The organism is Novosphingobium sp. Sphag1I, assembly GCF_056279125.1.
This window is the reverse complement of sequence record NZ_JBWBQS010000023.1, coordinates 1-57179: the sequence shown is the minus strand read 5'-3', so window position 1 is coordinate 57179 and position 57179 is coordinate 1. Positions and strand designations below refer to the sequence as shown.

The following is a 57179-nucleotide window of genomic DNA, read 5'->3' as shown; positions in this document are numbered from 1 at the left end:
TGGGCAGGCGGTGACCGTTGATCAGCACCAGCGTCGAGTTCGAGGCCGAAGCGCCAAGGCCGTGGATGGTGGGTGCGTTGGTGCCCGATCCGTCGGCCGAACCAAAGGCGCCCTGACCCGCGCTTTGCAGGCCCACGACCGAGGGGACGGTTTTCAGAACCTGCTGAACGGTTTGCGCGCCGGTCGATTCCAGATCGGTGCGGGTGACGGTGACCAGGTTCGAGCCGACCGGCGCAACGCCCTTGATGCTGGAACCGGTGACGATGATTTCGGCGTCAGGCTTGAAATCGGCTGCCGCTTGTTGGGCATAGGCCGATTGGGCGCAGGCCAATGCAACGGCCAGCACAGAGCTTTGCGCGACGAAACGCATCTTGATTTGCATGATTGTTCCCCTCCCAAGGGCATTGCGGCTCATGGCCAATCTGTTTGTGAACTAACTGGTACATACAGAGTCGGCGGGCGTCAATCCGTTGGTTCACCCGCCGTTCAAATTTTAGTTGAGCTTGACCCGCTCAACCGGGCCCAGAATGAAGAGATAGGCCAACGTCCCGATGATCCCCAGCGCGCCGATATAGGCCAGCGCGCCATAGAAGCTGCCCGTGGCGCCAACGGCAAAGCCAACCACCAGCGGGGTGATGATGCCAGCCAAATTGGTGAAAAAGTTGAACAAGCCCGCGGTCAGCCCCATCATCTCTTTGGGTGCGACATCGGACAAAAGTGTCCAGCCAAGCCCGGCCAGACCCTGACCGAAAAAGGCCAGGCTCATCACCGCGATGACGGCATTGTTGCTGTCCATATAATTGGCCGAAACCATGCTGGCGCACAGCAGAAGGCCCGCGATGATCGGCACCTTGCGCCCGATGGTGGGCGAACCCGTCGCGCGGATCAGCCAGTCGGAAAATACGCCCCCCAGCATCACCCCGGCCGCCGCCGCAATATAGGGCAGCGAGACCAGCCAGCCCGATTTGATAAAGGTCATGCCGCGTTCCTCGGCCAGATAGGACGGGAACCATGTCAGGAAGAAAACCAGCGTGGAATTCGAGCAGAACTGACCAATCGAGGCACCCGCGATCTGGCGCGTGGCGACAAGGCGCCGCACATTGGCCCAGCTGAAGGCGATGGGCTGGGTGCCACCGGAAAAGCCGCCGCCTGCGGCAATCAGGTCTATTTCTGCTTGGTTTGCGCTGCTGTCCTGCGGCTCGCGATAGAGGCGATGGAATAGAAAAGCGAAGGCGACGCCCAGCCCGCCGACCACGAAAAACAGCGAGCGCCAGCCATAGGCGTTGAGCATCCAGCCAAGGACCGGGATCAGCAGGCCCAGCCCGATATATTCGCCAACGGTGTAAACGCCGGTCGCCTTGGCGCGCTCATTTTGCGGAAACCAAGTCGACAGGACGCGGCTGTTGGCGGGGAAGCAAGGGGCCTCGGCAAGACCCAGTGCGAGGCGGGCCGAAACCAGCCCCGCAACCCCCGTCGCCAGCCCGTGCAGCGCCGTCATCGCCGACCACAGGCCCAGCGAGAGCGCATAGGTCAGCCGCGTGCCCAAACGGTCCAGAACATAGCCGCCCGGAATTTGCGCCAAAGCATAGGTCCATGAAAAGGCCGAGAAGATCAGGCCCATCACCTCGGGCGTGATATGCAATTCCTTGACCAGTTCGGGCTTGGCCACACCCATGACCGAACGGTCGAGATAGTTGATCAGGGTTGCGGTCGAGATCAGCGCAAGGATGACAAGGCGTTTGCGGGTCGGCTTCATTTCGCCCGCTCCCGCGCCCACATGACATGGCGCACGCCCAGCGGGTATCCGTTGACGCCAAGGCCCGAAATGATGCCCGTCACCACTTGCGTCATGATCGAGTGGCTGCGCCATTCGGCCTCACGGCGGTGGATGTTGCTGATGTGGACCTCGATCACCGGGCAATCGACCATTTTGAGCGCGTCAAGGATCGGATAGGCGGCATAGGTAAAGGCTGCAGGGTTGAACACAATGCCGGCGTAACCTTTGCGCGCGGATTGAATCCAATCGACGGCTTCATGTTCCGCATTGGTTTGTCGGAAATCGATAGCATAGGCGGTTCCGGCCACTTCGGCCTCGCACATGGCCTTAACATCGGCCAGCGTTTCGTGGCCATAGATGTGCGGCTCACGCTCGCCCAGCAAGTTGAGGTTCGGCCCGTTGAGGACCAGAATCGTGCCACCCATGGCATATCTCTCCCTTTGTTTGGTTGCGGCATAATCGAAAGCGCTTGCGTTGCAAAGAAATATGTACGAACTAGTTCATAAATCAAAAAATGACGGAGAGTTCGATGCGATGGGGATATGCCGGAATCGCCGGTGCGCTGCTGTCTGGTGCCGCATTCGCGCAGGCGCCGGGGGATTGGGCCACCTATGGCCATGACAAGGGCGGCCAGCGCCATTCGCCGTTAAGGGAAATTACGCCAACCAATGCGGCGCAATTGGCGCCTGCGTGGGTCTATCATATGCGGCCCGCCACGCCCGCGACCACCACGGACGCCAATGCCGATGCGCAGCGGCGCGCCGAAGGACTTCCTGACATGACCGCTGGCGGCGCGCCCACCGGCCCCCGTGCCCGGCGCAGCCGTTTCGCCGGGTCGGAGGTGACGCCTCTGGTCGTGAACGGGCGCATGTTTGTCTCCACGCCCTATGGCCGGGTGGTGGCGCTGAACCCTGATACGGGCGCGGAAATCTGGGTCACCACCATTCCAGGGCCGGGGCAGCCGTCCTTGCGCGGCGTTGAATATTGGGCGGGGGACGCAAATACGCCGCCACGCATTGTGTTCGGTACGCGGGACGGGCGCCTGATCGCTCTGGACGCGACAACGGGTGCGTTTGCCGAAGGGTTTGGCGACCATGGCGTGGTTGAAATGAAAACGCCCGAAATCCTGAATGGCGGCGAGGCGCGCTTTTACGGCATGACCAGCCCGCCCATCGTCTATGGCAACCTGATCATCACCGGCAGCGCGGTACAGGAATTTCCCGCCAAGGGCGCGGCGGGCGATGTGCGCGCATGGGACGCGCGCGACGGCCATCTGGTCTGGACGTTCCACTCGGTCCCGCGCAAGGGCGAGAAAGGCTATGACACATGGGCACCGGGCAGCGCGGAAGGGCGCAGCGGGGTCAATGCATGGGGCTTCCTGAGCGTCGATGAAAAGCGCGGGATTGTGTACATGCCCTTTGGCGCGCCCACCTTTGACCGCTATGGTGGAGATCGGGCGGGCGACAATCTGTTCGGCACGTCACTGGTCGCGGCGGATGCCAGGACGGGCAAATATCTATGGCATTTTCAGGTGGTTCATCACGACATCTGGGATGGTGACTTAGAAGCCGCGCCCTTGCTGTTCGACGCCACGATCAAGGGCCGGAAGGTGCCCGCCGTCGCGGTGATCTCGAAATCCGCGCTGCTTTTTGTACTGAACCGCGAAACGGGCAAGCCGATCTTCCCCATCGCCGAACGCAAGGTGCCCATCAGCGATGTGCCGGGGGAAAAGGCATCGGCCACCCAGCCGTTTCCGTTGGTGACGCCGCCGCTGGGGCGTACCAGCTTTTCGATCAAGAATGACATCACCGATCTGACGCCGGAACTGCATGACACTTGCGCCAAATGGATCGCCGACAATCATATGGTCGAAGGGCCTATCTATACGCCGATCCATCTGGACAAGGTGACGATCAGTTTCCCCGGCCTGCTGGGCGGTGGAAATTGGGGCGGGGCGACCTATGATCCGGCGCAGCGCTTGCTGGTGGTCAACACCCATGATCTGGGTCAGGTGACGAAGATGGTGCCATCGAAAGGTCCGCTGCCCTTTGAAAGGGGGCAGCCTTCGGGCCGGTTCCGCCCTGATAACACCCGCCTGCTGTGCCAGAAGGGGCCGTGGGGCCGTCTGTGGGGCGTGGACATGGTAACGGGCAAGATCCGCTGGCAGGTGCCCTTGGGCATTTCGGATGAAGCGCCGGAGGGCAAGAAACTGACCGGGCGGCCCAACATGGGCGGGGCGATTACGACGGCGGGCGGGCTGACCTTTGTGGGGGCGACTGATGACAATCGCTTCCGCGCCTTTGCCACGGCCACGGGCAAGATGGTGTGGGAGGTCAAGCTGGACGCGGCCGCCCATGCCACGCCCATGACCTATGCGGGGCGTGACGGGCGGCAATACGTCGCCATTGCGGCCACCGGAGGCACATTCCTCGACAGCCCGCTGACATCGGACACGATCACCGCTTTCGCCCTGCCCAAGAAGGAGGCCGGACAATGAAAATCGCCCTTCGCTTTGCCGCTTGCGCGGCGCTGGCCCTTTCGCTTTCGGGACAGACGCCCGCGCCTGTCCCGGGTGCGCCTCGTACGCCTCCGCCCGGCTATCAGGATGCCTATGCGGGAAAGAAGCGCCTGTTGATCATCGCCGATCTGTCCACCGGCAACCAATCCGCCCATATGGCCGTCAGCCATGCCGTCTCGGTCATCGAACAGATCGGGCGCGAGAGCGGGGCCTATGTGTCGTTCATCCGCACCGACATGGACTGGATCACCAAGGGCGAGACCTGGGGCAAGTTTGACTATGCCAAAGGCGGGCCGAAACAGGCGCGGGGCAAGAACCTCGACTATTTCGACGCGGTATTGTTCTACACCAACGGCGACACGACCCTTTCGCCGCAACAGAAGCAGGATTTGCTGGATTACGTGGCCAAGGATGGCAAAGGCTTCATCGGCATCCACACGGCGACGGCCACTGCGGTGAACTGGCCTGAATATGGCGAGATGTTGGGCGGGGTTTTCGACAACCACCCATGGATGATTTCCGACGCCAAGATCATTGTCGAACGGCCCGGATTTCCCGCCATGAAGGCGTTCAAAACCGGCATGGTGCTGAAAGACGAGCATTACCAGATGCTGCCCAACCCCTATTCGCGCGACAAGGTGGATGTCCTGGCCCGCATCGACACGTCCAGCGTCAACATGGCCGCGCCCATGGTTCACCGCAAGGATGGAGATTTCCCCGTCGCTTGGATCAAGAGCTATGGTCAGGGGCGCGTGTTCTATTCCGGCCTTGGCCATACGGACGCCAGTTGGGACGATCCGCGCATCCGAATCATGGTTTTGGAGGCAGTGAAATGGGCGGTCAATGGCGGTGAGAAGCCGGTGCCGCATGGGATGAAGTGAAGGGGGGGAGTTATGCCTCTGGCGGGCAAAGGGCCCGGAGCATTTCTCTTGAGAAATGCGACCAATAAAGACTCCCCTTTGCAATCCCGATAATGGGGTGGTGTTTGGTTGGCGAGATTAAGTTGAATGAAATAAAGCCTGCGGCGCTATTTATTCGCGCCGAAGGCTTTGAAAATTCAAAGGTCGCGCCCGGCACCCATTGGCCGAGCCCATGGCGCAACGCAGACAGTAATGGGAGCGCGAGGGTCTAGACCCTCGCATTCACCCCTTTACTTCCCCACTCCATAAGTCCGCGCCAGATAGGCCACGATCACGTCATAATCCGCGTCCGATACCTTTGCGCCCTTGCCGATCATCTGATCGACCACTTCTGCCCATTTGTCGGCGTCATAGCGTTTGCTGGCGACGATGGCGGGCGGGTGACACGCGGCGCAGGCGGCCTGTACCTCGGCCTGTCCTGCGCCGGTGGGAAAGGTGGGGGCGGCATCCTGTGCCATGACTGTGCCGCCCAGCGATGCAGCGGCGGCAGGCAAGAGGAACCACAGGCGCTTCATTTTGCGGCGACCTTTTTGTCCAGATGGGCGTGCAGAAAATCAAAGGTGGCATTCATCGCGCGCAAGGTAGCCTCGCGGGTTTGCGCGGGGGTTTTGCCGATAAAGCTGTGGTCGACGCCATCGATATAGATGCTATCCACCGGGACGCCTGCGGCCTTCAGCTTTTCCTCGCCAAGGTGCGATTGTGACACGGGCACGGTCTTGTCCTCTGTGCCGTGGATCAGCAGGAAAGGGGGATCCTTGGCATCGACATAGGTGTTGGGGCTGGCCGCGGCGAATTTCTGCGGGGTACAGACGCCGTCGCAACCCAGCAATTTGGCGGCGGCTCCATCCTGTCCGCCGGGGCGGCTGGCCGAAAGGGCGGCGAAATCGAACACGCCGTACCAAATTGCGGCGGCCTGAACGCATTCGCTGCCCGGTGCGGCCTTGGTGCCTTTGGGATCGAGCGAGGTGTCGCCGCAGCTCATCGCGGTCAGTGCCGACAGATGCCCGCCCGCCGATCCGCCCCAGATGCCGGTGCGGGTGGGATCAATGCCAAAACGTGCCGCATTCCCTTTCAGGAAACGCAGGGCGGCGCGGGCGTCCTGAACCTGTGCAGGGAAGGGAGCCTCGGCGGCAAGGCGGTATTCGAGGCTGGCGACGACAAAGCCTTCACTGGCCAAACGTGCCAGCGCGGCGGGGAAATTGGCCAAGGCGCCCGAATGCCGGGTATGGCCCGCCACCCACCCGCCGCCATGGATGAACAGCACGAGCGGTTTGGGGCCGGCTTTCTTGGGCGGCATGTAAATATCGACGATCAACGGGCGATAGCCGGGAATGGTCGAATAGGTGACATCGGCAAGACTGGTCACGCCGCCGGGCCATTGCGTAACATGCACCGGATAATGGTCTTCGAGAACCGGCTTGGCGTCGACCGGAAATACGCGCGGCGCCGCAGACGCCGTAAAAGGCAACGCCAAGGCCAATGCCGTGGGAAGGAAATATTTGCTCATGAGGCCCTCTCTCACTCTTATGTGAACCGGATAGTACACAAGAGTCGCGAGGGCGCAACCGGCCCTTGAACGCAAATTGTATCAGCGGTGATGATGGGCTTCAGCCCGGCTTTACCCAGCGCAGGACGCAATCGATGATTTGTACCCGGCGCCGTGCCTTTTGCGCCGGTTCGGCAAAATCGACGCCGAAATTTTGCAGGAAAGTGTAACGGTTAGAAACGTTGTAAAAGGACAATGCCGAAATCGTCATGTGCAGATCGACCGGGTCGATGCCTTCACGGAACACACCCTGATCGACGCCCTTTTTCAGGATCGCGCCAAGGGCGGCGATGACGGTACGGTTGCGCGCCTGCATGTCGGGGATCTGGGCAATGTGTTCGCCCTTGTGAACGTTTTCGTTCATGACCAGACGCACGAAATCGGGATGTTCAAAGTGATAATCGAAATTGTGCCCGATGATCGCGCGCAACGCCTGTTCGGGCGACAGGTCCTCAAACCTTGCGGCCTGTTCCTGATTACGGATCGTGTCATAGGCGCGTTGCAGCACGGCCTGATACAGCCCGTCCTTGCTGCCGAAATGGTAATAGATCATCCGCTTGGACGTCTGGGTCTTTTCCGCGATTTCGTCGATGCGCGCCCCGGCCAGCCCTTTTTCCGAGAACTCATGGGCGGCCACTTCCAGAATATCCTCACGCGTGCGCAACGCGGTCAACTGGCGCTTGGACAGGCCATTGTTGTCGGAAAAGCCGTTACTCTGGGAAAAGACTGTGCTGTCCTGCGTCACCTTCAATGCCACTCCCGCGGGCCAAATTGATCCAGATACGCCCCGTATTTCGGCCTAGCCTATGCCATGCGCCTTGTCATCCCCGTCGGGGTGGCATGTGGGGGGCGGATATGCAACAAGGCGCAAAGTTCAATCGGAAAGCGTTACGTATTCATGGAAAATGGCACTTCGATGCTGCACGATGGGTTTCTGCTGCTTGGCTTTGCCATGGTCTTTGTGCTGGTGTTTCGGCGGCTGGGGCTGGGTGCGACGCTGGGTTATCTGTTGGCGGGCGCGGTGGTGGGCCCGCATGTTCTGGGCCTTGTTGGCGAGGCCGAACAGAAGATGGGTTTTGCCGAACTGGGCATCACGCTGCTGCTGTTTCTGGTTGGGCTTGAATTGAACCCGTCGCGCTTGTGGAAAATGCGGCGCGATATTCTGGGCCTTGGCATGATACAGGTGGTGCTGTGCGGCGCGGCCTTGGCGGGCTTTATCTATGTGGTCACGATGCTCTCACCCACGGCGGCGCTGGCTTTGGGCATGCCCTTGGCGCTGTCCTCGACGGCGCAGGTTTTGCCGATGCTTCAGGCGGCGGGCCGTTTGCGCACCCCCTTTGGTGAGCGCACCTTTGCCATCCTGTTGTTTCAGGATCTCTCGATCATCCCGATGATCACCATCATCGCCACGATGAGCCGTAATCCCGCTGATGCCAATGGCCCTCCGGGGTGGCAATTGGGGCTGTATACGGTTCTGGCGATTGTGGGGCTTATTTTGGCGGGGCGCTATCTGATCCGGCCCTTGTTCCGCCTGATCGGCAATCTGGGCGAGCGGGAGATGTTTATCGTCGCTGCGCTTTTTACCGTCATGGCGTCTGCCGCGGTGATGGAGGCTTTGGGCCTGTCGACGGCGCTGGGCGCGTTTATCGCGGGCGTGATGCTGGCGGATTCGCCCTATCGGCATGAATTGGAGGCCGATGTCGAGCCGTTCCGCTCGATCCTGCTGGGGTTGTTCTTCTTGGCGGTCGGCATGATGCTCGATCTGCACACCATTGCCGAACGTCCGTTCTTTGTGATCGGCATGGCGATCGGTCTGGTGGCGATCAAGACACTGGTGATCTTTGGCATTGGCAAGATGTTCGGCATGAAATGGCGCGCGGCCTTGGCCTTGGGCATGTTGCTCAGCCAGGGCGGCGAATTCGGCTTTGTCCTGTTTACTCAGGCCCAGCACGCCCTGCTGATCGCGCCCGAAGCCGCCAGCCTGTTTGGCGCCATCGTCACCGTGTCGATGGCCAGCACGCCTTTCCTGATGCAGGCCACCAAGCGGATGCGCGAGGAACCGGCCATCGTGAAGGGCGAGCGTGCCGGGCCGGAAACCGCCGACCGCGCCGCCGCCATCGTCGTTGGCTATGGCCGCTTTGGCCAGAGCGTTGCCCAGATGCTGAACGCCAGCGACATTTCGGTGACCATGATCGACACCGACATCGAAATGATCGACATCGCCAGCAGCTTTGGCGCCAAGGTCTATTTCGGGGACGGCACGCGCCTCGACCTGCTGCGTCTTGCCGGGGCAGAGGAGGCGACCATGATCCTGTTCTGTATGGACGGGGATCAATTGACCGCCGATGCGATTGAGGCGGTGCATCAGGCCTTTCCACAGGCCAGTCTGTATGTGCGCGCCTATGATCGCCGCGCGGTAATCCGTCTGAAAAAGACCCCCGCCTCGCGCATTGTGCGTGAAGTGATGGAATCGGCGGTCCGTATGGCCCGCTTTGCGTTGGAGGACAGCGGCGTCAGCGTCGAGGCGATCAACCGCGCCGAGGAAATGTATCGTGCCAGTGATCGGGAGCGTTTGAAGATCCAGATCGAAGCGGGCGATGTGCGCGCCGCCCATGAAAAAATCATCACCCGGCCTGCGGGCGAGGATTAGGGCAAGGGGGCAATAGCGGCTGCGCGCCCTTTAAACCCGGCGCAGCAGGACGGACAGGTTGTTGGCGGGCATGGGGTGCACGCTCTCCACCCGCAATCCGTTCCGCTCTGCACATGCACCGACATCCTCAAGCTGGCGCAGGCCCCAACGCGGGTCACGTGCGCGCAGATCCTGATCGAAGGCTTCGTTGCTGGGCGCTGTCGCCTGTCCGGCCACGCGATAGGGGCCATAGAGATAAAGCAGGCCGCCAGCAGGAAGGATGGCGCCGGCCCCGCGCATCAGGCCTTCGGTCGCTTCCCATGGGCTGATATGGATCATGTTGATGCACACGATCGCGTCGGCCTGCTTGATCGGCCAATCCTCGCCCGCCGCATCCAGTTCCAATGGCGGCGCAACATTGCCAAGCCCTTGCGCGGCCACCCATGCGGCGATGGATTGGCGCGCAATGGGTGACGGATCGGATGGCTGCCAGTTCAAATCGGGCAGGGCGCGGGCAAAATGGGTAATATGCTCGCCCGTCCCGCTGGCCAGTTCCAGCACCAGCCCGGTCGAGGGCAGGGCGCCGCGCAGCACGTCCAAAATCGGATCGCGATTGCGCGTTGTGGCGGGCGCATATTGGCGCAGGTCCGGCTTGTCCTTCATCGGCAAAAGATGGAGCGCACAGCCCCGACCGTCAACCAGAGAAGGTGATAGCGCCTTGATGCACTTGCGGATCAAAATACCCTTGCAATTGCGCGGCTCTGGCCCAAGAAGTGCGGTCCCTTCGGAAGAAAGCGCCGCAAAGGCATGAGCAGAATTCGCAATATCAAGGAACTGGCCGATCTGGCCGGAGTGTCGACGGGCACGGTTTCGCGCGCGCTGGCGGGCTCAACCTTGATCAGCCTGAAGACGCGCGAACGCATTCAGGCCTTGGCCAAGGAGCATGGGTTTCGCCCTAATCTTCTGGCCCGCAATCTGCGGATTCAGCGCACGAACACGATTGGCGTGCTGATCCCGCTGGGCCATGAAACGGCGCAGCATCTGACCGATCCTTTCTTTATCACGATGCTGGGCCTGCTGGCCGACAAATTGACCGAACGCGGCTATGATCTGCTGCTCAGCCGTGTGATCCCGACGGACAGTGCTTGGCTGGACCGTATCGCCACATCCGGGCGCGTCGATGGATTGATCGTGATCGGCCAATCCGATCAGGCCGCAACCATCGATGCGGTGGCGCGGGATTATCGCCCGCTGGTCGTCTGGGGTGGCTATGACGAGGGGCAGGTCCATTGCAGCGTGGGCAGCGACAACCGCAAGGGCGGCGATCTGGCGGCCAGCCATCTGATCGCGCAAGGGTGCCGCAAGATCGCCTTTTTCGGCGACCCCAAGACGCGCGAAATCGAACAGCGTTTGAACGGCGTGCGCGACGCCTTGGCCCGTGCAGGCATGGGGCAGCCGCATATCGAACCGGCCCATTTGACCGATGAGGAATTCGGGCCGGAAATCGCAGGCTTTCTGGGGCAAGCCGCCGATGGGCCGATCGGCATTGTGGCCGCGTCAGACGTGATCGCGCTCAAAACCCTGCGCGCCATGGCGGTCCAGGGCTTGTCCGCGCCCGGCGATGTGCGCGTTGTCGGCTATGACGGGCTGACGATTGGCGAACATACGGTGCCGCAGCTCACCACCGTATGTCAGGATCTGGCGCGCGGCGCAGAGCATCTGGTGGATATGCTCGTGCGCCGCATCGCGGGTGAGGATACGCAAAGCGTGGTGATGGAACCCGAACTGATCCTGCGCGGATCAGCCTGACGTTTACAGCCCCAGCGCGACGGCCAGCGCGCCCAGCAGGCCCGAATTATCGCCTAGTGCGGGGGCCACGATCACCTCGGCCGGATGGCCCGCGAAATACCCGGCGCCGCTTTCTGTTGCCATTGCGCGCACCTTGTCCAGCAGGCCGGGCGTGGCGGTTACGCCGCCGCCCATCACAATGCGCGCCGGTTCCATGATCGCCTGAAATGTGACGGCGGCCTGCGCCAGATACCATGCGATGATGTCGCCCCCCGGATGCCCGTCGGGCAATTCGGAGAGCGATGCCCCCCAGCGCGCTATGATCGACGGCCCCGCGGCCAGCCCTTCAAGGCAATCGCCATGGAACGGGCAATGCCCCTTGAAATCCCGATCATCGGGATGGCGCGGCATACGGATATGCCCCATCTCCGGATGCGACAGGCCGTGCAGCAGCCGCCCATCCGACACAAAACCCCCGCCGACCCCGGTGCCGATGGTCAGATAGAGCAGCGAGCCGACGGTCTTGCCCGCGCCCCAACGCGCCTCGGCAAGGGCCGCGCCGTTCACATCGGTTTCCAGCCCCACCGGACAGTCAAAGGCGCGCGCAAATGGTCCGACCAGATCGGCCCCGCTCCAATGTGGTTTGGGCGTGCGCGTCACATGGCCCCATGTGGGCGATGCGCGGTTGAGGTCGAGCGGGCCAAAGCTGGCGATGCCGATGGCGTCGGGCGTCAAACCTTGTTCACGGAACCAGCCGATGGTGGCGCCGATGGTTTCCTCGGGCGTGGTGGTGGGAATGCGATGGCGCGCCGCGATGGTACCATGTTCATCGGCGATGCCCGCCACGAATTTGGTGCCGCCCGCCTCGATCAGGCCATATTGCGCCATGTCAGTTCCCCTCAACCCAAGCCTTCTCGCCGTTCAGAGCGATGCGGAATGTGGGGGCGGGTGTACCGCCAAATCGCGCGCGCCGCCATGCCGGATCGTCGAGTTTCGTTTCGGCAGTGCAGGCGGGATAATCGATAAATCCCCAAACATCGAGCGAGGCGTCCACCCACCAGCTATAGGTCTGGAACGGTGCCTCCTCTGGATTGGCAGCGACCAGGCCGGTGCCATTCAGGGGCCGCCACGGGCCAAGCACGTCATCGGCCACTGCGCCATAAACGCCGTTCGGGCCGGAAGGACCATCGGGGGCAAAGACCTTACGCTGGGTTGACCAGAACAGGTAATAGAGCCCGCCTCGATGGATCAGCAGCGGGCGTTCCTGTTCATTGTTCAAACCATCGGCGCTCAGGATCGGGGGCAGGATGTCCCATTCGGTCAGTGCAGCATCACGCGCGCGGGCGATGCCGATACAGCCGTTGAACGCATGGACGGAATCTTTCAGCGATCCGGTAAAGACGATATAGGTCGCGCCATCCTTGGGGTCGCGGAAATGGGCCGGGTCGCGAAACCCCTTGATGAAACCGGGCACACCTTCACGCTGATTGACCAGCATGTAATGCACATTATCGGCCATGATGTTTTCGTGAGCGGCGCTCCATCCGGTAATGGAGAAGCCTTGCGTGTCCAGCTTGCCCTTGGTCTGGAACAGGCGCTGGGCAAAGGAGCGGGCTTCCTCGCCCGGATAGCCAGCGACGGTGTAGAACAGCGTGACCTCGCCGGTTTCGGGGTGCCCCGGATCTGGATGCCAGAGCGCGCTGCCCGCCCATTCGCGGCTGCCGGGATTGAAACCGTCGGGCAGGGCGTGGCCATGGTCGTGCCATGCGCCATCGGGGGTGCGGGTCATCAAACGGATGCGCACGATGTCATGGCGCGCCTCTGGATCGGGCAGGGCAGGGGCGCACAGGATGAACCACAGGCTGGTGCCGTCAAACAGTGTCGTGGTGCCGTCAGCGTTTTGCAGAGGCCACAGATCCCACAGGTCGATGCCGGGCAGGATGGCGCTTACCTCTGCCGGGTCGATGACGGGAATCGTGTTTTGCGGCGACAGGGTGATGGCGCGGACGTGGTCTGCGCGCCATGTCGAAACCGAGGGGGAAACGCTGGGCTGCGTCACTTTCATTCTCTCCCAATGCCTGCTTGAGGCGAATTATAGGCGAAGTTGCGAGGTTGAGCAATCGTTTGCAATTGTTGCCGCGCCCGCTTGGAAACGGGTGGGTGTGGGCGGTTCAGATCACGGTCAGGTCGTAGACCAGAACCTCCTCTCCCTTCATCGGCGGCAGGGGCAGGCCCATGCGGTGCAGCCACGCGCCATCGACCTCCATCGCAGGCGCGCCATCACGGGCAAGGCGATAGCGGCGTGACGGATCGACCATGTTCAGGCGCAGATGGGGTTGATGTCGCATTGTGGTTGGCGCGATGCGGGTGATGATCAACAGCAGTTGTTCTTCATCCCCATGAGCCTGCCAAACGACGCTGTCGCCAACCTCGCCCTGCCACACGCGGCCATGGTGCAGGCGGGTGCGCAGCGCCTTGTACCGCGCAATCGTCGCGGCCAGATCGTCGGTTTCCGCCTGTGTCAGTTTCCGCAAATCCAGTTCCACGCCGAAATGGCCGGGCAAGGCTACGCCCGCCCGGAAAGGCATCGACTGCATCCGCCCCGTCGAATGGGCGGGGCATGCGCCGACATGGCTGCCCATGACTTCGGGCGGCATGAATTGCAGGAAACCGCGCTGGATCGAAACGCGGCTGATCGCGTCGATGCAATCGCTGGTCCAGAAACGGTGCGTATGGGCAATCACGCCCGCATCGATCCGCCCGCCGCCACCGGCACAGCTTTCGATCTCCACATCAGGAAAGGCAGCGCGCAGGCGGGCCATCAATTCATAGGTGCCCAACACCTGTTGTCGGAACTTGGCATGGTGACCCGCGTGGGTCAGGTCGCGATTGTGATCCCATTTGAGATAGGAAATGGGCAATTCGCGCAAATGCTGCGCCATCGCGTCAAACAGGTAATCGCGCACCCTTGGCAGGCTCATGTCCAGCACCAGCTGGTTGCGCGCGCCCAGCAAGGGGCGGCCCGCGATATGCAGCGCCCAATCGGGATGGGCGCGGTACAGGTCGCTGTCGGGATTGATCATTTCCGGTTCGACCCAAAGGCCGAATTCCATGCCCAGATCAACCACATGGCGGGCCAGGGGCATCAACCCATCGGGATATTTGCGCGCATCCACCACCCAGTCACCCAAGGACGATGTGTCATCATCGCGCCCCTTGAACCAGCCATCGTCAAGGACATAGCGCTCGATCCCAACGCGCGCTGCGGCATCGGCCAGCTCCTTGAGCGCTTCGAGATCGTGGGTGAAATAGAACCCTTCCCATGTGTTGAGATGGACCGGGCGGGGCTTCATGGCGCCATCGGGCCATGTCATGCGCGCGCGAATGGCGCGGTGAAAGGCCCATGACACGCCATTGACGCCCTGTGCCGACACCGTCGCCAGAATTTCCGGCGTCACCATGCTTTGCCCCGGCGACAGGCGCATTTCGCCCGGCGCCAGCGCTTCGCCCATCAGCCATTGGCGGCGGCCATCGTCGAGCCATTCGATCGATTGCATGTGATTGCCGCTCCACGCCAGTTGCGCGCCATAGGCGGTGCCATCGGCGCAGGTGACGATAGCGCCGGGAAAGCAATCATGGCTGGTCAAACCGCGGCGGTTTTCTCGCCGCCACTGGCTGCGCGTCAGCACGTCGTCGATGGCGACAAATTCGCTGTTATGCCGCCCGCCATAGGACCGGACGCGATCCGCATCGGGCGGCAAGGGCAGGTTGCCGGAGGCCAGATAGGCGACATCCAGCACATCCTCTCCGGTATTGGTCAGCGTGCTGGAAAGGGTCAAAGTATCCGTGGCCGGGTCAAGCCGGGCCGTGATCGCAACGGCGATGCGGGCCACATCGTCGGCCATGTGAAACGTAACGCCATGGTCGCCCTGTTCCACCCGCGTTGCGGTGATCTGCTGCGCCCAATCCGCGCCCGCGCGGCTGGCCATCAGGGCGCTTTGCGCGAACCAGCCCATGCCCATTGTGGGAAAGATCGACAAAGGCTGATCGAAATGCAGCGAAAAGCTGGGTTCGGGTCGCGTGTCGCGCAAAGGTGCGGGGGGCACCACCCCATCGGGCAGGCGCGGCCCCCAATAGCGCCACAGCGGGGCCTCATCGGGACGCACCTCCCATATCGCGGTGCAGGCGGGTGAATGGAGCGTGACGAATTCAGGCTGCACGAGCAGGTTCCTCGGCATTGTCGCGGACGCGCAGCATCGTCAGGCCCGCGCAGAACAACAGGATGGCGGCAAAAGTGATGGCGTGGCCCGGATCGCGGTTCAGCACATGGCGATAGATCCAGCCGAAGGTCAGCCCGTTGAGCAGCATGGGCACAACGATCATCATATTGAAAATACCCATATAAACCCCGGTCCTTTCGGGCGGGATAGAGCGGGCCAGAATGACATAGGGATTGCCCATGATGCTGGCCCAGCCAAGGCCAAGGCCCAGCGCCGGGATCATCAGGGAAAGGTGGCTACCCAGCTCCGGCATGGCAAGGGTGGTGAAAATGGCCGGAGCCTGCGCCGAACCCGCACCCACGCCGGGCAACATCAAGAGCGAAAGGGCGCAAAGCATCAGCGCCGCCATATGCATTCGCGACGCGCCAAACCGCCGCGCCAGAGGCACCATGGCGAACGCAGCCACAAAGCCAATCAGATTATAGAACGCGCCCAATTGTTGCGTCGTCAGCACCGCGTCGCGAAAGGCCGTGCTGCTCTTGTCCGCCGTGCCAAAGGCCGAACGTCCGATGGAAAGCGCGGCATAGGACCAGTAGATCGAAAAGCCATACCATTGGAACAGGCTCATCCATGCCATTTGCCGCATGGCGCGGGGCATTTCGATGATGGCCTGAACGATCTCGCGCAGGGCGGCGCTGGCCGATTTATCACTGGCGGCGATGCGGGTGCGTTCATCGGGCGTGGTGGGCAATTCGGGAACACGCAGCACCGACCACAGGATCGTACAGATCGACAAAACCGCCCCGATCAGGAACGAGATATGCGTAATCGTGGGGATATTGTGTTCATCCACCGCATTGCGATCCACCCCGAACCAATAGACCAGGATCGATGGGCTGAGAAAGGCGAGGCATTGCGCAAGGCCGGTAAAGGCGCTCTGGCTGAGAAAGCCGATTTCGTGCTGATCCGCGTTCAACCGGTCCGAGACATAGGCCCGATATGGTTCCATCGTCGTATTATTGCCCGCATCCAGCAACCATAGCAGGCTGGCCGCCATCAGCAGGCTGGACGAATGGGGCATCAGGAACAGGCCGATGCTGCACAAAATCGCGCCGATCAGGAAATAGGGCGTGCGGCGGCCAAAGCGTGTATCAGTACGGTCGGACAATGCGCCGACCAGCGGTTGAATCAACAGGCCCGTCATCGGCCCGGCCAATTGCAGGATCGGCAGGCTGGCCTCATCCGCGCCCAACCACGAATAGATCGGCACCATATTGCCCTGTTGCAGGCCAAAGCTGAATTGCAGCCCCAGAAAACCCAGGTTCATTTCAACGATGCGCAACAGCGACAGATGGGGCTTTCGTGTCGACACACTGACCGAATGGGCGGCCAGATCGGCGGGGGCGGCGTGGGCCATGGACATCCTTTCGTGGCGGCCCTCTTTTTGGGGCTGACTCGTTCTTGCGGGTTTGAATTAACCTGTCCCGATGGAAAGTGCAACAATCGTTTGCATTGATTCGTGGTTGATCAGTCCCGGTTTAATCATTTTGTGCCGGAAGGCGATTTTGAGCACCGCCTGTTTTGATCCATTCCGGTGTGAATAGCGCCTAATCCGCATGCCCCATTTGCCATAGTTTAACGCGCGCGCGTGAGAGATAGGGTAGGATGCTATAAAAGAGAGGGCGCGGTTCGACTGTCGCCTATTTGCAACAGGGAGGAAAAAGTAAAAACCGAGAATGCACTCGATTGCAAAACCTATTGCAACCGATTGTTTTGGGGTTTAGAGGCGATTCTATCAGCTGCCCGGAATAATCCGGGGGCGTTCCATACCTCTTGGGGGAGGATCTGATCATGAAATCAGTTTTCAAGTCGTGCGCGTCTTTTGCAGCGTTGAGCCTGGCCAGCCTTTCGGCCTCTGCCTATGCCGCCGAACAGGCGCCTGCCGCCGCCCAGCCTGCATCCGATGACGGGCTGAACGCCATCGTCGTGACCGCATCGACGGGCGACAAGAGCAAGCTCAACAGTTCGATCTCGATCTCGTCGGTTTCGGCTTCGACCATCGCCGATTTCCGTCCCAATTCCCAGGGCGACCTGCTGCGCCTCCTGCCTGGTCTTCAGCCCAATATTTCGGGTCCGGGCGGCAATGGCAACTTTGCCGTGCGCGGCTTGCCCGTGGCCACCGGCGGCGCCACCTTTGTCCAGCTTCAGGAAGATGGCCTGCCGCAGGTTCTGTACGGCGACATCCAGTTCGGCAACAACGACTATTTCACCAAGTTCGACGCGCTGACCGAGAGCGTGGACGCGGTGCGCGGCGGTACGGCGGCCACCATGGCCAGCCAGGCGCCCGGCGCGGTCATCAACTACATCAGCAAGACCAGCAAGTCCGAGGGCGGCTTTGTCGAGCTGGAAAAGGGTGTGAATTTTGACTTTACCAAGGTCAATTTCCGCGATTCCGGCATTTTGTCCGACACGCTGTATTATAACATCGGCGGTTTTGTGAACATCGGCCATGGCCCGCGCCATGCGGCCTATAATGTGTCGAAATCCTATCAGATCCGCGGCAACATCACCAAGGAACTGGGCGATGGCAAAGGCTATCTTCGCCTGCTCTTCAAGGTGGCCGATACGCAGGAACCCAATGATACGGGCGGCATCGCTTGCGGCAATATCACCGGCGGCACCGGCTGGGGCGGCAAGGTCAGCAATCTTTCGCCTTGCGGCAATTTCGACACGCGCAAGCAATCGATCTATTCGATCAACAATGCCTCGTTCCAATATGTCGATGTTGACGGCACGCGCAAGCTCACGCCTCTGAACGGCATCACGACCAATCAGAAGACGCTGCAACTGCAATTCCACTATGAATTTTCGCCGCGCATCAAATTGGACAACAATGCCCGCTACAGCTCGATCAGCGGCGGCTTCTCCTCTGGCTTCTTCAACGCCACGCCGACCTCTGGCGTGATCGGCAGCGCGCCCAATGAATTGACGACCGCCACGGTCGCCTCGATCCGCTATGCCAACGGGCCGAATGCGGGACAGCTGTTCACCGGGGCGCTGCTCAACAACAACACCAATGTCTATACCCGCATCCGCGATCTGGGCAGCTTCGTCAACGATCTGAAACTGTCGGGCAAATTTGACCTGACCAGCAAGATCCGCGCGAATGTCTATGCCGGCTGGTTCTATATGAGCCAGAATATCGCGATGGATTGGCACACCAACCGCACCTTCAGCGAGGCGCAGGGCAGCAATCCGGCGATGCTGGACCTGTATGATGCCTCGGGCAACCTGCTGACGGCCAATGGCATTGCCGGTTATGGCAATAACTGGGGTTCGTGCTGTGCGCGTAATTACGATTACACGTTCACCGACAATGCGCCTTATGTCAGCCTCAATCTGGACGGCGGCGACTGGCAGGTCGATGGCTCGCTCCGTCAGGATTTCAACCATGGGCAGGGCACCGGTTCGATCAGCACCGGCAGGGCCTATACCACCAACGTTTACCAGTATAACGCGGCCAAGGCGGCCTATGTGACGACGGCGATCCCCTATTACCTGCCCGATGCGGCGGCCGAGGTGATCAATTACAGCAAGGACATGACCTCCTGGTCGTTCGGTGGTCTGTATAAGCCGATGCAGAACATGTCTCTCTTTGTTCGCGCCTCGCGTGGTTCGCGCTTCAACGCGGATCGCATGACGTTCAATGGCTATTTCAACCGTGACGGCTCGCTTAACAGCACGACCGGCGCGGCGGCTGTCAGCGATTATGTGAACCAGTATGAAGTGGGTGTGAAGAACGGCGGCAATCTGTTCGGTGGCCGTTACACGGCGGAACTGACGGTCTATCGCTCGAACTTCAACATCACGACCTATGAACTGTCGGCCACCAAATGTGGCGGCGCGGCGGCGGGCTGCATCATCGCCAACAAGTATCGCACGATGGGCGCGGAATTCTATGGCACCTATCGCCGTGGTCCGTTCAACCTGATCGCCAACCTGACCTATAACAAGGCCGAAAAGATGCCCGCGGGCACGTCTGCCTATGTCCGTTCGGACTCCATTCCTGACCTGTCCTATACGTTTGCGGCCAATTACTCGATCACGGACAATGCCTCGGTGGGCGCGAATGTGACGGGTGTGACCAGCACGGTGGACAACAATGGTCTGGAATATCCGGGCGCGGCCGTGGTGGGCGCGAATGTGAAGTACAGCCCGATCAAGAACCTGCAACTGGGCGTCAATGTCCAGAACCTGTTCAACACGCTGACGGCAATGGGGCCGGGCAACAGTGTTGCAACGACCAATGGCACCAGCTCGGTCATCAACATCACCAGCATGGTGGGCCGCACGGTCATGGCGTCGGCGCGCTTCAGCTTCTGATCGCTGTTACAGGTGTGAAAAAGCGGGCGGGCGCGGAAGGACACTTCCGGCCCGCCTTCTTTTTGGATTAGAACAGGGCCAAGGGAGAGGGCGAGTGAACGATTCAGATCGGAAAATCCGCAAGGTTCTGATCGTTGGCGGCGGTTCGGCGGGCTGGATGACGGCGGCCATGTTGGCCAATGCGCTCAAACAGGATTGCGCGATCACGCTGGTGGAAAGCGAGGAGATCGGAACCGTCGGCGTGGGCGAGGCGACCATCCCGCCCATCCGCATCTTCAACGAAACGCTGGGCATTGACGAGCGCGAGTTCATGGCAGCCACCAAGGGCAGCTTTAAACTGGGCATTGAGTTTGTCGGATGGGGGCATGAGGGCAACCGCTATTTCCACCCCTTTGGCCCGCATGGGCGCAATTTCGACATGGTGCCGCTGCATCAATACTGGCTGAAATCGCGGATGGAGGGGGATGCCACTCCGCTCGATGACTATTCGATGGCATGGCATATCGCGCGGGCGGGGCGCTTTTCCCACCCTTCGCCCGATCCGCGCAGCGTGCTGTCCACCTTTGAATATGCCTATCATTTTGACGCTGGGCTTTATGCCCGCTTCCTGCGCGCCTATGCCGAAAAGCGCGGCGTTGAACGCGTCGAGGGCAAGATTGGCGATGTCGCACTGGATGGCGAAAGCGGCCATGTCCGATCCGTCACCATGCAGGACGGGCGGACCATCGAGGCCGACCTCTTCATCGACTGCTCGGGCTTTCGCGGGCTTTTGATCGAAGGGGCGCTGAAAACCGGCTATGATGACTGGTCGCATTGGTTGCCGTGTGACCGCGCGGTGGCGATGCCCTGTGCCCATCCGGCGGGCGATCCCAACCCCACGCCCTACACCCGCTCCACCGCGCGTGAGGCGGGGTGGCAATGGCGCATTCCGTTGCAGCACCGCGTCGGCAATGGCTATGTCTATTGCAGCCAGTTCATGGAGGATGACCGGGCCGCCGATCTCCTGTCCCAACGCCTTGATGGAGAGGCTTTGGGTGATCCGCGCCATTTGCGTTTCACCGCCGGGCGGCGCCGGATGCATTGGAACAAGAATGTTATCGCGGTGGGTCTGTCGTCGGGTTTCCTCGAACCTTTGGAATCGACCTCGATCCATCTGATCCAGGCCAATATTTCCAAAATCCTCGCGCTGTTCCCGACGCGTGATTTCGATCCCTTGACCCGCGATGAATTCAACCGCATCGCTCATGGCGAGATGGAGCGGATCCGCGATTTCATCATCCTGCATTACAAATTGACCCAGCGGCAGGACAGCGAACTGTGGCGCTATGTTTCGGCCATGGATATTCCCGACACGCTGGCGCTGAAAATCGAGCATTTCCGGCGCAATGGCCGTTTGATCGCGCGCGAACTTGACCTGTTTGCGCCGCCATCATGGCTGGCCGTGCATGTGGGGCAGGGCAATATTCCGCAAGGGTTAGACCCGTTGATCGACTATCGCGGCGTGGATGCGCGCGAATGGTTGGGCAAATTGTGCGGCGCCATGGCGGCCGAGGCGGGGCGGATGCCGATGCATGGCGCGGTTTTGGCCCAACATTGTTCGGCGGCATGAACGCATCGGCCATCGCATGGCGTGACAAGGCGCGCAGCCTCCGCGCTCAACAACGCATGATCGAGGCCGATGACGCCATCGCCAAGGCCCATGCGCTGGCCCCCGACGATCGATTGATTGCATTCCTGCATGCCCAATCACGCTATGAATTGGGGCATCCTGCGGCGGAACTTTTTGCAGAGGTCTGCCGCCTGTGGCCCGACAATCCCGACGCCATCCGCAATCGCGCCATGGCAGAGGCGGGCGAGGGGCGATTGGGTGAGGCGGTTGATTTATTGACGCGCGCTCTGGCGCAAAATCCGCAATGGCTGGATGGGCACCGGGTGCTGGCGGCTTTGCGTTGGACGTCGGGTGATGCGGTTGGTTTCGATGCTTCGTTCGCGACCGCCGCCCGTGCCCATCCGCACGCGCAGGGCCTCTGGCTCGGCTGGTTTTCCGCCGTGGCGCAGCATCGCGACTGGCCCCGCGCCCGCGCCATTCTGGACGAGGCGGAAAGGCATCTGGGGCAAACCAAGCCGTTGGTGCAGGCGCGACTGTTCATCGCCAATGAAAGCGGGGATGCGCAGGAAACGGCCCGCCTTTTGACCGCGACGTCGGGATGGGACGATGCCTTTGTCCAGATTGCGCGTATCCGTGCGGCGCTTCGCATGGGCGATCCAAAGGCTGCTTTGGCCATTGCCCTGCCGCTGGCTGAGGCCCAGCCCGGATCGCCGCTGGCGGGGCAGGCATGGCCCTATGTTTCAACCTGCTGGCGATTGCTGGACGACCCGCGCGGCCAATGGCTCGATGGGGATTTTGTGCGCAGCATGGATGTCGGTTTGAGCGGCGGGGAGTTGGACGAATTGGCGCAATGCCTGCGCCATCTACACACGGCGCAATTACCCTATGCCGAACAATCGGTGCGCGGGGGGACGCAGACGGATCGCTCGGTTTTGCTGCGCCACGAACCCATCCTCCAACGGGCAAGGATGGCTTTGATGGCGGCGGTGGCGGATTATGTGACTGCCTTGCCCGCGCATGACGCCGCGCATCCCCTGTTGTCGCGCCCGCGCAATGATCTGCGGATCAGCGGTAGCTGGTCGGTGCGCCTGAATGGGGGCGGCTTTAACGTCACCCATTCCCACCCGATGGGCTGGATCAGCAGCGCTTTCTACGTCAGCCTGCCCAAGGATGAAGCGCCGCCGTCGGGTCATTTCCATTATGGCGCGCCGCCCGCCGAACTTGGCGTGGATTTGCAGCCCTATGCCACCATTGCGCCGCAGCGGGGCCATGTGGTCCTTTTCCCGTCCACGCTGTGGCACGGCACCATGCCGACACAGGGCGGGGAGAGGCTCAACATCGCCTTTGATATTGTGCCCGCTCAGGGTTGAAAGGTGAAGCGATAGGTCTGGCTGCGCCGCTGGCCGGGGGCAAGAATGTCGGCCTCGCCCCATTCGCCGCGACCAAAGCTGTTGGGCGCATGGCTGACGGGTTCGACGCAGAAGAAGTCGTGGTCGCCGGGGCAATAGAGGTGAAAACCTGCGCCAGGGCCTGAGATCGCCACGCCCACCGGGCCGCCGGCGATGGTCACAACGGCGTCGGGCGCGACAAAGAAATTGTCCAGCCCTTCAAAGGCCTCCACCGGCACCGGCGCGCCGGAAAACAGGATCGATTCCTGCGGGCTTTGCGCAAGGCCGGTGGCGTCGTTGAACCACATGACATCGGAAGTCGCGGTGATCATGCTTTGCGGAAACCGTGGAAAATAGGGGTGCAGGCCAAATCCGGCGGGCATGGCCTCGCTTGCATGACGGTTTTCGATGGTCAGTTCGACGCTCAGCCCATCCTCGTCCAGCGTAAAGGTTTGCCATGCGGTGTAGGGCCATGGCCAATCGCCCGCATCCTCGTCCAGACGCAGCGTGGCGTGATCCTCGCCCGATGCCTCGACCAACCATGCGCGGCGCCAGCCATTGCCATGGATGGCATGGGGCGCGCCCAGATGGTCCACAGCGATGCGGTGTTCAACATGGTTGAACGCGAAGCGCCCATGCGCAATCCGGTTGGCAAAGGGCACCAGCGGAAAACAGGCCATGTCCAGTGGGTCATCCCCCACCGCGCGGCGCATGACCGGCACCCCGTCATAATCGAGCGACAGGATCGATCCGCCATGGTCCGGCGCGATCTGACAGGTGGCCTTGCCCTTGGCCAGATTGAGAAAGCTGGAGGTCGTCATGCGGCGACCTTAGCCTGCGTGGATGAAAAGAGAAGGGGGCGGCATGGCATGACAATGGCAAATTGGGTTCAGTTGGCGTTGAATGATATTCAAGATGAATGCTAACCGTGATGTCATTAATGTCCCGCCTTGAGATGATGGCTCCAGCACCCCCGCCAAGACCATCACTTTGCTGAAAATTCAGGAAAAATCATGATCGAACTCACCATCAACGGTCAAAAGCGCCGAATCGATGCCGAAAACGACACGCCCTTGCTGTGGGTCCTGCGCGACGATCTGGGCATGACGGGCACGAAATATGGTTGCGGCGTGGCGCAATGCGGGGCCTGTTCGGTGTTGGTGGATGGATCGGTCATGCGTTCCTGCGTCACCCCGGTTGAGGCGGTCGCCGGGCGCAAGGTGACGACCATCGAAGCGATGGAAAAGGACGCCGTCGGCGCCAAAGTGGTCGAGGCATGGGTCAAGCATCAGGTGCCCCAATGCGGCTATTGCCAGTCCGGTCAGGTGATGGCGGCTACCTCTCTGTTGAAACAGAACCCCAAGCCCAGCGATGCCGATGTTGAAGCGGCGATGGTCAACCTTTGCCGCTGTGGCACCTATAACGCCATCAAGGCGGCGGTGCGCGACGTGGCCGGACTGGGCGAAAAGGGAGCCAAGGCATGAACCTGCCCTTTGCAAATCCGATGAACGAACCGGTCAACGTTTCGCGGCGCAGCTTTATCGTCGGGGCCGGGGCCGGCGCGCTGGTCCTTGGCTTTGGCGTGCCGACGGGCGCGGCCCGGGCGCAAGGCGCGGCCAAGATCGTGCCGGGCACCCGCGTTCCGGCGTTTCTGGCCATTCGCCCGGACAATTCGATCCTGTTCCAAAGCCCCTTTGTAGAAGGCGGTCAGGGTATCTGGACCGCCATGGCCCAGATCGTGGGCGAAGAACTGGACGCCGATCCGGCCAGCTTTACGGTTGAAAATGCGCCTCCCGGCCCGGACTATCAGGTCGTCTTTGGCCAGATGCGGATCACCGGCGGGTCGTTTTCGGTGCGCAGTTCCTATGCCACCATGCGTAAACTGGGCGCGACGGCCCGCGCGATGCTGGTTCAGGCCGCAGCGCAGAAGATGGGCGTGCCGGTCGGTGAATTGACCACCGAACCGGGCCGCGTTCTGCACAAGGCCAGCGGCAAGAGCATGACCTATGGCGAATTGGCCCCGGCCGCGCTGGACATGCCCGCGCCGGTCAATGTGACGCTCAAGGACCCCAAGAATTTCCGCTGGATCGGCAAGCGTCAGCCGCGTCTGGACGTGCGCGCCAAATCGACCGGCAAGGCGCAATTCTCGATCGACATGAAGGTGGACGGCATGCTGCATGCCGCCGTCCAGCACGCCCCGCGTCTGGGCCAGACGGTGGTCAAGATCCGTAACGAGGCCGAGGTCAAGGCGATGAAGGGCGTGCATTCGGTGCATGTCCTGCCCGGCGCGGTGGCGGTGGTTGCCGAACGCTTCTGGCACGCACGCCGCGCGGTTGAGGCCGCGCAGGTCGATTGGGCCGAGGCGACGGGCGAAACCTATCGCCCCATGCCCGCCGATTTCTCGACCGAGGCGTTTGCCCAGCACCTTGCCACCTATCAGGGCAAGGAAGAGGTGGCCGAAACCGAAGGCGATATGGCCGCGACTTTTGCCAAGGCCGCCACGACCATCAGCGCCACCTATCAAAGCCAGTTCGTGAACCATGCCCAGTTGGAGCCGCCCTCGGCGCTGGCACGTTATAATGCGGACGGCACGCTGGACATGTGGTTCCCCAATCAGGCCCCCGAAATGTTCCTGGCCGAAGTGGCCAAGGCGACGGGGCTCTCAGCGGACAAGATCCATATTCATTCGCCGCTGCTGGGCGGGTTTTTCGGACGTCACTTCATCTATCCCCATGGCACGCCATGGCCGCAGGCGGTCGAATTGGCCAAACGGGTGGGGCGTCCGGTCAAGCTGATCTGGACGCGTGAGGAGGAATTCCTGCGCGATCCTCTGCGCCCGATGGCGGCGGTGCGTTTCCGCGGCGCTCTGGATGCGTCGGGCATGCCCATTGCCATCGAAGCCGTCAGCGTCACCGAAGGGCCGACCGAGGGCATCGCCGACAAGCGCGGCCCCAAGATCGACGATGCGGCGCTGGAAGGTCTGACCGGCAAGAAATACGCCATTCCGGCCAAGCGCATTGCGCAGGTTTTCGTCAAGAGCCCCACGACGTTGGCCTATTGGCGTTCGGTCGGCAATTCGATGAATGATTTCCTGTATGAAACCTTCCTTGACGAAATGGCGGACAAGGGCGGTCAGGACCCCTATGCGCTGCGCCTGAAACTGCTGGAAGGCAATGCACGGCTGACGACTTTGCTCAAAAGCGTGGTCGATCTGGCGGGCGGCTGGAAGGCTGGTCCGTTCACGGCGGCGGACGGCACAAAGCGCGCGCGCGGGATCGCCATGGCATCGCCCTTTGGTTCGGAAACGGCGGCCATGGCCGAAGTTTCGATCGTCGATGGCCAGATCAAGGTCCACGACCTGTGGCAGGCCATCGATCCGGGCAGCATCGTCAACCCCGCCATCATCGAGGCACAGGTCAATTCCGCCGTCGCACTCGGCCTGTCCGAAGTGCTGGTGGAGGAAGCAGTCTATAAGGACGGTTTGCGCGTGGCGCGCAATTTCGACGGCTATCCGATCCTGTCGCCCGATCGCATGCCGCGTGTCCATGTGCGGATTGTCGAAAGCGGCGCGCCGATGGGCGGGATTGGTGAACCGGGTCTGCCCGCAGTGCCGCCCGCGGTGGCCAATGCGGTGTCGCGCCTGATCGGCAAACGGCTGCGTAAAATGCCTTTGGCCAATTTTGCGTGATTTGAACTTGGTTTTGTCAACGGGGCGGGGGCGCAGGCTTTCCGCCCCGTTACTTTATCAGGATGATGCGCAAGTCATTCACATTGGTCATCGTCGGGCCGGTGATCAACAGATCGTCCAGCGGCTTGAAGAAGCTATAGCTGTCATGCCCTGCCAGATGATGCGTGGGTGAAAGTCCCAGAACGGCGGCGCGTTGCAGTGTGTCGGGGGTGATAATCGCGCCTGCTGCATCCTCGCTGCCGTCTATGCCGTCGCTGTCGGCGGCCAATGCCCAAATGCCATCGGCCCCTTTCAGCGCCAGCGCCAACGAGAGCGCGAATTCGGTGTTGCGCCCGCCTTTGCCGCATTCACCGCCCTTGAGCGTGACCGTGGCTTCTCCCCCGGAAAGCAGGGCGACGGGGGCGGAAACGGGATGCCCATGCTGGCGGGCCGACAGGGCGATACCGGCCATAATCCGGCCCATTTCGCTTGCCTCGCCCTCAATCGCGTCGCCAAGGATGAGGGGCGTATACCCCATTTCCGCAGCCTGTTTCGCCGCAGCCTTCAACGCCTGCATAGGTGAAGCGGTGATGTGAAAATCACCCTTTGCGGTGCAAGGCTCTGTTTGCCGTAAAGCATCCATCACGGCGGCGGGGATGGGCAGGTCATATCGCCCGATAATCGCCAAAGCATCCTGCGGTGTACTGTCATCGGCCAGCGTGGGGCCGGAGGCGATGGCGGCGGGATCATCGCCGGGAATGTCGCTGATAAGCAAGGTCAGGACCGGCGCCGGCGCGGCCGCCTGCGCCAACCGCCCCCCTTTGACGCGGGAGAGGTGGCGGCGCACAATGTTCATCTCGGTAATCGGCGCGCCGCTGGACAAAAGCGCCTTGTTGAGGGCCTGTAAATCCGCCAGTTCCATCCCTTCGATGGGCCATTCCATACAGGCCGACCCGCCGCCAGAGACAAGCGCGATGACGAGATCGTCTGGCGATAGTCCCTCAACCGCCTGCATGATCCGGCGCGCGGCGATGATGCTGTTGGCGTCGGGGACGGGGTGGCCTGCCTCGACAATGGCGATGCGTCCGGCGGGTGTGGCGTGGCCATAACGTGTGGCGACGATGCCAGAGACCGGGGCATCTTCACCCCATGCCTCAATCAAGGCGGTGCCCAATGCGGCGGCCATGGCGGGGCTGGCCTTGCCCGCGCCGATGATGACGCATCGCCCCTTTGGACGCGGGGGAATATGGTCGGCCATCAGATGGACGGGCAGCGCCGCCTCAATCGCGGCCTGATGAATGGCGAGCAAATCGGCGCGGGCGTTGGCATCGTTCATGATGCAAAACCTAAAGCATCCCCCCGGCACGACAAGCGGATTTGGCATCCGTGCCGCAGGTCGGAGATGGGTTCAGGACGCGCCCATCGGGTCCATCGTACCGGCCGCAGCAATGCACCAGATAACGCCCAGCGCCAGCACACTTTCCACCGTCACGCTGCGGCGAAGGGCCGCAAGGGAGGAACGCAAAGACGCCGCATCACCCGCCCGTTCCAGCGCAGGCACCAGATGAAAGCGATTATGCGCCGCCAGCAGCAACATGCCGCCAAACAGCCCCAGCTTGGTCAACAGCAAGCGGCCATAGGGTGCCCGTGCCATTTCCGGCCATTGCGCGGGCGGGGAAAGAAAGAGCAGATTACCGACGCCGCTGAGAACCAGCACGCCAACCAGCACCGTGCCCACCATCGCGAACCCGCTCAATTGGCCACCAAGCCGTGCAAGTGCAACGCGATCCTGCGTTGTGGCGCGCCACAGCATGGCGGTGAACCAGAATAACGCGCCCAGCCAAGTCAGACCAGCCCAGAGATGGGCCATGTCTCCGCCCAGACGGATCAACGCCTCCGTACCCATCGAGGCCGCCGCATGGCCGCCCCATGCCAGACAGGCCGAGGCCAGAGCGCCCAATCCCGCAACCAAGGCTAGCGGTGCGTGAGGGCGCAAAATCAGGAGCAGCAGGGCGAGGGTCAGGAACAGGCCGCGCGCCATCAACGCCCAGCCCAAAGCCGAATCCGTCAGCATCATCGAAATCAGCGAGGGATCAAGCTCCCCCACTGGCGTATCGGCCATCCGCGCAAGGATAAAGGCGAACTCGCCCAGACCCAGCACCAGTCCGAGCATACAGCCCAGAGCCAGCACCCAGCGTCCATGCCCGGTTGCGAAACGCTGGCCCAGCAGGCGGGCCGACATGCCGGCGCCAAAGACCAGCCCCAGATCGATGAACTGAAGCCAGCGCAGCCAGACCAGCGTTTCCCCCATCACTTGACCGAGAAGCTGAGCTTGCCCGAAACGCGATGCGTATCCTTGGAAACGACGTGCCAGTTGGCGTCATAATTGCCCGCGGGCAGAGCGCGCGGCAGCTTGGCCACCAGCGTGACGCCATCGGGGGCAAGGCTGGATTTGACGCCGGTCATCTTCATCGGTTCGTGGTGGTCCATGCCGGGCATGCCGGTCATCACCACATCCACGCCCGACATCGCGGCCAAAAGCGGTTCGCTGAACGTGATCGACACCTGCGTTACCTTGCTGGCGGCGGCGCCTTCGGCCGGGGTGGCGGAAACGATCTTGGGATGGGCCAGAGCGGGCGCGGCAAAGCCGGCAACAGCAACACACGCGGCCATAGTGGAGGCAAGAATTTGGCGCATCGGATCGAACTCCCAGGGGAATGATAAAGTCGGGCGTATCGCCCGGCCCTTTCATAGGACGCCGGATTATAGAATCACAGAGGCCGGGCGCGGTAGTGCATTTCCGTTCTTTGCCGCGCAATAATCTGCGGTTTCAAAGTACCCTGTCGGCGCAGGATTGCGCAGGCTTTGCGTAATCCTATTCAGGGCCAGCCGGGCCGACAGGGATGGCGCGTTAAACGCTGGGCTTTACTCCGCCCGCCGTCGTGTTGGGCGGGGTAAAGCCCAGGCGATCTTCGTCCGTATAGATTTCAAAGCGGGATAGCGTGACCGGGCCAAAGGTCGTGGTCAGCGCCGCATCGGCCGCATCGCGCCCGCGCGCCATCAACACGCGGCCACGGCGGGGGAAATTATGCCTTGCGTCAAAGACGTACCAGCGGCCCCCCAGCCAAACTTCGAACCATGCCGAAAAATCCATGTCGCCGACAATCGCGGGCAAATCCATATCGCCCAGATAGCCCGTGCAATAGCGCGCCGGAATGTTCATGCACCGGCACAGCGCAATGGCCAGATGGGCGTAATCACGGCATACGCCCGTGCCTTCATGCAGGACATCCCATGCCGTTTTGGTCGGACGCGCGGCCATATAGTCAAAGCGGATGGCGCCATGGACATAATCGACAATCGCCTGAACCAGCGGCCATCCCTGCGGCACATGGCCGAACAGGCTCCACGCCTGTTCCAGCAGGCGGTCCGTTTCGCAATACCGGCTGGCCAAAAGATAGTGCAGCACATCGTCGGGCAATTCGGCCAGCGGCGCTTGCCGGGCGTGAATGTCGACAAGGTCGGGTTCGAAAGAGTCCTCGATGATAAAACCGCAGGAAATGGTGATTCCGCCCGCCGGCATGGTCAGCCGCGTGCAGATGTTCCCGAAACCATCGACATAGTCATAGAGCGGCACGTCGGGCGTGGTGAAGATGCGCTGGGCTGTGCGCAAATCCTTGTTGCGCGATGGATGCACGCTCAACTTTGCCAGCATCGGAACGGGATGTTCGCAGGTGAACCCAATATCGTATCCGGCGCGGATCAGCATGCAGCATGGCTTTCTTGAGAGAGGGAGGGCGATGAAGGGAGGAGGCGCGGATAGGCGCCTGTGGGATCGCTTGGCCTCTGAACAGGGTAGAGATGACCTGATCTCAATCCGGCGCGATGGGGCTGATCAAAGTGTTAGCCCATATTTGCGTCTGTGGCCACCGATGCTTTGCGCCGCGCGAAAAACCGGGAAATCAAACCGATGCCGATGATTGCATGGCATATAACGGCGCGTTTGCGGCAATTGACCTGTTAAAATCGGCGGAGAGCCGTGCAAGCTCGGCCCATTTTGTATCGTTGGGAAATTTTGCGCCTCGGTAATTTTCCGAAAACAGCCCGCGCCGTTGATCAATGTTGGTTTGAGAGCCGAAGATTGAACGCGAGCGCCAATCCTGACACCGCCGCGACAGTGAGGAAGGCGGCGCGATAGCCCATCACCCCGTCCCCCGCCACATCGACGCGCCCGATGACTTCCAGCACCACCCCCGCGATGCAGATGCCCAGCGAAAAGCACAATTGCTGGATCGTGGCATAAAGGCTGGTGGCCCCGCTCATCCGTTCGGCAGGAATATTGAGGAAGGCCACCGTGTTATATCCGGTGAACCCCAGCGAGGTAAACAGCCCCGTTACCGCCAGAACGGCCATCATTGCGCTCATTGGCCATCCTTGCTGCCAAAAGGCCAGCGCGCCATAGCCGATGCTGGCGATAACGCCCGCCACGCTCAGGCTGTTGCGATAGCCGAAGTGGCCGATAATGCGCGGGGCAAGGGGTTTCATCACCACGGCGCCCACCGCGCCCGCCATGGCGATAATCCCGGCGGACGCGGCCGAAAGGTGAAATCCGTTTTGCAGCATCAGGGCCAGCAGGAAGGGCTGTGCCCCCTGTGCAATGCGGATCAGATTGCCCGCCGCCACTGACAGCCCAAACGAAGGAATGCGCAGCAGAGAAAGGTCCAGAAGAGCGCTTGGAACCGCTCGTGCATGGCGGACATAGGCCCAGCCCCACAGAATTGCCGCCGCCAGCAATGCCCATGCCAATGGGCCTCCCCATGCGCGGCTGACCAGTTCCAACCCAAACACCCCGCAGCCCAGCGCGGCGCCGGACAGAACGAAGCCCTTGCCATCAAAGGGCAAGGCGGCTTCGCGGGGCATCGGCGGCATCAGCCACAGCGCCAGCACCAGCCCCAGCAAGCCAACCGGCAGGTTGATGTAGAAAATCCAGCGCCAGTCCAGCCATGTGATGATAAAGCCCCCCAGCGGCGGCCCCAGAATTGGCCCCACCAGCGCCGGCATCACCAGCCACGAGAGCGCCGCCATCAATTGATCGCGCGGGGTACAGCGGATCAGTATCAACCGCCCCACCGGCATCATCAGCGCCCCGCCCAGACCCTGCACCATGCGCGCCAGAACCAGCGCACCCAATCCTTGCACCTGGGCACAGCCAACCGAACCCAGCAGAAACACCACAATCGCCGCGCAATAGATCCGCCGTGCGCCCCAGCGATCCGCCATATAACCGCTGGCCGGGATGAAAATCGCAAGCGAGACCAGATAAGAGGTCAATCCCACGCTGAGCCACGAGGCCGGCACGGCCAAATCGCGCGCCATCGCGGGCATGGCAATGGCCAATACCGTTGCGTCGAGTTGCTGCATCAACAGAGCGGAGGCGATCACCAGCGCAATCAAACGAAAGCTGCGTGGTTTGTCCGCTTGCACGGCCATGCCGGATGTCCTTTCAATCACGCTGGCAATATCATCGGCTTCGCCTGCAACGCGCAACCTTGCGCGTCAACTTGAAAGGGCCGGTTCATGCCAAACTTTGCCGGACATGCTGTTTTACCTGTTACGTCTTGAGCAAAGGTGCATCATTGGGACCCATCGTGTGAATGGCGGGGGCCGGTGAGGGCCGGCCCCCGCCAACGGCCCATCAGAAGCTGACCCGAACACCCATGGTCATATAACGACCAATGGGATCATAGGCGCTGCTGGCGGCCGTGGTAAAGGTTGTGACGGGCAGAGGCGAAAGCGGCGGCGCCCGGTCAAACAGATTGGCGACCGAGAGATAGATCTGTTGGTTGCCCCCGCCAATGTGGAGATTATAGGTGCCTGTCACATTGGTATAGAACACGGCGGGCGTGTGGTTGATGTTCACATCCACCCCTTCGACCCAATCCGCGCGCAGCTTGGCCGCGCTGATAAAGCGTTCCTGCACAAAGAGCGAGAAGTCGCCCTTGGTCCAGGTGGCCTGCGCCACGCCGCTCCAACGGGGCGTGGTGGTTTCGCCCAGACCTTCCAGAACCGGCGAACCGGGCGACTGCGAGTTGTTCTGCAGCCCATGGTTGCCCACAAGGCGCAGGTTCAGCTTGCCGCCCGCCAGCGTGGTTTTATAGCCCAGTTCAAAGTCGATCCCGGCCACCGTCTGCGCGGCCAGATTGAGGTTGGGGCGCTGGATGCTGAGCGAGCCGGAGGACAGAACGGTGATATTGGCGCATTGCACCTGATTGCCCGCCGCGCATTCATCCACCACGCGCTGTTCGGTCAAGGTGGTGATCGCGTCATTCAGCTTGATCTTGTAATAATCGACCGAGGCCGAAAAACCGGGCAGCCAACCGGGCTGGAACACCGCGCCAAAGGTGGTGGTCAGCGCCTTTTCGGGGCGCAGGTTGGGGTTGCCGGTGGCAAAATTGACCTGCGGGGTCTGAACGCCCTTGTACACGACGTTGCCGTTGAGCTGTGTGGCCGGATTGTAGAGTTCCAGCAGATTGGGCGCACGGATGTCGCGCGACACCGTGCCGCGGAACCGCAGTGCGTCATTGACCTGCCAGCTGCCGCCCAGTTTCCATGTCGTCACGCCGCCCGACGTGCTGTAATCGGCATAGCGCACCGCGCCGTTCAGATCGAGCGAGCGGGCAAAGGGCACATCCTTGAGCACCGGTACGGCGACTTCGAGATAGCCTTCGCGGATGTCATACTGACCCGAAAACGGCAGGGGGTTGAAGAAGCGATAAGGCCCCTGACGACCGTTGAGCGCCGACGGGCCGCCCCGGATGCCGGTGAAATCGATGCGGGTGGGCGAAAGTGCGTCGGTGGTCTGGCGGGCGGTTTCCTTGCGGTATTCGACCCCTGCGGCCACCGCGATCGGTCCTGCCAACTGGATCTTGTCGCCCAGATCGCCGCGGATATTGGCCGACACCACCTGTTGGCGCAGGCGCAGGTTGAGCACATTGTCGCCGGTCACGTAATCGGTGATGGCCTGATTGGCGGCCTGCGGACCGAACAGGTTGCGCGGCGTACAGCCCGGATCAAGCCCGGCCAGTGTCGAGCGGCAGACAATCCGGCCCGACACCGGATCGCGCACCGCATCGGCCGAGGCATAGAGATTGCGCGCGATGGTCAGGTTGTTTGAGCGCAGTTCCTGATCGGTCTGGCCAAAGGTATAGCTGGCATCATACTTCCACGATCCGCCCAGCGCGCCGCGCACGCCCAGCGATCCGTGATAGACGCTGATCTTCGATTCATTTTCCGACAGCGGCAATTCGCCTTCAAACCGACCCATCTGGAACGACTGGACACCCGCCGTCACCATCCGCGCCAGAACGTCCGCCGGCAGATAGGCATTGTCGCGATAGATCGTATAGGCCGCGCTCGATCCGGTGTTCTGGCTGACAAAGGCGCCTTGGGTGGTGTGGCTGTTGGCGTAAAGCCCTTCGGCAAAGATGGTGGTGGCGGGCGAGAGGTCGAATTCCGCGCGGGCAAACGCGTTGTAACGGGTTTGCGTCGGCATCAGGCCGATATTGGCCCGCGCGCCGTCGCCGCCGCTTTGAAAGGCCGTGCCGGTGTTCGTGCCGTAATTGAAGGGCGCCGCAACGCCGCCGGGCAGGAATTGCGTGCCGCGCAGCGGCCCGGCCGAGATCAGCCCGCCATAAGTGCCCGCCGAGCTGCGGATCGAGGGGATCACAAGGTTGCGCGGAAAAGCCCCGGCCGTAGGATTGGCAATCATGCCTGCATTGTTGTCAAACCAAGCCCGGCCTGTGCGCTGATCGGCGCGCAGGCCCTTTTGATGGAAATAGTCGGCCCCCGCGATGAAGTGGAACCGGTCATCGGCCCCCGACACGCCATAGGCCACCGATCCGCCCACCGAGGGCAGATCGCCATGGCCTGAGATGCCGCCCAGAGCTTCGGCCTTGAACCCCTTGAATTTGGTGTCGAGCACAAAGTTGACCACGCCCGCCACAGCGTCCGAACCATAGGCCGCCGATGCGCCGCCCGTCACCACATCGACCCGGCTGATCAGCCCCTGGGGCAGGATGTTGATATCGACCGAACCGCCGCTGTTGGTGGCGGGCATACGGCGACCGTCCAGCAGGACCAGCGTGCGCTGAGCCCCAAGACCGCGCAGGTTGAGCAGGTTCTGGCCGCTGTTGCCGCCGCGGCTGTTGGTGGTCGAAGGGCTGGATGTTTTGGTGCTGCCGTTAAAGACCGGCAATTGGTTAAGGCCATCGGCCAGATTGGTCGGGGCCGAGGCGCGCAATTGTTCGGTGGTGGTGATGGTGACGGGGGTGGGCGCCTTGAACCCGGTGGCAACGCGGCTGCCGGTGACGACGATGGCGGCATCGGCAGGGTTGGCGGGGGCAGTTTCGGCGGGGGCCTCGACCGGCGCCGGGGTTGCCTGCTGCGCCAGCGCGGGGGCCGACATCAACAGGACCATGGCAACCGGCATCATGGCGGCCCCTTGGATGAATTTGCTTTTCGCGGTTGTGTTGATCACTTCCATCTCCCTAGATTTCTATAATTCTTGAAAGCTATGAATTCATGCCTGACGATTGAGCCGTCCGCCGATCAGCAGGGCCAGCAAGGAAAGCAAAGCGGCCGCCGCGCACCATGCGCCGGGAATGGCCTTGTCGCCGGTCGCCTCGATCAACGCGGTGCAGATCGCCGGGGTAAAGCCGCCGAAGATCGCGGTGGCCATGCTGTAGGCGAGGCTGAAGCCGACGGTGCGGACATGGGCGGGGATCACCTCGGTCAGATAGACGATGAAGGCGCCGTTATAAGTGGCATAGACAGCCGCCATCAGCAGTTCGGCGGTCAGCAGGCCGCCAAAGCTGGGGCCGGCTACCAGCCAGCGCATCAGCGGATAGGTCATCACCGCCGCCAGCGTCGTGGCCCCGATCAGCAGCGGGCGTCGACCGATACGGTCCGACAACGCCCCCATCACCGGCAGCAGCACGAAATTGGTGACGCCGACACAGGCCGTGATGAACAGGCTCTCACCGGGGCCGAGTTTCAGCACCTTGCTGCCATAGGTGGGGGTATAGGCGGTGACCATATAGAAGAACACCGTCGTCATCACCGCCATCAGCGCGCCCTGCAGGACAAGACCCCAGTTGCTGCCGATCATGCGCATGATCTGGCCGATCTGCGGATGTTCCTTGCGGTTCAGAAAGACCTCGGTTTCCTCGACATGGCGGCGGATCAGGAACAGGAAGGGGATCATCGCGCAGCCGATCACGAAAGGCACGCGCCAGCCCCAGTCCTGCATGGTTTCGGGCGACAGGCTGGTGGACACCAGCAGCCCGATCAGCGCGGCAAAGACCACCGCGGCCTGTTGGCTGGCCGATTGCCACGAGGTGAAGAAGCCCTTGCGGTCGGGCGGAGCGATCTCGTTGAGATAGACCGAAACCCCGCCGACCTCGACACCGGCCGAGAGACCCTGAACCAGGCGGCCCGCCAGAATAATCAGGGGGGCGGCCAGACCGATCTGGGCATAGGTGGGCGTAATGGCAATCGCCAATGTGCCCAGCGCCATCAGACCCAGCGTCAGCAGCAAACCCTTGCGGCGGCCGTGCCGATCCACATAGGCCCCCAGCACCAGCGCGCCCACCGGGCGCATCAAAAAGCCCGCGCCAAAAGTCATCAGCGTCAGCAGCAGCGAGGCAAATTCGCTGCCCGTGGGGAAAAAGGCCTTGGAAATATAGGTCGCATAATAGCCGAAGACCATGAAATCGAACATTTCAAGGAAATTGCCGCTGGCAACGATGAAGATCGATTTGAAGGCCGATTTGCGGCTTGCGGCCCCGGCAAGGCCGTTTGCCGCGAGGGTGGATGACATGTTCATGGCGTTACCTTCTGCGATGCCGGCTCCATGCCGCTGGCGCGGATGGCGGCTTCGGCCTTGGAAGAGGACAGGAAATCGAGCAGGGCACGGGAGGCCTGTTGGCGGGACGAATTGGCCACAACCCCCCCCGAAAAGGCGGTCACTTTCTGAAGCTCGTCAGGGACAAGGCCGATGATGCGGATGCCTTTGACGGGTTTGAGTTCGGACAATTGCTGGAACCCGATCTGGGCCTCGCCGCGCGCCACGATCTCGCCCACAGGCGTGGCGGGGATCATGCGACCCTTGGGCCGGACAATGTCGGCCACGCCCAGACGGTCGAGCATGGTGGTCTGGATATAGACGCCGCTGGCGCTGTCGGACCACGCAACAGATTGCGCCGCGATCAGCGTCTGGCGCAGGGCCGCAGGGGTGGAGATGTCGGGCTCAGGGGCGCCTTCACGCACCGCCACGGCGATTTTGGACAGCGCCAGATCAACCGGCGTGCCGGGTGACACCTTGCCCTGCGTCACCAGATTGTCCAGCGCCGAACGGGCAAGGATTACCACATCGGCCTGTTCACCACGGGCGAGGCGCGCAGGAATGGCATTGACCGTTGTGCCCATGGAGGGGCCATGACCAATGATGATCCTTGTGCCGGTCTGGGCCGTGTATTGAGCGGCCAGAACGTCAAAGGCCGCGTTGAAACCGCCCGATGTCAAAACATGCAGCTCATTTGTGGCGACAGGCGGGGCGGACGGCGTCCGCGCGCCCGGATGGTGGCAAGCGGCCAGCAGCGGGGCCAGCATAAGCCCCAGCACGACGCCCCGGCGAGCCCGCGAGGCAGGTCCGCCCGCGCCGGTTCGCACATCCTTGTTCAATAGCCGGCGCATGACAGGCTCACTCCCATTTTATCGCCTCTTTGGACGTTTTTGTCTGCGGCCGGGCTTGAGATGGCGCCCGGCTGTGTTTGACTATAGAAGCAACCCGACATATATTTATCAAATGCAATTATCGGTTGACGTAATGCGTATGACGCATAAATTGCCGGGGGAGCGATAGAGTGCTGCGTCATCTTTATGTGCAGGTCGTGCTGGGGGCGCTGGCCGGTATTGTCGTAGGGCATTTCTGGCCGCGGCTGGGGGTAGAGCTGGGGCCGCTGGGCATTGCCTTTGTCAAGACGATGCGGATGATGGTTCCGCCCATCCTGTTTTGCACCATTGTCGATGGGATCGTGCTGCATGGCGGGGCGGTGCGCACCGGAACCACCGTGGTGCGGGCGCTGATCGTGTTTGCGGCGATCACCATCGGCGCGCTGTTGATGGGGCTGCTGGTGGCGGGCCTGCTGCGGCCGGGCGCGGGATTACAGGTTCCACCGCCGGTGGCGGGCGGCGTTGATCTTCATCGCCAATTGGCCGGGGCGCCCATCAACGGGCCGGGCGAATTTCTGCTGCGCATGGTGCCGGAAACCTTCTTTTCCGCCTTTACCGCAGGCGACATTCTGCCGGTGCTGTTCATCGCGGGGCTGGTGGGGTTTGGGCTGCTGCATATTGGCGCGGCGGGCGAACCGATTGTGCGGGGATTGCGCGTTCTGGCCCAGTTGCAGTTTGCCATCGTCGGCTTTCTCCTGCGCGTGGCGCCGATCGGCGCATTTGGGGCCATCGCCTATACGGTGGGGGCCTATGGCATCGGTTTTATCAGCTCGCTGGGCATGCTGGTGGCCACGTTGGCGCTGGCCTGCATCGGGCTGATGGCGGGTTTGCTGATCGTGGTCCATGTGCGCACGGGCCTGCGCCCCTTTGCCCTGTTGCGGCACTTCCGCGATGAAATGCTGATCATCGCGGGCACGTCATCCAGCGAGGTGGTGCTGCCCCGCCTGATGTCGAAACTGGAAGGCATGGGTGGCGATCCGGCGGTGGTCGGGCTGGTGATGCCGGTGGGCTATACGCTCAATCTGGCGGGGACAGCGGTCTATCTGATCGTGGCCACGCTGTTCCTGTCCGAGGCGCTGAACATCCCCCTTCCGCCAGAGCGGATCGCGCTTTATCTGATGGTCATGCTGGTGACGTCCAAGGCCGCCGCCGGGGTGATCGGCAGCGGTTTTTCCGCGCTTTTGCTCACGCTATCGCTGCTGCCCGATGTGCCGGTGGCGGCGGCCGCCATGCTGATCGCGGTGGATCGCATCCTTTCGACCTTGCGCGCCCTGACCAGTGGCGTGGCGAATATCAGCGCGACCCTGTTGGTGGCGCGATGGAACGGCGGGCGCTTTACGCTTTAGCCTGCGTCCATGCCTGCGAAAGCAGGCTGACCAGCCGGGCGCAGGCGGGCGACAATTGACCGCCGGGCCGCTGTAGCAGGCCGATGCTGCGGAAAATCACCGGGTCTTTCAACGGTCGCCACACCAGATTGCCCGCCTCCGGCCCCGCACAGGCCAGCTTTGGCAGCACCGATGGCCCAAGCCCTGCATCCACCAGCGCCAGTGCCGATGTCAGGCGGGTCACTTCATAAAACCAGCTCAGATTGATGCCCTGCGCGGCCAGCCCGGCCTCCAACGTGGTGCGGTTGCCGCTGGCGCGGTGGACCGTCACCAACCGACGCTCCACCAGATCGGCCCAGCTGACATCGGCCTTGGCGCCAAGCGGATCATCCTTGCGGCACACCAGCCCATAGGGATCGTCATAGAGCGGCGAATAGACCAGATCAGAATCCGACCCGACCGGCAGCGACAGGCCGAATTCGGCCTCGCCGGTACGCACCGCCTCGGCGCATTCCCCGGCGGAAAGGTCGAGGATGCGCACCCGCGTGTTGCGATAATCGAGCGAAAAACGCTGCAGCACCTCGGGCAGGAACTGCACCGTGGCGCTGGGGATGCTGGCCAGCGTGATGCGGCCCGCCGCCCTTTCGCCCTGCGCCATCAGGCCGACCAGCGATCCGTCGATTTCCTGCAGCATCCGGCGGATCAGCGGCACCACCTGTGCGCCCGCCGCCGTCAGGCGCACCGTCCGCGTGGTCCGCTCGACCAGAACCGTGCCCACGGCCTGTTCCAATTTCTGGATCCGGCGGCTGAGCGCGGGCTGGGACAGGTTCAATTGCTGTGCCGCGCGCATAAAGCTGCGCCCATCGGCCACGGCAACCAGTGCGCGCAGGTCCAGCAATTCACAATTCATCGGGATGGGAAAGGTCATAGCGGCCTGCCAGTTACTGTGGCGGAGTAAAAGCGGCGCGGGCCTGCGCCACGCGTTCTCTTGTCACACAGCCGATGGCATGATCATTGACCAGCCCCATCGCCTGCATGAAAGCATAGGCGGTGGTCGGCCCGACAAAGGCCCAGCCGCGCTTTTTGAGATCCTTGGACAGGGCAACCGATGTGGGGGTGGTTGAAACGACCTGTAAAGCGGCGCCCGGTTCGACCCTCTCCTCATAACGCCAGAAATAGGCGGCAAGTGAGCCTTCCTGTTGGACCATTTCCACTGCGCGCCCGGCATTCCGGATCGTGGCCTCGATCTTTCCGCGATGGCGCACGATGCCTTCGTCATGGAGCAGTCGTTCGATATCGGCCTGATCATAGGCGGCAATGCGGTGGAAATCGAAACCGTCAAAGGCGGCCCGAAAATTCTCCCGCTTGGTCAGGATGGTGCGCCAGCTTAGCCCCGACTGAAACCCTTCCAATGTCAGCTTTTCAAACAGGCGGCGATCATCGGCCACCGGAAAACCCCATTCGGTATCATGATAGGCCAGATAATCCGCCGTTGCGGCACACCATCGACAGCGGTGATGCCCGTCGGGGCCGGGGACGGTTGCGTTCATCGTTCGGGCCTTTCGAATGGATGGGACGGTTTGGCAACGATCCGGGCGGATGGCGTTTTCTGCTCTGTCATGCCTGCGCCCCGGCTGCATTTTGTCACACAGCTTTTGCCACGGGACGGGGCTGGGTTCAATTACTGGGGTTCAATTAAAAGGGGATCTCGATTCCTTCGAAATCGAAGAGTTTGCCGCTGTCATGCGGTTTGAGATCCTCGATCACATCCAGCAATTGCAGGGCCGCACGTTCGGCATCGAACAGTTTTCCCGCCACAACATTGCCCTGAAACGGGCGGGACAGGTCCGTGTCCACCGTGCCGGGATGGAGCGTGACGACAATCGAGCGGTCGTTGCGGCGGCGCTCCTCGATGGCCAGATTGCGCACCAGCATGTTTAGCGCCGCCTTTGACGCGCGATAGCCATGCCAACCGCCCAACCGATTGTCCGTGATCGACCCCACCCTTGCGGATAGCGCGGCAAAAACCGCCCGCCCGGTTCGGGGCATGAGCGGTAGGAAGTGCTTAGCCACCATCACCGGGCCGATCGCATTGACGGCATGGACCCGCGCCAGCCACGCCGGATCAAGATCACGCAGCGCCTTTTCCGGCCCGCGACCGTCTTCATGCAGCAATCCGGTGGCCACGATAATCAGCGTCGGCGGCGGCCCCTTGGCCACATGCGCCGCGGCGGCGGCAATGCTGGCCTCGTCCAGCAGGTCGATGTGTTGCGCGCCGCCGCGTGATCGGGCAAAGCCGTGGACGGTTTCAAAGCCACCTTCCTCGATCAGCGCGGTTTCAAAGGCATGGCCGATACCGCCCGATGCCCCGATGATGACGGCGCTGTTCTTGCTCATGCGCGGGTGAACCGCCAGCGGTCGGCATCGCTTTGGGCGGCGTCAAAACGATAGCCGTCGCTGTCAAAGCCGCGCATCGCGTCAATGTCGGTGATGTGATGTTCGCACATCCATCGCGCCATCATGCCCCGCGCCCGCTTGGCGTGAAAGCTGATGAAGCGCGGGCCGTCGGGGCCGCCTTCGCGAAATTCGACCTCGACCACGCGCAGCCCCGGCAATTGTCCGGCAACGGCGGCAAAATATTCCTGACTGGCCAGATTGAGCACTGCGCCCGAGCCTTCCTCCGCCACCTGCGCGCGCAGATGGTTGGCGATCCGGTCACCCCACCAGTCGGTCAGCTTTTTGTGCCCTCGTGGCAGGGGGGGCGCCCAGCGCGTGCCCATTTCCAGCCGATAGGGCCGGATGGCGTCAAGCGGGCGCAGCAGGCCGTACAGCCCCGAAAGCATCCGTACATGGTCCTGCGCAAAGGTGACGGCGGCCTCATCAAGCGTATGGACCTCAAAGCCGGTATAGACATCGCCGGCAAAGGCAAAGAGCGCCTGCCGTTCGGGCAAATCGGCAAAATTGTTGAAACGCTCGACATTCAATTGCGCCAGCTTGGGCGAAATATGCATCAGCTTGCCCAATTGCTCGGCGCTCAGATCAGCAGCAGATTGCGCCAGATCGAGAGCCTCCTGCGCGAAATGCGGGCTTGAAATGGCGAGCGTTGGCAGGGTGCGCTCAAAATCGAGCGTCTTGGCCGGGGAGAGCAGTGCAATCATCCCCATCGCGTTAGCGAGAGCGAAGGGCAGCGTCAAACTGTCCGCGCGGCCATGTGGGGTCTTGCAAGAACGCGGGTGGCTGTTGGGCCGCGATGAAGGGCGATACCAGGATGAGAGGACGGAAGCCTTTTTTGACAAATGCTTATGCCTTGATGCTGGCCGGGCGGATAGGGCGCGCAAATTTCCATATGAATGCGGACCGTCAGCATCTTGCAACCGATTGCGTAAAACTTCAATATCATCGCCAAGACAAGCGTGGCGGCCGAATCAGGAACTGCCGGACACGCCGATAAAAAGGGAGCAGAATTGATGAAGTTGGAGAGGAAACCAGCCTGCTCGACGGTGATCATCGCGCTGACGGCGGCTACCAAGTCTTCGCTCGATCATGTCCCGGCGCATGACATCACTCTGGCCGACGTGAAGAGGGCGCAAGCATGACAACCTCAAGAATGGGCAAATTTGCACTCACTGCGGCGCTGGGCACCGCGATGGCCTTGAGCGCCTTTGCCGCGCAGGCCGCCAAACCGGCCCCGACGTCGCAGACGGAAAAGGCGGCCGCAAAGGCCCAGCCGTGGTGGACCCATGCCGTCATCTATGAAATCTATCCCCGCAGTTTTCAGGACAGCAATGGCGACGGCGTGGGCGACCTGAACGGCGTGACGCAGCGGCTTGATTATCTTAAAACGCTGGGGGTGGACGCTATCTGGCTGACGCCGTTCTATCCTTCGCCCAATGCCGATTTTGGCTATGACGTGTCCGATTATACCGCGGTGGCGCGCGAATATGGCACGATGGCCGACTGGGATCGGTTGACCCGCGAGGCGCGCAAGCGGGGTATCCGGGTGATGGTCGATCTGGTGCTCAACCATTCCTCGGATCAGCATCCGTGGTTCAAGGAATCGCGCTCATCGCGCAACAATCCCAAGCGCGATTGGTATGTCTGGCACGATCTGGCACCTGATGGCGGGCCGCCCAGCAATTGGGAATCGATCTTTGGCGGTTCGACGTGGGAGTATGACAAGCCCACCGGCCAATATTACTATCATATCTTTTTGAAAGTACAGCCCGATCTCAATTGGGCCAATCCGGGGCTGCAAAAGGCGATGCATGATGTGGCGCGCTTCTGGTTGCGCCATGGTGCCGCCGGGTTTCGCCTTGATGCCACGCCCTATCTGTTTGAAGACACCAATTGGCCCAATGACCCGGATGTGAAATCGGGCGCGCCGGTGGGGCTGAAACCCTATAACAGCAACCTGCCCGCCACGCGCGCGGCACTGCGGGGCTTGCGCAAGGTGGTGGACAGTTTCCCCGGCGACCGGGTGCTGCTGGGTGAAAACGCGATTTCCTCGATTGCCGACCTGCGCCGGGTCTATGGAGAAAAGGGCGACGAGATCAACCTGCCGATGGATTTCCTTTACAAGGATGTGGCGGGACTTGATGCGGCGGCCTTCAAGGCGCGTATTGATGAGGCCGAACTGAAGCTCGACGGATTCCCCCCCGTTTTCCATTTCAGCAACCACGATTCCCCGCGCCAATATTCGCGCTTTGGCGATGGAACGCATAATGACCAGATCGCCCGGATCACCGCGGCCATGACGCTGACCCTGCGCGGCACGGCGTTGATGTATTACGGCGAAGAGATCGGCATGCCCAATCTGGCGCCCGAAGAATTGCGCGACATTCCCCTTGGCCCCAAGCGCAAGGTGGCCGACAATCGCGACCCCGAACGTTCGCCCATGCAATGGAGCGCGGGGAAGGGCGCGGGCTTTACCAGCGGCGATCCGTGGTTGCCGGTGGGGCGCTCGGCCGGGACGGTCAATGTCTCCAGCCAGCAGGCAGATAAGGGATCGCTCTTTCACTGGTATGCCCGGCTGCTGAACTTGCGCAAGGTGAATGCGGCGATGCGTGACGGGGCGTATATTCCTTTGGAATCCGGAAATTCCAAGGTTTTGGCCTATGCCCGACGGGATGCGAAAGGGCATGGCGTGCTGGTCCTGCTTAACATGAGCGGTCAGCCTCAGACAATGTCCATCAGCGGTTGGACGGGCCACGCGCCGACACTGGGCGACACGCTGATGACCAGCGTGCCGGGCGCGACGTTGGATTGGCATCACCCGGAGCTTGAGCCATTCGGCGTACGTCTGGTTGCGTTCAAGGGGGGCTGATGCCCTATGGGGCGGCAGGTGTTTTAGAGGCCAATGATGTCTTCAAGGACCAAGGCTTCTGCCTGCCGCCGCTTTGTCCGTTCACGCATTCATGATGGCGGCTCATTCCTCTGGAAATGCTTGGCTGTGTAGGCGACGGCCCATCCTACCTGATCCCAATGACGTTCCCCAACCAGATACCCAGTGCCCGATCAGAAGCGGACGCGCAAACCGATCGATCCGGTCGTGCTGTTGCCCGCCACGGCGCGTGCGGTGCGCGTGACCTGTGTGTCCAGCCATAGCCGGGGTGCCAGTTGCCAGATGCCCGACATGGCGATTTCCTCAAACCCGTCGGGCGTGCGCACGGGTTCCGGGCCCGTCGCGCTGGGCGGCGGGGAAAGGCGCCACGTCGTCATGCCATTGTCGGTGACATAATGCGAATAGGCGACGCCCAGATAATGCTGTCCCCGGCGCCCCAACGCGCGGTCCACGCGCAGGGAGGCGATTCCCGTCAGCGCCCTTTCGCCCAGTTCGAAATCCGATAAGGCCTGACTGGTGAAATCGAAACGCTGGTGCAGCGAACGAGTATAGACATATTGGCCCGCAATGGTCGGCGTGATGTACCAACGCGACGATGGCTGAAACACCCGCCCCACGCGCAGCCCTGCGGCGAAATAGCCCGACCCAGAGGTAATGCCGCTCTGACGTGTGCCGCCCAAACCCTGAATTGCGCCATAGACCTGTCGGCCATAGCTGGCATAAGCGTCCGCCACCCAGCCGTGCCAGTTGCCGCCCGCGCCGATTGATCCGATGTGATAGGTCGACGGGATGGCCGCATCGGCCTGTTGCAACGTGCCGCCAAACAAAGTGTAGGCCGCGCGCAGATACGTCGCCCCCTTGTACCGCGTGACGGCCAGCGAGCCGTAGGGGCTGCTGGTTGTCGTATCGCGATCGACGATGCCGCCCGTTGCGCTGGCCACCCAGATCGCCTTGGGCGGAGGAGCGGCGGGGATTTCCAGCCTTTCGGGCTGGGCTGTCGGTTCGGGGGCTTCAACCGTCTGCGCCTGTGCGGCGTTACAGGAAAGCGCCATTACGGCGGCTAATATCAATCTTCGCATCATGCGGCCTTGGGCAAGATTTCATCATAAAGCGTGGGCAGCACCAGCTTGGCGACAAAGCCTTCCTCGCGCTGTTCCAGCAGCACATCGCCACCATGCGCGCGGGCAATCGAACGGCATACGGCAAGCCCAAGGCCGCTGCCGGGCTTGTCGGATTCGATGGCCTGTTCGCAACGGAAAAAGGGTTCAAAGGCCCGCTCGCGGTCCTCCAAGGCGATGCCCGGCCCATTGTCGATGATTTCGGCCACGGCCCCCTGCTCATTCACCAAGACACGCACACGGGCCTGGTGGCCATATTTCAGCGCATTTTCAAGCAGATTGCCCAGCAACCGCCGGATGCCCAGCGGATCGACCTCTACCCGGATCGGGGTGACGACATCCAGACGAACGCGGTCGCCCATGACGCGGGCATCCTCCACCGCATCACGGACCAATTCGGCCAGATCGATCCTTTGTCGCGCGCCGGGCGTCGATGCGTCACGAATAAAGGAGATGACCTGACTGATCATCATCTCCATTTCATCCACCTCGGCCAGCAAGGCATCGCGTTGATCGTCGGGCACATCCTCCAGCCTGAAACGCAGGCGCGTCAAAGGTGTGCGCAGATCATGGCTGATTGCGCCGACCATCGCGGTGCGGTCATCGACAAAGGCGCGCAATCGGTCGCGCATCTGGTTAAAGGCGCGGGCGGCGCGGCCCACTTCGGCCGGGCCGGACAGCGGCACAACATCGGCCGCCGGATCACGGCCCAGAACCTCGGCGGCGCGGACAAAGCCTTCCAGCGGTTTGACGATGCGCCGCGCAAACATCAACGCCAAAGGCACCGTGACCAGCAGCGAGAGCAGGAACCAGATCATCACCCGCTTTTGCCAGCGGTTGGGGAAAGGTTCGGCGCGCGGGGCCACGGCAATCCAGCTTCCATCGCTCTGACGCAGGGCGGCGACGAAATCGCCCTCGATAAAGGGCGGGGTCGTGAAGGATAGTGCGCCGCGCGCCTCGCGGAAGGGGATGGGTTGCGGAATGCCGATGGGGGCGGGCGATGTGGCCGCGACGCGGGGCGTTGTCACCATTTCGCCGGTGGAAAGATCATCGCGCGCGCCCATCACCGGCCGCGCCGGGGGCGCAATGCTGGCCATTGGCGCCAACTCTGATGCCGATCCATTATTGCGCAGCGTGGGCGTCGGGGCGGCCATGACCGAATATTGCTCGGTATGGATTGGGGCGGCCATCGGCGGGGGCATGCCAGCGCCGCCCATCGCCGCAGGGCCCATGCCCGCCATGCCGGGACCGGTTGCGCCGGGGCCAACGGGGCCTTGGCCCGCAATCGACGGGCCGGTCACGCGGGTGGGGCCGCCGGTCTGGACCTGCTGGCTGGTGGTCGAATTGGTTGTGTTGGTGATGGTTGAAATTGCTGGGCGCGACACGCCGCCTGCGGGCGCGCCGCCTGCGCCTGCTGGGGCGCCATTCTGTATCCCGCCGGGCATTTGCCCTCCCGGAGCATGGCCGCCCGGAATGCCGCCACCCGTAACGCCGCCGCCCGGCGCACCGCCACCGGGATGGCCACCCCCGGGGATGCCACCGCCCGGAACGCCACCGCCAGGAACACCGCCACCGGGAAAACCGCCGCCCGGAAAGCCCCCGCCGGGAAATCCTCCACCGGGAAACCCATTGCCCGGACCGCCCATCGGACCGCCGCGCATTCCCTGCGCATGAGCCGTGCCGATGAGGGCCGAGGTCAGGCTGGCATTTTCCAGCGGGTCGGCCATGGCCATCGGCCCGCGCGAACCATCGGCCGGAACCGTCACGCCGCCCACCGGCAATTGGGTGTAAAAGGCCAGAACCACATGATCGACCCTTTGCCCCAGCCGCCGCGCCAAAGCCTCGCGCGAGGTTTCCGAGACCAGCCAGCCCGAACCGCTGATGTCGGGCGGACCTTTCATGCTGCGAAATTCCAGGTTCTCGCTGTCGGCCTTGCCCAGCAACATCCGGGCGACTTCTTCGATATCCCAGCGCTTGGGCGATGCGGGCGGGATCAGCACGGTCAGCGCCAGCGTGGCAAATTGCGCCACGATCAGGACGCCCACCAGCAGTCCCAACATTTGCACCCCCAGAGGAAGCGCCAGCTTACGACGGAAATAGGAAGCGGACATAGCCGCCGAAGTGCCATATCTGGCAGGAAATAGCGATTCCTGTTCGCGTCTATCGTCCGGGCAATTGGGCGCTTTCACGAATATCGAGGATGCTGCGCGATCCGTTTCGGCGTCCGAGCTGGACGACCACATCGATGACCGACCTTGCATAGGCCAGAATATCCTCGCGTGAAAGGCCAAGGCCCGCCTGACTGACCATCAGGGACAGTTGGTCAAGCGCGCCAGAGCAGCTGTTGGCATGTATGGTGGAGAACGATCCGGGGTGGCCGGTGTTAATGGCCCGAAGAAAGGTAATGGCCTCGCGCCCGCGCAATTCGCCGAGGACAATGCGGTCCGGGCGCAGACGCAGGCTGGCGTGCAGCAGGTCGTCGGTGGTGATGCGCGCCTCGCCCATATCACCGCGCACCGCGACAAGGCCCAGTGCGTTGGGCGCGGACAGGCGCACCTCTGGCGTATCCTCGACCAGAATGATGCGTTCGGACGGATCAACCTCGCGCAGCAGGGCGTTGAGGAAGGTGGTCTTGCCGCTGGACGTGCCGCCCGCGATCAGGATCGTGCGCCGCATCCGCACCTGTTCGACCAGCCATCCCAAAGGATCGGCGTCGCGGTCGGTGGCGGGCGCATCCCGCGCCATGCCAAGAGCGCCCGTCGGCGCCCATGCGGACAGCGGCACATCGACTATCCGGTGTCGGCGGATCGACATGGCCCAATGGCCGCGCGTGGCGGGCGGGGCGACGATCTGGACCCGCGCGCCATCGGGCAGATTGGCCGCCATCAGCGGTTGCTGGCGATTGATGCCTTGCGATGTGATGCGCGCAATCTGTTCGGCCAGCCTTTTGAGCAGGCGGTCGTCCACCTCCGCCACGGTGATCCGTTCCATGCGCGGCGCGCCGGCCACTTCGATCCAGACCTCGCCGGGCCGGTTGACCAGAATTTCCGACACATCCGCCCGCGCCAGAAAGGGCGCAAAGGGCGCCAGATAAGCGCCGAGATAGACATCCGTGGGCGAGGCCGGCGCGACGCTCATGGCGCCACGCTGGAAAAATCGAGGTCGCGGGCGGTGAAAATGCGGATGGGCTGGCCTTGCGCCACGCGGATCGTGGGGGGGATCTGGCCATCGCGCTGGACGGCGGCGGAGGCGGCGCTGGAGGTCGAACCGCTGATGACGACCGAGGTGCCGCTGCTGATCACCGCGCCAAGGCCGCCGATGACCGAGAGCAGCGTTGCCGCGCCAAAACGTTTGAAGAAATGGCTGTCGACCTCGCCCGACAGGCCCGAACGGCCCGAATATTCGACCGCAGGCGAAGCCAGCGCCACCGACACCCCATCGGGCCGGATCAACCGCGTCCACATGACATAGGCGCGGGTCTGCCCGGCGGAGAGGCCGCTTTTATACTGACCGATCAGGCGGGATGAGCGCGGGACCAGGACGCGCTTGCCGTCGAAGGAGCGCACATCCTGGCTGACCACGGCGCGGACATAGCCGGGCAGGTCGCTGTCGATGGCGGTTTCCAGAATGGCGGAAATCAGCGTGCCCTGTGTTACGGTGTTGGTCGTGTCGGCCATCCTGTGGGCGCTGGCGGTTTCAACGCCCGTTCCGCCCATGCGTGAGCCAAAGGCTTCGTTTTCGTTCAATCCGGCGGTGTTGGCCGGGGCGCCGGGGGCAATGGCAATGGCCTTTGTCGCGCCATCGGCATGGCCGTTCATGGCCGCGGATGTGTCATAGACCATCACGGGCGACGTGCCCATTTGCGGGGTAGGCTGGGCCATCACCGGCATGGAGGCCGTCGCCGGGGCGGGCGCAGCATGGTCGGCGGGCGGGGGCGGAACCACCGTCTCCGCTTGCGGCGGCAGATTGGGCATGGGGGCCAGCGGGGCCGGAGCGGTCGGCGCCACCACCGGGGCGGGCGATTTGTCGCCATGGCCGGACATGCTGATAAAGGTCAGCGCGCCCAGCGCCAGCGCAATGCCCCCGCCCAGCATCAGCCCGGCGCGATCCCGCCGCCGCGCATCCCCTGCGACAATGGGAAAGGCGTTGCGGCTCGCGTCTTCGAGCGTGTCGGGCGACAGGGTGAGGCGGGGGTCTTTATCCATGGCGGCTTACTTCGCCCGCGCCTGATCGGCCGCATCGGCGGGCGAGGGGCGTGTGGTTTCCAGCGCCACCATGTCCCGGCCTGCGCGCAGGATCAGCCGTTTGTGGAAACCATCGACCACCAGATAATCGCCATCGCTGCTGTAATTGACCGGGGCCTCGGTCTTGCCATCGGGGGCCGGGGCCAGAATGGCGGGCAGAGACCGCCCCGGCGCCCAACTGAGATAGACCGAATGGCCATCGTCAAAGATCCGTTCGGGCATCAGGGTCTTTGCGCCCTTGACCGTCCATGCGAAATTGAGATGGCTGAGCCGGTCGGGAAGCGGCGTGGTCTGCACCGTGGTGATCAGGCTTGCCTCTTGCGCCTTGGGAATGGGCGGGGTGGCGACAGGATCGGGCGCATAGGCAAAGCGCAGCAGGTAAAGCGGCCTTGCCCCCGTGCTGCTGCGCAATTCGAACAAGTAGGTGTGGCGGTCGGTCACCACGGTCATGTTGGTGACGGGCGCCTTGGCCGAGGTGGGTTTGACGAAAAGCAGATTGGCGCGGCGGTTAGGCGTGATTTGCCAGGCGCCGCTTTCGCCCACGGCGATATTCTCGATCCTTTCTTCATCGCCGAATTGGATGGTGGATTGATAATTGGGCCGCGCGGCAAAGGTGATGACCTGATTTTCGGCGTAATCGCGGATCGACACGCGCGGGTCGGTGCCGATCATCGCGGGAACCGGCGCGGCGGCCATCAGGAACAGCGCGCCGATCATGCCAACGTGTCCTTGAGCGAGGAAGCAGAGGCGGGCGCGCTCATCCCCCGGCCAATGTCGCGGGCGCGCGGCGATGTGGCGGGGATGACGCCTGATGATGGAAACATCATGGGCGATACGCCGGGCATGGTCAGAATGCGGGCGGAGGTTTCGGGCATGATGTCCTGATGTGGCGCGTTGACGGCGGCGATCACGCTGCGTAGGCGTTCGTCGCGTTCGATGGGGCGGGATTGGATCATCGGGACGATGGTTGGCGGGGCCGGGGCCGCATAGGGGACGGTGGCGGGCGCGGCATAGCTGGTCTGGGCCGGGGCGGTCGCGGGCGCCACACCAATGGGCAGGCGCCAGCCCGAAGTAAGCGCCGAGGTCATTTTCAGCACCATGGCCATCAGCGCGCAATGGATGCAGGCGGCAACAAAGACCGTGGCGGCCTGTGTCATATCGACCGCGCCGCCGCTCAATTCCGACACCACCGGGGTCAGCATCGCCACCGATCCGACCCCCAGCATGACGGTGAACAAAGGCACCAGCGCGAACATCACCGCCGCCTTGACCCAGCCTTCGAACAGGCCGCGTGTGGCGGAAAACAGCGAAAAGATGAGGAAAATCGGCCCGACGGCCAGAATCGCCGCCAGTGCGATCCGGCTGGTCACCAGCACGCCCACCGTGCCCAGCAGCAGCAGCAGCGCGGCATAGGACAGCAATTCCGCGGGCGTGGTGGTGGCGCGTTTGGCTTCTTCGGTCGCGGGCTGGGCTGGTTGCGCCGCATCGGCGACGGCCTGAAACAGCGTGTCGAGCCTTTGCGCAAAGACCTGCGATGCCGAACCCTTGATGCCCAGCACCGAGGAGGCGATCCAGTCCGGCCCGGTGGACAGCAGCGTCCAGACCACCTGACTATAGGCGATCCAGCTGGTGGCAAAGGTCAGCGCAAGGCCCAGCGCCATCATGCGCGGCGTCAGCGTCGACAACCCCAGCGTAACCCGCCCGGTCAGCAGGCCGATGGCAAAAAGCGCGACATAAAGCGTCAGCGCAATGGTGAGCGAGGTGGTGAGCACGCCCTCGCTGCCAAAGATACGGGCAAAGGCGGAGGCGGTCGCGTGCCCCGCCATGCAATCAACGCTGCGCAGAGCATCGGCAATCGAGGATACGCCGCCAGATGCAAGAGGCGCGCCAAGGGGGGCACAGGTCATTCCGCTGCCTCTGTGGCATCGGCAAAACCATCCCACGCCGCGCCCGTCAGCAGCGGCAGCCAGCGCGCCGGATCATCCCCCACACTGGCGCGCAGCATGTCGAGGCGGCGCACGCTGGCTTCCCGGCCCGAAAGGACGGTCAGCATTTCGGGCATGGCGGAAAGATCGAGCCGGACCACCATCGAATCGTTCGCATGGCGTACAAGGAAACACCGGCTGTTGGCGGGCAAGGCCCGGATCAGCGCCAGTTCGTGATGGGTCAGGCCAAAGCCGTCGCAATAATCCTCGGCCCGCGCGCGGGAATTGGGGGTGAAGATCATCGTCGCGGTCTGTTCGACAATCGCGCTGGCGATCCGGCTGTCCAATGCGTCGCGGGCGCTTTGCGTGGCAAAGCCCACCATTGCATTGCGTTTGCGCAGCGTTTTGAGCCAGTCGCGGATGCGGGCGGCAAAGATTTCATCATCCAGCGCCTTCCACCCTTCGTCGATCAGGATCATCGTGGGCGAACCGTCCAGCCCTTCATCGATCCGGTGGAACAGATAGAGCAGAGCAGGCGTGCGCAGCGCGGGATCTTCAAGGATCGCGGTCATGTCGCAACCGATCATGCGCGATGTCAGGTCAAAGCGGTCTTCGTCATTGTCGAACAGCCACGCATTCGGCCCGTCCAAAATCCATGGCGCAAGCCGCGAGGGCAGGTCGCCCGGCTCCGGACGCCGGCCACCGGCGAGCAAGTCGCGCAGGTGGCGCAGGCGCCGGAACCGGGCCTCGTAATCGTAGAGGGCGTCAACAGCCTCTGCGATCACGGTCTCTTCACCCGCATCTGTGGCGGCCAGAAGGCGGGTGAGAAACTGGCGAAGAAAGGCCCGCGAGCATGCGCTGTCGGGCAGGGCGAGCGGGTTGAAGCCGGTGGGCTGTCCCGGAATCAGGCGGGTGTAATGCGCGCCGCATGCCCGCAAAAAGATTTCCGCGCCCCGGTCCTTGTCGAACAGGATCGTGCGGGGGGTAAATTTCTGGGCCTGCGCGGTCAGGTAATTGAGCACGACCGTCTTGCCCGAACCCGACGGGCCGATGATGGTGAAATTGCCCAGATCGCCCTGATGGAAATTGAAGAAATAGGGCGTCGCGCTGGTCGTTTCAAAGGCGGTGACGGCGTCGCCCCAATGGTTGCCCCGTGCGCGGCCAAGGGGAAATCCGTGCAGCGAGAGGAACCCGGCCGCATTGGCCGTCGAAATCAGCGCACGGCGCACCACATAGGTTTCATTGCCCGGAAACTGCGCCCAGAAGGCCGGTTCCAAATTGGTATCCTCACGCACGGCAATGATGCCGATATCGGCCATGGCGCTGGCCACCGAAGCGCTGGCACGTTCAAGGGCAAAGAGGCTGTCTTCACGCACAAGAACGGTCAGGTGATGGTCGCCGAACCCGGCCTGTCCGGCGCCAAGCGCGTCGCGTGCGGCCATCATCTGGGCACGCTCGGCCATGGCTTCGGCATCGGCGGATTTCAGACGCCGCACCGCCAGATCGATCCTTTCACGCGCGCCTTGGCGGTCGGCGGGGGCGAAACTTTCGCTCAACACCATTTCGTGGGGCAGGCGCAGCAGATTGTCGAGCATGCCTGCCCGGGTCGTGTCGGGATATTCTTTCAGACTGAGGATCGCGGAAAAATCGCGCCCGCCCGCCCGCCGCGTTTCGACCGTGTCGAGGCCAAAGGATACGCGGGCATAAGGAATGTGGTGCCCCAGATCGATGCCATCGGCAGGCGACATGACCGGTCGCCATTCGCCATTATAGATCGCGCTGAGCAATTCTAGTGGCTGCGATTGCCCTTCGACCTTGCCCATCACCCGCGCGCCATAGGGTTCGAGCGCGGCCAAAAGCGCGGCAGTGGCCCCTTCCAACTCGCGGATGGTTCGAGGGTCGGGGCCACGCTCGCTTGCCATGCGGCGAGAGAAACGTTCGAGCAGGCCCGCCTTGCCCCGTGCGGGGCGACGGACCAGCGTCAGGAATTGTTCGTTGATGAACAGCGGCGTGTCGGCGAGCCGTTTTTGCCGCGCCGCATCGAGTGCGGCGGAAAAGGGTTCGGGAAACTCGGCCTGAAGCGAAAGCGCCACCCGGCGGCGCACGACATGGTGATAGACCACGAAACGTGCGTCCAGCACGCTGCGCAACATGGTTTCGCGCACGGCCAGCATATGGTTGAGCTGATCGGCTTCCTCGGTTTCAAAGGGCAGGCCCGCGATGCGGATCACACTCATCACCGCGCCATCGCGCAGCGCCAGAACCGTGTCGGACACATGCGCGTCATAGGGCAGGCGGTCGCCCGCGCGCGCTTCATTGCGGCTCCACGCCGCGGGACCTTTCCAGCGTCCGGTCATATCAGGGCGCATAGCTGTTACAGCCCCAGCGCGACCAGTTGCGCACACGGGGACAGCGGCTGACGCGGGTCAGCCAGAGGTCGAAGATGCGCGGTTCGCGCAAGGAGGCCAGATAGCCCGCGCCATGCACCACCAAGGCCACCGGCAGCGCCAGAAAGCTGCGCGTGATGAGGAAAGCTTCGGTCGTCACGGCCATGTTGATGATGAAAAAGCTGAAGGTTACGCCCGCAAACATCTGGGGCCGGGTCAGGGCGCGAAACACGGGCGTCTGGTGCAGCGCGCTCATGACGGCTTACTGCGCCATGCCGGCGGTGGCCTGAATGCCGCCGACGATCGCGCTGGCGCCAAACAGGATGAAGCAGCCGATGATGACCGTCGCGCCAAAGCGCCAGTTCATCCGCCCGGTCAGCATCATGAAACCCACCATCGCCACCGCGATCACGGCAACAGCGGTCGCGACCTGACCCAGCAGCGTGGCCTGAAGCCAGCTCAGCGCCGAGACGATGGGGCCGGAACCAGCCGGGCCGCCAGCAGCTTGCGCATGGGCGCGCATCGGCAGAATGACCAGCGGCAACAGGGAAAAATAGCGTGCATCGCGCATGATCGCGGCTCCGAATAATCAGCGGTTGAGCGAAGTACCCGCCAGGCGCCGGTCTGCGGCGCCCGCGACATTGAGCCGAGCCGTGATGGCGGCCACATAATTGCGGGTTTCGGAAATATTGGGGATGGCGCGGGCCTGCGCCACGCGGCCCGGCCCGGCGTTATAGGCCGCCAGAGCCAGTTCCAGATTGCCGTCGAACCGATCAATCTGGCCGCGCAAATAGCGCGCCGCGCCGATCAGATTGGCTTCTGGATCACGCGGGTCCACGCCCAGATTGCGCGCGGTGCCGGGCATCAATTGCCCAAGACCCATCGCGCCTTTGGGAGAAATTGCGTCGGGGCGCCAACGGCTTTCCTGCCATATGACGGCTTCGAGCAAAGACGGGCTGATGCCGGCCAATGCCGCCGCCCTGACTAGGGACCTTGTGAAAGCAGGGGGGGCGATGATGCTTTCACGCGGAGTCAGGGCGGCGGACGGAAGGGCGGTGATGTCGATGGGGGCATCTGTGGGGGCGGATGACACCCATTCGACCAAGCCGCTCGCCGTTCTTGTATGGCTTATGCCTTGCGCATCGATTTCGATCACCTGTGCCGATGCGGACCCGGTGGCAAGCGTTGCAAGGAACGCGGCCATCAGACCATAACGGTTGAACAGGGAAAGGGGCGATGCATTGGGCATGACTGGAAATTGAGCGACGATGATTGCGCGGTAATTTCGGCCAGATTTCACCATCGGCGCGGCGCGGGGCCCATCGCGCAAAATTTCTGAAATCATGTGGCCAGAAATTTGTGGAAATGCCGCCCAATGCAAGCCACACAGACCGCCATGGATATGGCGACAAAAATCCTGATCGTAGATGATGACAAAGGCATCAGAACGGTTGTGTCCGAATTCCTGGGCAAACATGGGTATCTGACGGCCACCGCCGCCAACCCCATAGAAATGCGCAAGATTTTGGAAAACGGTGCTTTCGATCTGATCGTGCTGGACGTGATGATGCCCAAGGAAGACGGGTTGAGCGCATTGCGCAGCCTGGGGCCGAACGCGCCGCCGGTGATCATGCTGAGCGCAGTAGGAACCGACATAGACCGCGTGGTGGGCCTTGAAATGGGCGCCGACGATTATCTGGCCAAGCCTTGTAATCCGCGTGAATTGCTGGCGCGCATCCGGGCCGTGTTGCGGCGCAAGGCCGCCGCGCAGGCAGTGCTGGATCAGGCCATGGCCATGCAATCGGGCGAGGTGGCGGCGGAACCTGACGTTACGCCCATCCAATCGGAACCTGCTTTGAAAACAGGGGGGTCTTCGTCCAACTGCCTGTTCTTCGAGGGCTGGCGGATGGATCTGGACATGCGCTTGCTGTTCGATCCCGATGGCCGGATGATCACCTTGACCGAGGGCGAGTTCCGCCTGCTTCTGGCCTTTGCCCAGCATCCGCGCCGGGTGGTGACGCGCGATCAATTGCTGGAATGGTCGCGCGGGGGCGATGCTGATCATTTCGACCGTGCCATCGACGTGCAACTCTCGCGCCTGCGCCGGAAAATGACCGATGCGGGCAGCAGCGGCGTGTCCGAACTGATCCGTACGGTGCGCAATGAAGGCTATGTCTTTGTGCCGCATGTGACACGCGGCTGATCGAATTGTTGCAATTCTGGTGAAATTCTCCTGAAAATTCGCTGGTCGATCTGATGGTCGGGGCGCGGCCGGTTTTGGCGGCGGCGCCAGAGCCATTGGAGAGCGCCATGCATGAAGATCAGGAAGAACATGATCTGGGTCTTGCCCATGATTTGCACATTATCGGGGAACGGTTGATCGAAAGGCGGCGCGCGCTGGGCTTCCTTTTGTCGGCGGGAACGGTTGGCCTTGTGGGCGCCTGTGGCGGCGAATCGGGTTCGGGCACCAGTTCGACCTCTGGAACTTCCACTTCGTCGAGCAGCAGTTCATCTTCGTCCTCCTCGTCATCTTCTTCGTCGTCGTCTTCGAGCAGCAGCAGTTCGTCATCCTCGACCAGCTGTATTGCCGATCCGACCGAAACCAACGGCCCCTATCCGGCCGATGGCACCAACACATCGAGCGGTTCGACCTCGAACGTCCTGACCGCCAGCGGCGTGGTGCGCAGCGACATTCGCTCCAGCTTTATTTCATCGACCACCACGGCTTCGGGCGTGTTGCTGACCATCACGCTCAAGCTGGTCAATGTGAACAATGCCTGCGCGGCGATTTCGGGCGCGGCGATCTATATCTGGCATTGCGATGCGGCGGGGCTCTATTCGCTCTATTCCAGCGGGGTGACGACCGAGAGCTATCTGCGCGGGGTGCAGGTGACCGATGCGAATGGCGAGGTGACCTTCACCACCATTTACCCGGCGTGCTATTCGGGGCGCTGGCCCCATATCCATTTCGAAGTCTTCACCGGCGGCCTGACCTCGGCCAGCACCGGGCGGACTTCATCGCTGATTTCGCAATTGGCGATGCCGGCGGCCACCAATTCGACCGTGTTCAACAGCGATTCGCGCTATAGCGCCAGTATCTCGAACTATTCGAATATCTCAATCGCGTCGGACAATGTGTTTGGCGACAACACATCGGCCCAGATCGCCCAGATGACGCCCTCGCTGAGCGGCAGCATCAGCGCAGGTTACACCGGCACCGCGACGATCGGCATTGCGGTCTAAACTCCTTGCCTGCCTTGGCGGGATGGCGGCGGGGGGCGCAATCCATGGCGGCAATGCCCGCGTGGATCAGCGCGCCATGGCCGGGGTCAAATCGATCTCGGCAGAGGCCATGCCGCGTGATTATGATTATTTCGGCCCGCGACTGGCGCCGGCTCTGTTCGGGGTGTTGGGCGCGGGGCTGTTCTTCTGGCTGATGGCAGGATTGGCCGATAGCGTGGGGATGGGGCTGATCCTGTCCACGCTCTATCTATGCAACACGGCCCAATTGGACTTGTAACGGATTTGTGCCGGTCACCTATCTCACTATGCCACCTTGGCCTCGAATGCGAGGGGGCTGATGCCGCCCAGATATGAATGGCG

At 62.4% G+C, this 57179-nt stretch carries 49 protein-coding genes (1 of these 49 running past the window's edge); 15 read left to right on the top strand and 34 right to left on the bottom strand.

All coding sequences use genetic code 11. The features are described 5' to 3' along the window. From ACZ9HU_RS20335 to ACZ9HU_RS20325, 3 genes are all read right to left on the bottom strand, one after another. Nucleotides 1–382, bottom strand: partial view of a TonB-dependent receptor domain-containing protein gene (locus tag ACZ9HU_RS20335; RefSeq protein WP_476107698.1) — the 5' portion only. Its footprint begins 2417 nt before the window's first position; only the first 382 of its 2799 coding nucleotides appear in the window; its start codon is at nucleotides 380–382; its stop codon lies off the left edge, out of view. A 111-nt stretch (nucleotides 383–493) separates the two neighbouring features. Beyond that, nucleotides 494–1756 carry an MFS transporter gene (locus ACZ9HU_RS20330; RefSeq protein ID WP_476107697.1) on the bottom strand — a complete coding sequence of 421 codons (1263 nt, stop codon included), beginning with the start codon at nucleotides 1754–1756 and terminating at the stop codon, nucleotides 494–496. After that, entirely contained in the window at nucleotides 1753–2202 is a 450-nt protein-coding gene (locus tag ACZ9HU_RS20325; RefSeq protein WP_476107696.1) for a type II 3-dehydroquinate dehydratase, read from the bottom strand. Before ACZ9HU_RS20325 ends, ACZ9HU_RS20330 begins: the two co-directional genes overlap by 4 nt. 104 nt (nucleotides 2203–2306) lie before the next feature. On the opposite strand from ACZ9HU_RS20325, the gene ACZ9HU_RS20320 reads away from it, so the two are divergent. Next, nucleotides 2307–4274 (top strand): pyrroloquinoline quinone-dependent dehydrogenase, encoded by a 1968-nt coding sequence (locus ACZ9HU_RS20320; RefSeq protein ID WP_476107695.1) that lies wholly within the window; start codon nucleotides 2307–2309, stop codon nucleotides 4272–4274. Continuing rightward, nucleotides 4271–5176: a ThuA domain-containing protein gene (locus tag ACZ9HU_RS20315; RefSeq protein WP_476107694.1), complete on the top strand. Its 906-nt coding sequence runs from the start codon at nucleotides 4271–4273 to the stop codon at nucleotides 5174–5176. Before ACZ9HU_RS20320 ends, ACZ9HU_RS20315 begins: the two co-directional genes overlap by 4 nt. A 269-nt stretch (nucleotides 5177–5445) precedes the next feature. Here ACZ9HU_RS20315 and ACZ9HU_RS20310 read toward each other — a convergent pair whose 3' ends face one another. The 3 genes from ACZ9HU_RS20310 to ACZ9HU_RS20300 form a co-directional block, all read right to left on the bottom strand. Beyond that, nucleotides 5446–5730, bottom strand: a complete 285-nt coding sequence (locus ACZ9HU_RS20310; protein WP_476107692.1) for a hypothetical protein — start codon at nucleotides 5728–5730, stop codon at nucleotides 5446–5448. After that, nucleotides 5727–6722, bottom strand: a complete 996-nt coding sequence (locus tag ACZ9HU_RS20305; RefSeq protein WP_476107691.1) for an alpha/beta hydrolase fold domain-containing protein — start codon at nucleotides 6720–6722, stop codon at nucleotides 5727–5729. Before ACZ9HU_RS20305 ends, ACZ9HU_RS20310 begins: the two co-directional genes overlap by 4 nt. A 100-nt stretch (nucleotides 6723–6822) precedes the next feature. After that, the gene (locus ACZ9HU_RS20300) at nucleotides 6823–7506 is read right to left on the bottom strand and encodes a TetR/AcrR family transcriptional regulator (protein ID WP_476107690.1); all 684 of its coding nucleotides are present in this window, start codon (nucleotides 7504–7506) and stop codon (nucleotides 6823–6825) included. A gap of 153 nt (nucleotides 7507–7659) precedes the next feature. Between ACZ9HU_RS20300 and ACZ9HU_RS20295 the strand changes: the two genes are divergently transcribed. After that, the gene (locus ACZ9HU_RS20295; RefSeq protein WP_476107689.1) at nucleotides 7660–9411 is read left to right on the top strand and encodes a cation:proton antiporter domain-containing protein; all 1752 of its coding nucleotides are present in this window, start codon (nucleotides 7660–7662) and stop codon (nucleotides 9409–9411) included. Between the two features lie 30 nt (nucleotides 9412–9441). Here the strand turns inward: ACZ9HU_RS20295 and ACZ9HU_RS20290 are convergent, their stop codons facing one another. Further along, nucleotides 9442–10053 carry a DUF938 domain-containing protein gene (locus ACZ9HU_RS20290; RefSeq protein ID WP_476107688.1) on the bottom strand — a complete coding sequence of 204 codons (612 nt, stop codon included), beginning with the start codon at nucleotides 10051–10053 and terminating at the stop codon, nucleotides 9442–9444. A 144-nt stretch (nucleotides 10054–10197) separates the two neighbouring features. Between ACZ9HU_RS20290 and ACZ9HU_RS20285 the strand changes: the two genes are divergently transcribed. Continuing rightward, on the top strand, nucleotides 10198–11199 hold the full coding sequence (locus tag ACZ9HU_RS20285; RefSeq protein ID WP_476107687.1) for a LacI family DNA-binding transcriptional regulator: 1002 nt from the start codon (nucleotides 10198–10200) through the stop codon (nucleotides 11197–11199). Nucleotides 11200–11202: 3 nt separating this feature from the next. Here ACZ9HU_RS20285 and ACZ9HU_RS20280 read toward each other — a convergent pair whose 3' ends face one another. The 4 genes from ACZ9HU_RS20280 to ACZ9HU_RS20265 form a co-directional block, all read right to left on the bottom strand. Next, on the bottom strand, nucleotides 11203–12066 hold the full coding sequence (locus ACZ9HU_RS20280; protein ID WP_476107685.1) for an ROK family protein: 864 nt from the start codon (nucleotides 12064–12066) through the stop codon (nucleotides 11203–11205). Between the two features lies 1 nt (nucleotide 12067). Next, nucleotides 12068–13237, bottom strand: coding sequence for a glycoside hydrolase family 68 protein (locus tag ACZ9HU_RS20275; protein WP_476107683.1), 1170 nt, complete (start codon nucleotides 13235–13237; stop codon nucleotides 12068–12070). A 112-nt stretch (nucleotides 13238–13349) separates the two neighbouring features. Next, nucleotides 13350–15398, bottom strand: a complete 2049-nt coding sequence (locus ACZ9HU_RS20270) for an alpha-galactosidase (RefSeq protein WP_476107681.1) — start codon at nucleotides 15396–15398, stop codon at nucleotides 13350–13352. Next, complete coding sequence (locus ACZ9HU_RS20265) at nucleotides 15388–16815, bottom strand: MFS transporter (RefSeq protein ID WP_476107680.1); 1428 nt, start codon at nucleotides 16813–16815, stop codon at nucleotides 15388–15390. Before ACZ9HU_RS20265 ends, ACZ9HU_RS20270 begins: the two co-directional genes overlap by 11 nt. Before the next feature lie 434 nt (nucleotides 16816–17249). Between ACZ9HU_RS20265 and ACZ9HU_RS20260 the strand changes: the two genes are divergently transcribed. From ACZ9HU_RS20260 to ACZ9HU_RS20250, 3 genes are all read left to right on the top strand, one after another. Beyond that, on the top strand, nucleotides 17250–19781 hold the full coding sequence (locus ACZ9HU_RS20260) for a TonB-dependent receptor domain-containing protein (RefSeq protein ID WP_476107679.1): 2532 nt from the start codon (nucleotides 17250–17252) through the stop codon (nucleotides 19779–19781). 94 nt (nucleotides 19782–19875) lie between these two features. Further along, nucleotides 19876–21390, top strand: coding sequence for a tryptophan halogenase family protein (locus ACZ9HU_RS20255; RefSeq protein ID WP_476107678.1), 1515 nt, complete (start codon nucleotides 19876–19878; stop codon nucleotides 21388–21390). Next, entirely contained in the window at nucleotides 21387–22760 is a 1374-nt protein-coding gene (locus tag ACZ9HU_RS20250) for a putative 2OG-Fe(II) oxygenase (protein WP_476107677.1), read from the top strand. Before ACZ9HU_RS20255 ends, ACZ9HU_RS20250 begins: the two co-directional genes overlap by 4 nt. Here ACZ9HU_RS20250 and ACZ9HU_RS20245 read toward each other — a convergent pair. Continuing rightward, entirely contained in the window at nucleotides 22751–23599 is an 849-nt protein-coding gene (locus tag ACZ9HU_RS20245; RefSeq protein WP_476107676.1) for an aldose 1-epimerase, read from the bottom strand. The two genes, ACZ9HU_RS20250 and ACZ9HU_RS20245, sit on opposite strands and share 10 nt — an antisense overlap. Nucleotides 23600–23791: 192 nt before the next feature. Between ACZ9HU_RS20245 and ACZ9HU_RS20240 the strand changes: the two genes are divergently transcribed. Both ACZ9HU_RS20240 and ACZ9HU_RS20235 read left to right on the top strand, forming a co-directional pair. Continuing rightward, the gene (locus tag ACZ9HU_RS20240; protein WP_476107675.1) at nucleotides 23792–24262 is read left to right on the top strand and encodes a (2Fe-2S)-binding protein; all 471 of its coding nucleotides are present in this window, start codon (nucleotides 23792–23794) and stop codon (nucleotides 24260–24262) included. After that, a complete protein-coding gene (locus ACZ9HU_RS20235; RefSeq protein WP_476107673.1) occupies nucleotides 24259–26466 on the top strand; it encodes a xanthine dehydrogenase family protein molybdopterin-binding subunit in 2208 nt (735 codons plus the stop codon). Before ACZ9HU_RS20240 ends, ACZ9HU_RS20235 begins: the two co-directional genes overlap by 4 nt. 49 nt (nucleotides 26467–26515) lie before the next feature. Here ACZ9HU_RS20235 and ACZ9HU_RS20230 read toward each other — a convergent pair whose 3' ends face one another. The 8 genes from ACZ9HU_RS20230 to ACZ9HU_RS20195 all read right to left on the bottom strand — a co-directional run bounded on the left by ACZ9HU_RS20230 (nucleotide 26516) and on the right by ACZ9HU_RS20195 (nucleotide 37197). Continuing rightward, entirely contained in the window at nucleotides 26516–27781 is a 1266-nt protein-coding gene (locus tag ACZ9HU_RS20230; protein ID WP_476107672.1) for a glycerate kinase type-2 family protein, read from the bottom strand. Nucleotides 27782–27853: 72 nt separating this feature from the next. Beyond that, nucleotides 27854–28756 (bottom strand): copper homeostasis membrane protein CopD, encoded by a 903-nt coding sequence (copD, locus tag ACZ9HU_RS20225; RefSeq protein ID WP_476107670.1) that lies wholly within the window; start codon nucleotides 28754–28756, stop codon nucleotides 27854–27856. After that, entirely contained in the window at nucleotides 28756–29142 is a 387-nt protein-coding gene (copC, locus tag ACZ9HU_RS20220) for a copper homeostasis periplasmic binding protein CopC (protein ID WP_476107669.1), read from the bottom strand. Before copC ends, copD begins: the two co-directional genes overlap by 1 nt. Nucleotides 29143–29356: 214 nt before the next feature. Next, nucleotides 29357–30214, bottom strand: coding sequence for a transglutaminase-like domain-containing protein (locus tag ACZ9HU_RS20215; RefSeq protein WP_476107667.1), 858 nt, complete (start codon nucleotides 30212–30214; stop codon nucleotides 29357–29359). 347 nt (nucleotides 30215–30561) lie between these two features. Next, on the bottom strand, nucleotides 30562–31935 hold the full coding sequence (locus tag ACZ9HU_RS20210; protein WP_476107665.1) for an MFS transporter: 1374 nt from the start codon (nucleotides 31933–31935) through the stop codon (nucleotides 30562–30564). 205 nt (nucleotides 31936–32140) lie between these two features. Further along, a complete protein-coding gene (locus ACZ9HU_RS20205) occupies nucleotides 32141–34936 on the bottom strand; it encodes a TonB-dependent receptor plug domain-containing protein (protein WP_476107663.1) in 2796 nt (931 codons plus the stop codon). Nucleotides 34937–35023: 87 nt separating this feature from the next. Further along, a complete protein-coding gene (gene tcuC / locus ACZ9HU_RS20200; protein ID WP_476107662.1) occupies nucleotides 35024–36328 on the bottom strand; it encodes a tricarballylate/proton symporter TcuC in 1305 nt (434 codons plus the stop codon). Further along, complete coding sequence (locus ACZ9HU_RS20195) at nucleotides 36325–37197, bottom strand: substrate-binding domain-containing protein (protein WP_476107660.1); 873 nt, start codon at nucleotides 37195–37197, stop codon at nucleotides 36325–36327. Before ACZ9HU_RS20195 ends, tcuC begins: the two co-directional genes overlap by 4 nt. Before the next feature lie 170 nt (nucleotides 37198–37367). Between ACZ9HU_RS20195 and ACZ9HU_RS20190 the strand changes: the two genes are divergently transcribed. After that, nucleotides 37368–38582 (top strand): cation:dicarboxylate symporter family transporter, encoded by a 1215-nt coding sequence (locus tag ACZ9HU_RS20190; protein ID WP_476107658.1) that lies wholly within the window; start codon nucleotides 37368–37370, stop codon nucleotides 38580–38582. On the opposite strand, the gene ACZ9HU_RS20185 is transcribed toward ACZ9HU_RS20190, so the two are convergent. The 4 genes from ACZ9HU_RS20185 to yaaA all read right to left on the bottom strand — a co-directional run bounded on the left by ACZ9HU_RS20185 (nucleotide 38572) and on the right by yaaA (nucleotide 41719). Further along, nucleotides 38572–39489 carry a LysR family transcriptional regulator gene (locus ACZ9HU_RS20185; RefSeq protein WP_476107657.1) on the bottom strand — a complete coding sequence of 306 codons (918 nt, stop codon included), beginning with the start codon at nucleotides 39487–39489 and terminating at the stop codon, nucleotides 38572–38574. The genes ACZ9HU_RS20190 and ACZ9HU_RS20185 overlap by 11 nt on opposite strands. Before the next feature lie 13 nt (nucleotides 39490–39502). Next, nucleotides 39503–40111 (bottom strand): DNA-3-methyladenine glycosylase I, encoded by a 609-nt coding sequence (locus tag ACZ9HU_RS20180; protein ID WP_476107656.1) that lies wholly within the window; start codon nucleotides 40109–40111, stop codon nucleotides 39503–39505. Nucleotides 40112–40256: 145 nt separating this feature from the next. Then, nucleotides 40257–40958, bottom strand: coding sequence for an SDR family NAD(P)-dependent oxidoreductase (locus ACZ9HU_RS20175; protein ID WP_476107655.1), 702 nt, complete (start codon nucleotides 40956–40958; stop codon nucleotides 40257–40259). Continuing rightward, nucleotides 40955–41719: a peroxide stress protein YaaA gene (gene yaaA / locus ACZ9HU_RS20170; RefSeq protein WP_476107653.1), complete on the bottom strand. Its 765-nt coding sequence runs from the start codon at nucleotides 41717–41719 to the stop codon at nucleotides 40955–40957. Before yaaA ends, ACZ9HU_RS20175 begins: the two co-directional genes overlap by 4 nt. Nucleotides 41720–42028: 309 nt before the next feature. Here yaaA and ACZ9HU_RS20165 point away from each other — a divergent pair, with 309 nt between their 5' ends. Continuing rightward, complete coding sequence (locus ACZ9HU_RS20165) at nucleotides 42029–42157, top strand: hypothetical protein (RefSeq protein ID WP_476107651.1); 129 nt, start codon at nucleotides 42029–42031, stop codon at nucleotides 42155–42157. After that, complete coding sequence (locus ACZ9HU_RS20160; protein ID WP_476107650.1) at nucleotides 42154–43884, top strand: glycoside hydrolase family 13 protein; 1731 nt, start codon at nucleotides 42154–42156, stop codon at nucleotides 43882–43884. Before ACZ9HU_RS20165 ends, ACZ9HU_RS20160 begins: the two co-directional genes overlap by 4 nt. A gap of 191 nt (nucleotides 43885–44075) precedes the next feature. Here ACZ9HU_RS20160 and ACZ9HU_RS20155 read toward each other — a convergent pair whose 3' ends face one another. From ACZ9HU_RS20155 to ACZ9HU_RS20110, 10 genes are read right to left on the bottom strand one after another with little or no spacing between them, the layout of a single operon-like run. After that, nucleotides 44076–44984, bottom strand: coding sequence for an autotransporter outer membrane beta-barrel domain-containing protein (locus tag ACZ9HU_RS20155; RefSeq protein WP_476107649.1), 909 nt, complete (start codon nucleotides 44982–44984; stop codon nucleotides 44076–44078). Then, nucleotides 44981–47131, bottom strand: coding sequence for an ATP-binding protein (locus ACZ9HU_RS20150; protein WP_476107648.1), 2151 nt, complete (start codon nucleotides 47129–47131; stop codon nucleotides 44981–44983). Before ACZ9HU_RS20150 ends, ACZ9HU_RS20155 begins: the two co-directional genes overlap by 4 nt. Nucleotides 47132–47180: 49 nt before the next feature. Further along, a complete protein-coding gene (gene virB11 / locus ACZ9HU_RS20145) occupies nucleotides 47181–48158 on the bottom strand; it encodes a P-type DNA transfer ATPase VirB11 (RefSeq protein WP_476107647.1) in 978 nt (325 codons plus the stop codon). Then, nucleotides 48155–49225, bottom strand: a complete 1071-nt coding sequence (locus ACZ9HU_RS20140; protein WP_476107644.1) for a TrbI/VirB10 family protein — start codon at nucleotides 49223–49225, stop codon at nucleotides 48155–48157. The genes virB11 and ACZ9HU_RS20140 overlap by 4 nt, the downstream gene beginning before the upstream one ends. Before the next feature lie 6 nt (nucleotides 49226–49231). Then, nucleotides 49232–49981, bottom strand: coding sequence for a TrbG/VirB9 family P-type conjugative transfer protein (locus tag ACZ9HU_RS20135; RefSeq protein ID WP_476107643.1), 750 nt, complete (start codon nucleotides 49979–49981; stop codon nucleotides 49232–49234). Next, on the bottom strand, nucleotides 49978–51171 hold the full coding sequence (locus ACZ9HU_RS20130) for a TrbL/VirB6 family protein (RefSeq protein ID WP_476107641.1): 1194 nt from the start codon (nucleotides 51169–51171) through the stop codon (nucleotides 49978–49980). Before ACZ9HU_RS20130 ends, ACZ9HU_RS20135 begins: the two co-directional genes overlap by 4 nt. Further along, nucleotides 51168–53546 (bottom strand): VirB4 family type IV secretion/conjugal transfer ATPase, encoded by a 2379-nt coding sequence (locus tag ACZ9HU_RS20125; protein ID WP_476107707.1) that lies wholly within the window; start codon nucleotides 53544–53546, stop codon nucleotides 51168–51170. Before ACZ9HU_RS20125 ends, ACZ9HU_RS20130 begins: the two co-directional genes overlap by 4 nt. 1 nt (nucleotide 53547) lies before the next feature. Further along, nucleotides 53548–53832 carry a VirB3 family type IV secretion system protein gene (locus ACZ9HU_RS20120; RefSeq protein WP_476107639.1) on the bottom strand — a complete coding sequence of 95 codons (285 nt, stop codon included), beginning with the start codon at nucleotides 53830–53832 and terminating at the stop codon, nucleotides 53548–53550. A 6-nt stretch (nucleotides 53833–53838) separates the two neighbouring features. Continuing rightward, nucleotides 53839–54147, bottom strand: coding sequence for a TrbC/VirB2 family protein (locus ACZ9HU_RS20115; RefSeq protein ID WP_476107638.1), 309 nt, complete (start codon nucleotides 54145–54147; stop codon nucleotides 53839–53841). Nucleotides 54148–54165: 18 nt separating this feature from the next. Then, nucleotides 54166–54921, bottom strand: a complete 756-nt coding sequence (locus tag ACZ9HU_RS20110) for a lytic transglycosylase domain-containing protein (protein ID WP_476107637.1) — start codon at nucleotides 54919–54921, stop codon at nucleotides 54166–54168. A 51-nt stretch (nucleotides 54922–54972) separates the two neighbouring features. Between ACZ9HU_RS20110 and ACZ9HU_RS20105 the strand changes: the two genes are divergently transcribed. Genes ACZ9HU_RS20105 through ACZ9HU_RS20095 form a run of 3 tightly spaced genes read left to right on the top strand, consistent with a single transcriptional unit; the run spans nucleotide 54973 to nucleotide 57096 of the window. Continuing rightward, a complete protein-coding gene (locus tag ACZ9HU_RS20105; protein WP_476107636.1) occupies nucleotides 54973–55779 on the top strand; it encodes a response regulator in 807 nt (268 codons plus the stop codon). Between the two features lie 53 nt (nucleotides 55780–55832). Continuing rightward, on the top strand, nucleotides 55833–56819 hold the full coding sequence (locus ACZ9HU_RS20100) for a dioxygenase family protein (protein ID WP_476107635.1): 987 nt from the start codon (nucleotides 55833–55835) through the stop codon (nucleotides 56817–56819). Nucleotides 56820–56841: 22 nt separating this feature from the next. After that, nucleotides 56842–57096, top strand: coding sequence for a hypothetical protein (locus ACZ9HU_RS20095; RefSeq protein ID WP_476107634.1), 255 nt, complete (start codon nucleotides 56842–56844; stop codon nucleotides 57094–57096). Nucleotides 57097–57179: the final 83 nt, after the last annotated feature.

Bases quoted from the DNA above. Each gene is read 5' to 3' on its own strand.
- ACZ9HU_RS20260 (WP_476107679.1), top strand. From the start codon at position 17,250: ATGAAATCAGTTTTCAAGTCGTGCGCGTCTTTTGCAGCGTTGAGCCTG.
- ACZ9HU_RS20265 (WP_476107680.1), bottom strand. From the start codon at position 16,815: ATGGCCCACGCCGCCCCCGCCGATCTGGCCGCCCATTCGGTCAGTGTG.
- ACZ9HU_RS20100 (WP_476107635.1), top strand. From the start codon at position 55,833: ATGGTCGGGGCGCGGCCGGTTTTGGCGGCGGCGCCAGAGCCATTGGAG.
- ACZ9HU_RS20230 (WP_476107672.1), bottom strand. From the start codon at position 27,781: ATGAACGATGCCAACGCCCGCGCCGATTTGCTCGCCATTCATCAGGCC.
- ACZ9HU_RS20110 (WP_476107637.1), bottom strand. From the start codon at position 54,921: ATGATTTCAGAAATTTTGCGCGATGGGCCCCGCGCCGCGCCGATGGTG.
- ACZ9HU_RS20195 (WP_476107660.1), bottom strand. From the start codon at position 37,197: ATGCGCCGGCTATTGAACAAGGATGTGCGAACCGGCGCGGGCGGACCT.
- ACZ9HU_RS20165 (WP_476107651.1), top strand. From the start codon at position 42,029: ATGAAGTTGGAGAGGAAACCAGCCTGCTCGACGGTGATCATCGCGCTG.
- ACZ9HU_RS20325 (WP_476107696.1), bottom strand. From the start codon at position 2,202: ATGGGTGGCACGATTCTGGTCCTCAACGGGCCGAACCTCAACTTGCTG.
- ACZ9HU_RS20135 (WP_476107643.1), bottom strand. From the start codon at position 49,981: ATGATCGGCGCGCTGTTCCTGATGGCCGCCGCGCCGGTTCCCGCGATG.
- ACZ9HU_RS20160 (WP_476107650.1), top strand. From the start codon at position 42,154: ATGACAACCTCAAGAATGGGCAAATTTGCACTCACTGCGGCGCTGGGC.
- ACZ9HU_RS20120 (WP_476107639.1), bottom strand. From the start codon at position 53,832: ATGAGCGCGCTGCACCAGACGCCCGTGTTTCGCGCCCTGACCCGGCCC.
- ACZ9HU_RS20320 (WP_476107695.1), top strand. From the start codon at position 2,307: ATGCGATGGGGATATGCCGGAATCGCCGGTGCGCTGCTGTCTGGTGCC.
- ACZ9HU_RS20125 (WP_476107707.1), bottom strand. From the start codon at position 53,546: ATGACCGGACGCTGGAAAGGTCCCGCGGCGTGGAGCCGCAATGAAGCG.
- ACZ9HU_RS20280 (WP_476107685.1), bottom strand. From the start codon at position 12,066: ATGGCGCAATATGGCCTGATCGAGGCGGGCGGCACCAAATTCGTGGCG.
- ACZ9HU_RS20150 (WP_476107648.1), bottom strand. From the start codon at position 47,131: ATGTCCGCTTCCTATTTCCGTCGTAAGCTGGCGCTTCCTCTGGGGGTG.
- ACZ9HU_RS20095 (WP_476107634.1), top strand. From the start codon at position 56,842: ATGGCGGCGGGGGGCGCAATCCATGGCGGCAATGCCCGCGTGGATCAG.
- ACZ9HU_RS20205 (WP_476107663.1), bottom strand. From the start codon at position 34,936: ATGATGCCGGTTGCCATGGTCCTGTTGATGTCGGCCCCCGCGCTGGCG.
- ACZ9HU_RS20305 (WP_476107691.1), bottom strand. From the start codon at position 6,722: ATGAGCAAATATTTCCTTCCCACGGCATTGGCCTTGGCGTTGCCTTTT.
- ACZ9HU_RS20295 (WP_476107689.1), top strand. From the start codon at position 7,660: ATGGAAAATGGCACTTCGATGCTGCACGATGGGTTTCTGCTGCTTGGC.
- tcuC (WP_476107662.1), bottom strand. From the start codon at position 36,328: ATGAACATGTCATCCACCCTCGCGGCAAACGGCCTTGCCGGGGCCGCA.
- ACZ9HU_RS20155 (WP_476107649.1), bottom strand. From the start codon at position 44,984: ATGATGCGAAGATTGATATTAGCCGCCGTAATGGCGCTTTCCTGTAAC.
- ACZ9HU_RS20245 (WP_476107676.1), bottom strand. From the start codon at position 23,599: ATGACGACCTCCAGCTTTCTCAATCTGGCCAAGGGCAAGGCCACCTGT.
- ACZ9HU_RS20215 (WP_476107667.1), bottom strand. From the start codon at position 30,214: ATGCTGATCCGCGCCGGATACGATATTGGGTTCACCTGCGAACATCCC.
- ACZ9HU_RS20250 (WP_476107677.1), top strand. From the start codon at position 21,387: ATGAACGCATCGGCCATCGCATGGCGTGACAAGGCGCGCAGCCTCCGC.
- ACZ9HU_RS20240 (WP_476107675.1), top strand. From the start codon at position 23,792: ATGATCGAACTCACCATCAACGGTCAAAAGCGCCGAATCGATGCCGAA.
- ACZ9HU_RS20115 (WP_476107638.1), bottom strand. From the start codon at position 54,147: ATGCGCGATGCACGCTATTTTTCCCTGTTGCCGCTGGTCATTCTGCCG.
- ACZ9HU_RS20235 (WP_476107673.1), top strand. From the start codon at position 24,259: ATGAACCTGCCCTTTGCAAATCCGATGAACGAACCGGTCAACGTTTCG.
- ACZ9HU_RS20180 (WP_476107656.1), bottom strand. From the start codon at position 40,111: ATGAACGCAACCGTCCCCGGCCCCGACGGGCATCACCGCTGTCGATGG.
- ACZ9HU_RS20285 (WP_476107687.1), top strand. From the start codon at position 10,198: ATGAGCAGAATTCGCAATATCAAGGAACTGGCCGATCTGGCCGGAGTG.
- ACZ9HU_RS20210 (WP_476107665.1), bottom strand. From the start codon at position 31,935: ATGGCCGTGCAAGCGGACAAACCACGCAGCTTTCGTTTGATTGCGCTG.
- ACZ9HU_RS20310 (WP_476107692.1), bottom strand. From the start codon at position 5,730: ATGAAGCGCCTGTGGTTCCTCTTGCCTGCCGCCGCTGCATCGCTGGGC.
- virB11 (WP_476107647.1), bottom strand. From the start codon at position 48,158: ATGAGCGTCGCGCCGGCCTCGCCCACGGATGTCTATCTCGGCGCTTAT.
- ACZ9HU_RS20130 (WP_476107641.1), bottom strand. From the start codon at position 51,171: ATGACCTGTGCCCCCCTTGGCGCGCCTCTTGCATCTGGCGGCGTATCC.
- ACZ9HU_RS20185 (WP_476107657.1), bottom strand. From the start codon at position 39,489: ATGACCTTTCCCATCCCGATGAATTGTGAATTGCTGGACCTGCGCGCA.
- ACZ9HU_RS20315 (WP_476107694.1), top strand. From the start codon at position 4,271: ATGAAAATCGCCCTTCGCTTTGCCGCTTGCGCGGCGCTGGCCCTTTCG.
- ACZ9HU_RS20290 (WP_476107688.1), bottom strand. From the start codon at position 10,053: ATGAAGGACAAGCCGGACCTGCGCCAATATGCGCCCGCCACAACGCGC.
- copD (WP_476107670.1), bottom strand. From the start codon at position 28,756: ATGGGGGAAACGCTGGTCTGGCTGCGCTGGCTTCAGTTCATCGATCTG.
- copC (WP_476107669.1), bottom strand. From the start codon at position 29,142: ATGCGCCAAATTCTTGCCTCCACTATGGCCGCGTGTGTTGCTGTTGCC.
- ACZ9HU_RS20140 (WP_476107644.1), bottom strand. From the start codon at position 49,225: ATGGATAAAGACCCCCGCCTCACCCTGTCGCCCGACACGCTCGAAGAC.
- ACZ9HU_RS20105 (WP_476107636.1), top strand. From the start codon at position 54,973: ATGGATATGGCGACAAAAATCCTGATCGTAGATGATGACAAAGGCATC.
- ACZ9HU_RS20175 (WP_476107655.1), bottom strand. From the start codon at position 40,958: ATGAGCAAGAACAGCGCCGTCATCATCGGGGCATCGGGCGGTATCGGC.
- ACZ9HU_RS20330 (WP_476107697.1), bottom strand. From the start codon at position 1,756: ATGAAGCCGACCCGCAAACGCCTTGTCATCCTTGCGCTGATCTCGACC.
- yaaA (WP_476107653.1), bottom strand. From the start codon at position 41,719: ATGATTGCACTGCTCTCCCCGGCCAAGACGCTCGATTTTGAGCGCACC.